The following is a 57,422-nucleotide window of genomic DNA, read 5'->3' as shown; positions in this document are numbered from 1 at the left end:
GGGGGGATCTTCTGGATAAAAATGAAAAATATCAGGGCTCAGGAAAAAAACGTCCCGAAGCTTCACTGATTAAATTCTTCTATAACAAACCGACGCTGAGTGACCTGGACTGATGAAACGACTCTTAATTTTATTCTGCCTGCTTCTGGTCGCCTGTGACCAGAACAATACCCACAAGGATGCGCCCATGGACCCGCTGACCGATATTAACGCCCGGCTGGCGTTTACCTGTAAACATCAGATTATTCCTGAGGCGTCGGCTGATACAGATGTGCTGTTTAACTATGCCCGCTGGTTGCAGAAAAACAATCTGATTAACCGGGATTAAACGGTGGATGTAGAAATTGCGCGCCTGTACCGTATTGCGGCAGAAAACGGGCATTACAAAGCCAGTATCAACCTGCAGAACGGGGCACTGCGCGGGCGTTTTTCGCTGAGCAGTCCTGAGCGTCTGCGCCTGAGTCAGCAACTGATCGATGCAAAAATAGCGACCGGATACTACTTTATTGCCATCTATCTGGAGCACGGTGCGGCAGGACTGGCGCAGGATCCGGAGATGGCGCTGCGCTATTACCGCAAGGCGGCAGATGAGGGGAATCCCCTGGCCCAAGCTTATGTAGGTGAAAAACTGTCTCCGGCAAAAATGGCTCCGCAGGTAGCCATGCAGATGCTCAACTGTGCTGCTAAGCAGGGTGCAGGGAAAGCTGCTAAATCATTAGGAATAATGCTTGCAATTGATGATAAATATCCGGAAGCCGTTGAGGCATTCCAGCTAGGAGTTGCAGCAGGAGATTCAGGTTCAGCCAGTTTCATGGGGCACGGTTTTGCCGGCCCCGAACCAACGGACAGACTGTTCTATCTGGCGTTAGAAAAAGATCCGGAGCGTGCCCGGCGCTACGAGCTGATAGGCAAAGTGCTGGCGAAGTATTCCTGGGCACACCCGACGGTCCCGGAAATCAACGATATCGTTCCATTGCCACCCGCGCTGCTCCCGGAGTGGGTTGGCAGACTTAAATGGCTGGAAGCGTGGAAGGCCAATGTGCCACCGCCAAAACCCAGCGCGGCGCTGATAGCGGCGCTGGCGAAAGCGAAGCAGCTCAACCCGGAGACGGGCAGGCCGCTGCCCGAATCCCCTGATTTCGACTAAACCAGCCTAGCCCGGCTGCTGTGTCGCAGCGGCAAGTTGAGCTCCATAAGCGGCTATGCGTTTCTGCAGCTAATCGATTTTTATCCAAAACAAATGCATCACTTACTGCTCTTTATTATGAGCAGTAAGCGATCGCAGCGTTGTTAACGCAACTAAGGGGAGTAAACCCATGAAAGGAATCATTCGTATAGGCGATACGCATACCGGTGGCGGTAAAGTGCTAAGTGGCTCCCTTAATATGAAATTTGGGGGCATCGGCGTGGCGCGGTTGGGGGATCCTGTATTTTGCCCAATCATAGGTCATGGACAAAATGTTATTGCTGAAGGGCATCCCACTTTTATGGATCACGGTGTACCCGTTGCATTCCATGGCCACCGGTGCGCTTGTGGCTGCCAGTTAATTTCCAGCTTGCCACAAGCGGCGGTACGTTAAATATGCCTGTAAATCTGAAACAAATTCCTGCACCCGCTCCCCAGCCCGAATTGCCCAAATGGTGGCTATGGCTGTTATTACTGCTGGGCGGATGCCTGGTCGGTACGGCCTGGGCAATTCTGAACAACCAAGGGAAATCTGTAATTGATGCAGCAGAGTTTTGGGAAACGGCGCTTGTATTTCCAGCCCTGATTTGGATGAGCCTGCTGTTGGTACGCATCGTCTGGTATAGAGGAGTACAAGCAACGGCTGATGGGAGTAATGAAGTACGTGAACAAATTCTTCAACACCAAATCCAAAGGGGGCGACGTTGCCTGGCTGTTTTAGATGTCAGTCTGCGCACTGCTCTGCGTGAGCATGGCGATAGAGATGGCCAAATGCAAAGGAAGGCTCTGCAGGGTAAGAATCAGGCTTTAAGAACTCAAGCCTCCTGGCAAAGTGATGAAGGTAAACGTCATAGCCGGCTGGCTCTTATTGATGACGAGACGCCAGAACAGCTTTTGAGTAGAGAATTAAGTGATACCCTCGAGGAAATGAGTCACGCGCTCGCATCTGTTCCAGCCGATATACCCCTCACAGTGCTTGTGGAGAGCAACAGTCGATTGTCTCAACGTCAGATACAGTTAATCTGGCACCGGTGCTGGGCTGCAAGCCAGATCCGGCAACCAGTAACGTATATTGAAGGCAGAGGGCTTGAGGTGGTGGATGAATGGCTGGACGGTAATATGGATAGCCGGGCGATGTTATTGATCGTCGCGGTGCAGGTGGCCCCCGAAGAGATTGAAGGGACAGCAGAGGTTGTGGTTGGTTTATTGCTGAGAAGCCATCCACAGGAAGCTGATAGCCTGAAGCCGCTAGCTCTCTTACATCGCCCGGAGCGTATGCATGGGATGAGTAATGAAGATTTTCATTATGCGCTTGAACGCGCGTTAGATTGGGTTCCGATCCAGGCTAAAGACGTTTCAGTGGGCTGGCTGGTAGGGGTTAATGCGAAGTGGAGTCAGGCTATCGCTACAGGACTGATGGCCATGTCGAGCCCTGTAAACATAGGACAGGATTTGTACAATCTGGACACTAGCCTGGGCTATCCTGGTCCTGCTGCACCCTGGTCAGTGATTGCGTGTGCAGTTGAACACATTTCCGAGGGTAAACCGCAGCTTACTATAAGTGGCGAAGGCGTCGTTGACCGACCATTGTGGGTGACGATGGTGACATCTGCTTCTGAAATAAAGAGCTAAAAAATGGATGTCAGCAATTAATAACTATATCGACAGGCTGGCCTGAAACCACCAGCCTGTCACGGCTCTCTTTAGCCGCTTACTGCTGCAATACCTCAGCAAATTTTGCCAGCCACTGCGGATGGGCAGGCCAGGCGGGCGCAGTAACCAGATTGCCGTCGACGTGCGCCTGGTCGATGCCAATATCGGCATACTCGCCACCGCTGAGGCGGACCTCTGGCGCGCAGGCCGGGTAGGCGCTACAGGTTCGTCCTTTAAGAACGCCAGCGGCAGCCAGCAGCTGTGGGCCGTGGCAAACGGCGGCAATCGGCTTACCTGCCTTGTCAAAGGCCCGCACCAGTTCGAGTACCTTCTCATTCAGGCGTAAATATTCCGGCGCGCGTCCGCCGGGAATTAACAGGGCATCGTAATCTGCCTCTTTCGCCGTAGTAAAATCGGCATTGAGAACAAAGCGGTGGCCGGGCTTTTCGCTGTAGGTCTGGGCACCGTCAAAATCATGGATCGCCGTCATGATAAAATCGCCTTTAGCTTTATCAGGGCAGACCGCATCAACCTGATGGCCAATCATCTGCAAAGCCTGAAAGGGGACCATGGTTTCATAATCTTCCGCGTAATCGCCGACCAGCATCAGGATCTTCTTGCTCATCATCACCACTCCTCAAAAATAAAGTGAAAAACAGAGGACGCCAGCAGGCGCAGTTACGCCGCCAGCACTTTGTTACGACCATCATTTTTGGCGCGATAGAGCGCATCGTCCACGCGCTTAAACAGATCGTCGATACTCTCGTCCGGGTTATGCCGCGCAACGCCAATACTTACAGTAAAGCGGGGTAGACCGGGAATGGCAATGCGGGCGATTGCCGTGCGCAGTGTCTCTGCGATCTGAATGGCCGCATCCAGTGACGTGCGGGGCAGCAGCAGGACAAACTCCTCGCCGCCCCAGCGGAACACGTAATCATCTTTACGGCTACCGCTTTCCAGCATCCGCGCGAGGGCAATCAACACCTCATCGCCTTTCTGATGCCCAAACAGATCGTTGATACGCTTAAAATGATCGGTATCCACCAGCAACAGACTGAACTCCTGCTGTGCCGGCAGATGGTTTGGTGAGGTTTGATCGGTGAGGTGATAAAACTGGCGGCGGTTGAGCAGCCCGGTAAGCGAGTCGCGCAGTGCGGCGTGTTCCAGCTCCTGCTCAAGCCGTTTTTGCTCGGTGATATCATGAATGATGCAGAGCATCAGCTTATCGCCGTAGATCTCAATGGGGCCGGCATAGGTTTGTACGTGCCGGGTCGTTCCGTCGGCAAGGCGATGGATAAAGTTGAGCGGTTTATGGCCGCCGGGCAGGCGCGCGATCTCCATCATCACCGGCATAATATTGCGTCCCAGCGTGTTGATCTCCCAGGTGTGCTTGCTGCACATCTCTTCGTGGCTGTAGCCATAAAAATTGAGGGCTGCGAGATTCGCATCCACAATCAGGCCGTCGCGGGCAGGGTCGATTAACAGCATCGGGGCGCTGTTGGTCTGGAAAAAGCGGGCGTAGAAGCCCTGTTTCTTGCGCTGATAGGTGCCTGAACGGGTGGCTTTAAGTCCCGTTACCGGCTGTCGGGCGACGCCTTCGAAGACAATCACCTCACCGATCGTGTCAAAAACGGCCAACGAGAGGTGACAGGTAAGGCTGGTTGGCTGGTCATCGACCCGCACGCTCCAGACTTCGACGATCTCCTGACGTGCCTTTAAATCGGGAACATACATCGCAAGCGTCGCCTGCGCATGGGCCGAGCAAACGCCTTTACGCATGACATCCAGCGTCGCATTCTGCATGAGCATTTTGGCTGCCGTATTGGCGAACAGCACATCCTCCGTTACCGGGGATACCAACCATACGGGCGTTCTAAGCATGTCCAGTGCATCAAACCCTGAAGGCGACATAGGTCAGTCTCATTTATTGGCACTTCAAATACCTGAGGACCACGACGGAGCGGTACGCGTGGGCTTCTCTGAAACATACTCTAGTTCATCCGATCGGACAGGATTTTTTTGTGATATCCGTATGAATTTCGTATTAAATTTACCAACTGGTAAATTTTCATTCGCCGCTGTCACGTGAAACCAACTGTTTAATTCACTATCAGATCGCTGCTGTTAAAAGCATTAATACAATTTTTGTTATTCACGCTACGTTATTTAAGCATAGCTAAATATTCTCTGTCGAAACTGATTTGTGGCTTAAGTATAAAGGTTTAAATAGCGATACCAACCATTTGTAGCGCTAATGGTCATAAGAGCAGGCTGATTTTGAAAGCGTATTTGTTTACAGGAGTGTTTGTGAAATTAAGTTTCTCCCTAACGCAAATTATAAAATGTTAAATATTAAAACTTTGCCTCTGCGAAATCAGAGTGAAAAAATAAAAACTGAATGCTATATAGTGATTACCTTCTGAAAATACCGCTGTAGGATCTATTATGCTTAGAAATATAAGTGTGAGGACTTTTATTCTGAGTTATCTGCTAGTTGTGTTTATCGTTATTGATGGCCTGGTTATATTTTTAGCACCGCAAACATCTTTGTTAATTTTGCTAAACTCTTTATTTCTCGTCGCGTGGGTTTTTCTGTGGGTTTACATGACGCAATATCTGGTTGTGCCAATCAACACCGTGAAAAGGAGCATCGAAGAGGTTATCTCGGGCAACCTGGGGGTGAGCATCCCTGAATTTGGTAATAACTGTGCAGGCCGGTTGATCCCAGGAATCAATACGTTGTCCAGCAATCTCGCTACGCTGGTGCGGGAGATCCGCTCTTCTTCCCATACCGCAATGACCCTGTCGGAACAGCTCGCCGCCCGCAGCACGGCGCTGGCCGCTAAAACCGAGCTACAGTCGGCGTCCCTGATTCAGACCTCCGCCAGCATGGAACAGATGGCCGCCACCACTAAAAATACGGCAGATAACACCCGACTGGCCAATGAAAAGGCCAGTGCCGCCACGCTTCAGGCAAAAAAAGGTGGCGCGCTGATGGGGCAGGTTGCCAACAACATGCACTCCATTACTGAGTGTGCCCAGCAGATGACGGAGATCATCACGCTGATTGATGGTATCGCCTTCCAGACCAACATTCTGGCGCTGAATGCCGCGGTTGAAGCCGCCCGCGCGGGGGATCATGGTAAAGGCTTCTCCGTCGTGGCGGGTGAGGTTCGTAGCCTGGCGCATCGCAGCGCCGAAGCGGCTAAAAATATCAAGTCACTCATTGACGTCACCAGCAGCAACGTCAGTCAGGGGGCGATGGTGGTAGCGGAGGCTGAGAAAAACATGCACGACATCGTCAGCGGCTCCGGGCAGGTCAGCAAACTGATGGATGAGATCTCCACCTCTACCGACGAGCAGGAAAAGGGCATCGTCCAGATCACCCAGGCGTTGAGCGACCTGGAGCAGGTGACCCAGAGTAACGTGGTGATGGTTGAAGAGCTGTCGGGTTCATCAGCCGTGCTGAAAAATCAGGTTGTTGAACTGCAAACCCGTACCCGTAACTTCCGTCTGGAAGCGGCATCCACGGCGCCCCTGTACGAGGGGGGAGCCTTACCCGCACGAGCCTGATAATAAGCCTGGTTCGCCAGGCTTTCTCATCGTGTCCAGGGAACCGGATTAATCTCTTTTATGAATAAATTCAGCGCGATGCCGGGAGAAAATATTGCTTAAGCTGGCAGGGTGGCTAGACTGACAGCAAAGAAAGGCTACTGGCGGAGGCGCTGTGGAAGGCATAAAAGGATCGGAAGTTAACGTTCCTGACGCAGTATTTGCGTGGTTACTGGATGGAAAAGGCGGGGCGCGGCCGCTCACCGACGACGATACTATCGATCAGCAGCATCCCTGCTGGCTACATCTGAACTATACCCACCCGGAGAGCGCCAACTGGCTGGCCTCTACGCCGTTGTTACCCAATAACGTGCGCGACGCGCTGGCCGGGGAGAGCCTGCGGCCTCGCGTCACCCGCATGGGCGAGGGGACACTGATTACGCTGCGCTGCATTAACGGCAGCACCGATGAGCGCCCGGACCAGCTGGTGGCGATGCGCCTCTATATGGACGAGCGGCTTATTGTCTCGACCCGGCAGCGCAAAGTGCTGGCGCTGGATGATGTCGTCGGCGATTTAAAAGAGGGCACCGGTCCGCAAGATTGTGGAGGCTGGCTGGTGGACGTCTGCGACGCGCTGACCGATCATGCCAGCGAGTTTATCGAAGAGCTGCACGATAAGATTATCGATCTGGAAGATAATCTCATCGACCAGCAAATCCCCCCCCGCGGTTTTCTGGCGTTATTAAGAAAGCAGCTGATTGTTATGCGCCGCTATATGGCGCCTCAGCGGGATGTCTATGCCCGGCTGGCGAGCGAACGGTTTCCCTGGATGAGTGACGATCACCGTCGCAGAATGCAGGATATCGCCGAGCGACTGGGGCGCGGGCTGGATGAAATTGACGCCTGTATCGCACGAACGGCAGTCATGACCGATGAAATTTCGCAGGTGATGCAGGAGTCGCTCTCGCGCAGAACCTACACCATGTCGTTGATGGCGATGGTCTTTCTTCCCAGCACCTTCCTGACAGGCCTGTTTGGCGTCAACCTGGGGGGGATCCCCGGCGGCGATTTCCGCTTCGGCTTCTCACTGTTTTGCATCATGTTAGTCGTTTTGATTGGTGGTGTTGCATGGTGGTTGCATCGCAGTAAATGGTTGTAAATTTACATTTTTTCGACGCCATGAATTTCTTAAAACGCTATTTTAATTGAGCGAAGTCAAAAAACGATTTACCCATAAGGTGCAATATCTCTTCCGCAGGTGAATGCAACGTCAAGCGATGGGCGTTGCGCTCCATATTGTCTTACTTCCTTTTTTGAATTACTGCATAGCAAAATTGATTCGTACGACGCCGACTTAAATAAGTCGGCTTTTTTTTGCCTGCAACTCAGCAGCGACTAACCTAAAAGAGACAAACGCGTTCTTCTGGAGGGTTATATGGCCATGCTTTTATCACTGCTGCTGCAACCCCTGCGGCAATCGGACCCGGTGCCTACTGATCCGGTGCCGGTTCCCGATCCGATTCCACGCCCACAACCGATGCCGGATCCACCACCGGACGAAGTGCCGATTAAAATGTCGCATCAGAGGCGGAGATCTGCGAGGATACGCGCCTGCTGACTGTGAGTCTTTTACCGCGAGAATAACTGTGACTGCTTTTTCAACGCTGAACGTACTGCCTGCCGCCCAACTCGATAACCTGAACGAGTTGGGTTATCTGACCATGACCCCTGTACAGGCTGCCGCGCTGCCAGCGATCCTGGAAGGACGCGACGTCCGTGTACAGGCCAAAACCGGCAGCGGTAAAACGGCTGCCTTCGGTCTTGGGCTGTTACAGCAGATTGACGCCACGCTGTTCCAGACGCAGTCGCTGGTACTTTGCCCGACGCGCGAGCTGGCGGATCAGGTCGCAGGAGAGTTACGTCGTCTGGCACGTTTTCTGCCAAACACCAAAATTTTGACCCTCTGCGGCGGACAGCCGTTCGGGGCACAGCGTGACTCTTTGCAGCATGCCCCGCACATTATTGTTGCTACGCCGGGGCGTTTGCTCGACCACCTGCAGAAAGGCACCGTCTCGCTTGATGCGCTGCAAACTCTGGTGCTGGATGAAGCCGACCGGATGCTCGACATGGGCTTTAGCGACGCCATTGATGAAGTGACCCGCTTTGCGCCGCCAACGCGCCAGACGTTGCTCTTCTCCGCTACCTGGCCGGAGGCGATCGCCGCCATCAGCGGACGCGTGCAGCAAAATCCGCTCGCCATTGAAATTGATTCTGTGGACGCGCTGCCCGCCATTGAGCAGCAGTTCTTCGATACCACCCAGCGGGGCAAAATCCCGCTGCTGCAAAAACTGCTCAGCATTCACCAGCCTGCCTCCTGCGTGGTGTTCTGTAACACCAAAAAGGATTGCCAGGCGGTATGCGATGCGCTGGCCGAGGCGGGACAGAGCGCCCTGGCGCTGCATGGCGATCTTGAGCAGCGCGACCGTGACCAGACCCTGGTACGTTTCGCCAACGGCAGTGCCCGCGTGCTGGTCGCCACCGACGTCGCCGCCCGCGGCCTGGACATTAAATCCCTGGAGCTGGTGGTGAACTTCGAGCTGGCCTGGGACCCGGAAGTACATGTTCATCGTATTGGCCGTACCGCGCGAGCCGGTAACAGCGGCCTGGCGATCAGTTTCTGCGCGCCGGAAGAGGCACAGCGTGCCAACATCCTGGCGGAAATGCTGCAAATCAAACTGAACTGGGTTGATGCCCCGGCTAACGTCACCATTACGCCGCTGGCGGCAGAGATGGCAACGCTCTGTATCGACGGCGGTAAAAAAGCCAAAATGCGTCCCGGCGATGTACTGGGGGCGCTGACCGGTGATATCGGGCTGGACGGGGCAGACATTGGTAAAATCGCGGTGCATCCGGCGCACGTGTATGTGGCGGTGCGTCAGTCTGTGGCGCAGAAAGCGTGGAAACAGCTGCAAAACGGCAAGATCAAAGGCAAAAGCTGCCGGGTTCGTCTGCTGAAATAAGCGGGCGGGAAGCGTCTCAGCGCGGATGCTGAGACGCTTAAAAATCATTTCACTTCGATAACGTTCAGGCGCATCTCATCAAGCTGGGTGTCATCCTCTTCAGGCTGCCAGCCCGCCGGTTTCATCGGGATCTCTTCGCGGTCAAACGCCAGATCGCCGCCGTTTACCACTTCAGAACCGTGCTGAATTCCTTTGAAATCAAACAGGTTGATATCGCAGAGGTGCGAAGGCACCACATTCTGCATTGCGCTGAACATGGTTTCGATTCGGCCAGGATAGCGTTTATCCCAGTCACGCAACATGTCGGCAATCACCTGACGCTGCAGGTTTGGCTGTGAGCCGCACAGGTTGCACGGAATGATCGGGAAGGCTTTGGCCTCGGCAAAACGTTCGATATCCTTTTCGCGGCAGTAGGCGAGCGGGCGGATCACAATGTGCTTCCCGTCGTCGCTCATCAGCTTCGGTGGCATACCCTTCATTTTGCCGCCGTAGAACATGTTCAGGAACAGCGTCTGTAAAATGTCATCGCGGTGGTGACCCAGAGCGATCTTGGTTGCACCCAGCTCTGTCGCGGTACGGTAAAGAATGCCGCGGCGCAGGCGAGAGCAGAGCGAGCAGGTGGTTTTCCCTTCCGGGATCTTCTCTTTAACGATGCCGTAGGTGTTCTCTTCAACAATCTTATATTCGACGCCCAGCTTCTCCAGATATTCCGGCAGGATATGCTCCGGGAAGCCCGGCTGCTTCTGATCCAGATTGACGGCCACTAACGAAAAATTGACCGGCGCGCTTTGCTGAAGATTGCGCAAAATTTCGAGCAAGGTGTAGCTGTCTTTGCCGCCAGACAGGCAGACCATGATGCGGTCGCCTTCTTCAATCATGTTGTAATCGGCAATGGCTTCACCCACATTGCGGCGAAGACGCTTCTGAAGCTTGTTAAGGTTATACTGTTCTTTCTTGGTAATATCTTGATTTTGCGACATTTAATAGTGGCTCAATTCGTTTGTGGCTAAAGCAGCTCAGGCGGCTCCCCCATTAAAAGGGGGGCAGCAGGTCAACATGAAAAAGTATGGCGTGTATGGTACGGATTACGGCGATGAATGTCAGCACGTTTTACAGCGCGTAATCATCCTGTTCCACGCGTTGGTTTTTTTACCGTTTGCCGCCTGGCTGTATATTGGCAACCAACGCTATAGTAGTAGTCCATCCACAACAACGGGAGGTACTCATGCAGTATGTTGAAAAAGATGACCCGCGCGAGGCGCCGGAATCGGGTGATAAAAAACCCCAACCCGTCAAAAAATAGCTGACCGTGAGTAATACCCGCGCCACCAGTATTTACTGGTGGCTTTTTTATCGCCTCTCCCCGCCACATACCTTCGCGACATGTCTCACTGCCGCTCAGTAACTCGTACTGTATCTGTGCCGTGCACTCACCAGAAAGAGGCATAGGCCATTAATAATTGACCCTGTACGATTGAGGAGTGCCAGGTAACAGAGACGATGGTGAGCAAAAACAGACTAATACGATGAGGTGATAACGATGGGCAAACAGTGGCAACTGATCGTGAGTATATTCATTTTAATCGCAATGTCTTCATTCGCCCGGGCGAACACCACCGCAATGGGGCTGACGTTAGGTAAAACCACGCTACAACAATTTATTAAAGCCTATCCCTCGACCCTGCATGAAGGGCGCAGTAAGTGGAGCGACGGCGATATATTCTCCATTCCGAACCGGGAGCTGGGTTTAGAGGGGGTGAAAAATAACGCGGTGATCTTCAATAAGAGCGGAAAAATTACCGCCATTATGCTGGAGCTGGATAAGAGCCGTTTTGATGAAGTCGAAAGTATGCTGGCGCATAAATATGTGGTGGTGAAAAAACAGATCTCTTTCGCCGGTGATAAATACGCCAAATACCAGAATGACGAAGATTTAATCGAACTCGACGCCCCCTATTTATCGTCCGTCATGAAGCTCACCTATTCAGAACAGATTTTTCAGGAGGCGTATCTGAAAAAGAGCGCGGAGGAATATATCCGGCGCTGACGGGAAGCCTGGCGTACACTTAGCCAGGGCGCGGCGTGCCGTCACGCCGCCTGTGAGGGCATGGTTAACGCAAGGAGCCTGTAATGGCGAATAGAGTTTCTGCTCAGTGTCACTGCGGTGCGGTCCGGTTCACCGTTGAGCTCTCTGACGGGTTCAATACTATCCGCCGCTGTAATTGTTCATTCTGCCGGATGCGTGGGGCGATTGCGGTCTCGGCGCTGTTATCCGGTATCACGATTATTCAGGGCGAGTCGCTGCTGACCGAGTATCGTTTCAACACCCAGACGGCTGTGCACTATTTTTGTTCTGTCTGCGGGATTTACACTTTCCACCAGCGTCGCTCAAATCCGGATCAGTATGGTGTTAACGTTGCCTGCATTGAAGGCGTCTCGCCGTTTGATTTCCCGGAGGTTCTGGTAATGGAAGGGCGCGTTCATCCCAATGATGGCGGCGGAGGCGTGGCCGGAGTGCTGCGCTATAGCGCAACGGGGAAAGCGGAGAAGTGATCGCTATACAGCAGAGAGGCCATTTATCTTGTCTCAGGTAGCCCGCGCCGTAACGCGGGCTCATTTCATCAGAACTGGTAAACCAGACCTAATGCGACGATGTCATCGGTGCTGATGCCATTGTCTTTGTAGAACTGGTCATCTTCGTCCAGCAGGTTGATTTTATAATCCACATAGGTGGACATATTTTTGTTGAAGTAGTAAGTCGCACCCACTTCAGCATATTTAACCAGATCCTGATCGCCCTGGCCGTTATCGAGATCTTTACCTTTCGACTGCAGGTAAGAGACAACCGGACGCAGGCCAGAATCGAACTGGTATTGTGCGGTAACTTCAAAGTTCTGGGTTTTGTTGGCTACCGTGTTGGCTTTTTTACCGTCACCATAAGGGGTCATGTTACGGGTTTCAGAATACATGGCCGCCAGATAGATATTATTGGCGTCATATTTCAGGCCAGTGGTCCAGGCATCCGCTTTGTCGCCGCCCGCAGTCGTATTGCTCACCTGGTCGTTGGTACGGTCAGAAGAGGTGTAGGCCGCCGCTGCGCTGAGGCCCATGCCGAAGTCGTAGGAGGTAGAGATACCGAAGCCGTCACCGTTCTCATAACGCACGTCACGGCCGTTGTTGGTGCCTTCGTTACCGTTATTATCGCCTTCGTTGTTACCCTGGTACTGCAGGGCAAAGTTCAGACCTTCAACCATGCCAAAGAAATCGCTGTTACGGTAGGTTGCAACGCCGTTCGCACGGCCGGTCATGAAGTTATCGGCTTTGGTGTAGGAGTCGCCGCCGAACTCTGGCAGCATATCGGTCCAGCCTTCCACGTCGTACAGCACGCCGTAGTTACGGCCATAATCAAATGAACCGTAATCGCCGACTTTCAGACCGGCAAACGCCAGACGGGTCCAGGACTGATTGCCAGAGTCTTCCGTGTTGTTTGCCTGGACGTTGTATTCCCACTGACCGTAGCCGGTCAGGGTATCGTTAATCTGGGTTTCGCCCTTAATGCCCATACGGATATAGGTCTGGTCGCCGTCAGCACCGCTGTTGTCGGAGAAATAATGCAGACCGTCTACTTTACCGTACAGATCTAATTTATTGCCGTCTTTATTATAAACCTCTGCTGCATTTGCTGCGCCAGCCATTAAAAGAGCTGGAATCATGAGAGCCAGTACTTTTCTTTTCATTGTGACTAATCCTTACGCTATTTTTATTTAAATATTTTTTAACTTTCCACGGAACTTCCTGCGCTGGAAAGATGTCCCATGCTAAATCACTCTCTCTTTTAGCGATAAAACATAATTGTTACCAGGTAAGTAAAATCTAAAGAAATTACTGCTGTAGAAATGGTCATAATTTTGGTGAATGTGTTTAATTAATCCATATAAAACTAAAATTATCCATTCTCCCCTGAAACCAGTAAAATCAGCGGTGTTATATGCCTGTAGTTATTTTTCCGTTTATCGCATAAATAACTTTTTAATATAGGTACTGTTATTTATCGCTAAACAGGAGCCGCCCGCCAGACACTTTCTGGCGGGCTTTTTTTATCGGTAAAGAAAAGCCCGGACAGGCCGGGCTTCGGGTTATTCGCTGGCCGACTTTTCGGCTTTCCCGGCAAGCTGGGCCAGGAAGTCATAGCGTTTTTGCAGATCGGCGGCGGCGTCTTTCCACAGCTGCTCAGCCACCTCGGGCTGCTGAGCATTGAGACGGCGGAACCGCTGTTCCTGCAACAGCGTCTCTGCCAGCGCGTCAGACGGCGGGCGGGAATCCAGCGCCAGCGGCAGTTTGCCCTCGTCGGCACGACGCGGATCAAAGCGGTAGAGCGGCCAGAAGCCCGTCGCGGTCAACTGGCGCATCTGATCGTGGCTCAGCGCCAGATCGTATCCGTGCTCTTCGCAAGGGCTGTAGGCGATAATCAGCGACGGGCCAGGATAGGCCTCCGCCTCCTGAATCGCTTTCACCGTCTGGTTCAGCTGTGCCCCCAGCGAGATCTGCGCCACATAAACATGACCGTACATCATCATGCTGACGCCCAGGTCTTTACGCGCCTTGCGTTTGCCATGCTCGCCAAACTTGGTCACCGCCCCCAGAGGTGTCGCCTTCGAGGCCTGGCCCCCGGTATTGGAGTAACACTGGGTATCCAGCACCAGAATGTTCACGTTCTCGGTCAGGCTGAGAACATGGTCCAGACCGCCAAAGCCAATGTCATAGGCCCAGCCGTCGCCGCCAATCAGCCAGATCGATTTCTCAACCAGCGCATCGGCATCGGTTAACAGCTCTTCTGCACCTTCCACGCCCGCCAGCGCCTGACGCAGCTCGGCCACCTGCTGACGACGTACATCAGGCGTTGCCTCGCTGTGCAGGGCGCTGTTCAGCTCCGCCGGGATCGTATCGGCAAACTGTTCCAGCAGACGCATCACCCGTACGCGGTGTTGATCCACCGTCAGGCGGAAGCCGAGGCCAAATTCGGCGTTATCTTCGAACAGCGAGTTCGCCCACGCCGGGCCGCGCCCGTTGGCATCAGTGGTGTACGGCGTTGACGGCAGATTACCGCCATAGATCGACGAACAGCCGGTCGCATTGGCGATCAGCATCCGGTCGCCATAGAGCTGGGTCAGCAGCTTGATGTACGGCGTCTCCCCGCAGCCGGAACAGGCGCCGGAGTACTCGAAGAGCGGAGTAATCAGCTGCGAGGTGCGAATGTCGATGCGCTCGAGGCTGTTGCGATCGATCTCCGGCAGGTCGAGGAAGTAGTCGTAATTCACTTTCTCCTCTTCCACATGCTCAAGGCGCGACATCATGTTAATGGCCTTGATTTCCGGATTCTGTCTGTCTTTCGCCGGGCAGACCTCCACGCAGAGGTTACAGCCGGTGCAGTCTTCCGGGGCGACCTGCAGAACATATTTCTGGCCGCGCATGTCGCGGGATTTCACATCCAGCGAGTGCAGGCTGGCGGGGGCAGCTTCCATGGCCTCAGGGGAGACCACTTTGGCGCGGATAGCGGAGTGCGGGCAGGCCGCCACGCAGTGGTTACACTGGGTGCACAGCTCCTCTTTCCAGATTGGGATCGCTTCAGCGATATTGCGTTTTTCCCAGCGGGTGGTCCCCATCGGCCAGGTGCCGTCCGGCGGCAGGGCGGAGACGGGCAGAGCATCGCCCAGCCCGGCCAGCATCGCGGCGGTGACGGTTTTCACAAAGTCTGGTGCGGCGTCCGACACCACCGGCGGGCGGTTCGGGCTGTGGGCGTTGACCGGCTGCAGTGGCACTTCCGCCAGCGACTCCCGCGCCAGCGCCAGCGCCTGCCAGTTACGCTCCACCAGCTCCTGGCCCTTGCTGCTGTAGCTTTTGGCGATGGCCCCCTGCAGCTCCATCAGGGCGCTGTCGCCGGGCAGGATGTGGGTCAGATGGAAAAAAGCCATCTGCATAACGGTGTTAATCCGCGCCGCCAGGCCGCATTCACGGGCGATTTTCGCCGCGTTAACGATCCAGAACTTCGCTTTTTTCTGGTTCAGCACCGCCTGCACTTCCTGCGGCAGGCGCGCCCAGACCTCATCGGCGCTGTAGGGGGTATTGAGCAGGAAAATCCCGCCCGGTTTGAGGCGCTCGGCCATCTGGTATTTGTCGATAAACTGCAGCTGGTGGCAGCCGACGAAATCGGCCTGCGACACCAGATATGCCGAACGGATCGGCTGTTCGCTGACGCGCAGATGGGATACCGTCAGCCCCCCGGCTTTTTTCGAGTCATAGACGAAATAGCCCTGGGCATACCATGGCGTGGAGTTACCGATGATCTTGATGTTGTTCTTGGTCGCCGACACGCTGCCGTCGCTACCCAGCCCGTAAAAGAGGGCTTCCAGCTTCGCGGTTGACGGCAGGGTATTTTCCGGTAGCGACAGCGACAGATTGGTCACATCGTCATAGATACCAACGGTAAAGCGCGGCTTCGGCTTCGCGGCGCTCAGCTCGTTAAAGATGGCCAGCACGCAATCCGGGCCAAACTCTTTCGACGACAGCCCGTAGCGCCCGCCAATCACCCGCGGCAACGTCTCGCGCTCGCCGCCGTTAAAGGCTTCCGCCAGGGCGGTCATCACGTCCAGATAGAGCGGTTCGGCCTGCGCGCCGGGCTCTTTGGTACGGTCCAGCACCGCCACAGAACGCGCGCTTTCCGGCAGCACCGCCAGCAGATGTTTGGCCGAGAACGGACGGTAGAGACGCACCTTCAGTACGCCCACCTTCTCGCCCCGGCGCAGCAGTTCATCCACCACCTCTTCACAGGTGCCGATGGCGGACCCCATGATGACGATGACGCGTTCTGCCTGCGGGTGGCCGTAATACTCAAACGGCTTGTACTCACGCCCGGTGGCGGCGGCAAAGTCGGCCATCGCCTGGTCCACATGGTCATACACCGCGTCATACCACGGGTTGGTCGCCTCGCGGGACTGGAAGTAAGTATCCGGGTTAGCGGAGGTGCCGCGGATCACCGGATGCTCCGGGTTCAGCGCCCGGGCGCGGTGGGCATCGATCTCCGCCTGGGGAAGAAGGTTGCGGATCGTCTCATCTGAGAGCGAGACAATTTTATTAATCTCGTGGGAGGTGCGGAAGCCGTCGAAGAAGTGGATAAACGGCACGCGGCTTTTCAGCGTCGCCATATGTGAAATCAGTGCCAGATCCTGCGCCTCCTGCACGCTGCCAGAGCAGAGCAGGGCGCAACCGGTCTGGCGGACGGCCATCACGTCAGAGTGATCGCCAAAAATCGACAGGGCATGGGTGGCGATAGTGCGCGCCGCGACGTGCAGCACGAATGGCGTGAGTTGTCCCGCCAGCTTGTAGAGCGTCGGGATCATCAGCAGCAGACCCTGCGACGACGTAAACGAGGTGGAGAGCGCGCCGGTCTGCAGCGCGCCGTGGACGGTGGCAATCGCCCCGGCCTCCGACTGCATCTCAACCACGCGAGGGGTATCACCCCAGACGTTTTTCAGCCTGTTACCGGCCCAGGCATCGGCCTGTTCCGCCATGGTCGAGCTGGGTGTAATGGGGTAGATGGCGATCACTTCACTGGTGCGAAACGCGACGGACGCGACTGCGCCATTGCCGTCAATAGTTTGCATATGACACCCTTACATTGCGCAAAGAAAGAGGGACCCGTAACGCATCGGCGGGTCCTGTAATTATCTTGTGAGTTTAGCAAAGGGGCGCTGAAACGATTTTCGCTTTTGTGTCCTGCTTATTGACGCTACCAATGGCTCGATCAAACTTTTGCGTAAAAATAGCGAACAAAACGTTTTACAACGTGGAAAATCGTGGTTTCGCTCTCGACGGACGCGGACGGGGTGCCTATTATGCATAGGTTTTGCAATTCAACGAGGGGAGAGATTATGCGCGCAGCATTTTGGGTTGGGTGTGCCGCTTTGTTACTGTCGGCCTGCAGCAATGAACCTGTTCAGCAGGCAACCGCCGCGCACGTCGCGCCGGGGATGAAGGCGGCGATGTCCAGTTCCGGCCAGGCAAATTGCGCCATGATTGGCGGTTCGCTGTCCGTTGCGCGTCAGCTGGATGGCTCCGCCATCGGCATGTGTGCGCTGCCTAACGGCAAACGCTGCAGTGAACAGTCGCTTGCCGTGGGATCGTGCGGCAGTTACTGATTATTCTGCGCGTTTGAAGACCAGCGTCGTCTCGGCCGTCGCCAGGGTTAATACATCTTCCGTCAGATCCACCTCTGTGCCGCTGCGCAGCATCGTTCCGATGGCGTGATCCAGTTCATTGAGCTGGGGTTCGGTGCAGAGCTTACGCGTCATGGCGAGATCGTTGACCTTCAGCTCGCCATCGGAGAGCTTGCCCTGGCCGCTGAAGCGGTTGCACATCACCCCTGAGACCGCCATTTTTTCGCCGAAGGTGATTTCCGGCGGCGTGGTGACCGGGGCGACGGCGGCGCCGTTGATGCTTTGCAGCACAAAGCGGTGCTGCTGGAGCTGTTCTTCCTGGACAGAGGCTTTCCCTGGGTTAACACAGCCTGTCAGCGCCATGCTGAGGAGCGTTACTGCGACGAACGTTTTCATGTTTCTTCTCAATATATTCACTTCATAAATAGCTAATGCATAGTCTATTGCGCTGGCGGGGATTGTCTTGCGGGTTAATCTGAAATGTGGGGGGATGGGTTTGGGGTTTGGGGTTTGTAGGCCCGTGCAAGCGTAGCGCCGCCGGGCAATGCACGGAATAATATGTTGCGGTGGAGGTGGTTCCGTTCACCTTGCGTTCGCTGCTTCTCTGTAAACCACGTCACCGGTGAACGTGTTAAGGGGGCTATCGCCGCCCCCTTAACAATCCCGGCTCCCGGCAAGAAAATCGCCGCTTCGCGGATTGTTCGCCCCATCCCTGGGGCTCACCCCTCCGGGGCCAGCGCAAGCGCTGTCCAAAATTGCTCCCGGCAATTTTGTCCTCAGCTTATTCCTCCAGGCTTTCGGGTCGGGCATAGCCTGCATCCATGCAGGCTATGCCCTCTCGGCGCGTCCATGCGCCTCGCCCCGGCCTTCCGGAAACGCTTCGGCGATTTTCAGCCGGACCAGGGAGCCGCTGTAGGCTAATTATTCCCTTAAGGATATGAGCTGCTTTAAGTTAAAGGCTCTTTCCTCAGAACAACGCGTTCGGGCAGGCTTCGCCTTTCTCCAGCTGACTCAGGTTACCCAGCGTCGTCTCCGAAATGCTGATCAGCGCCTCAGCGGTCAGGAACGCCTGGTGGCCGGTGAATAGCACGTTGTGGCAGGCGGAGAGGCGGCGGAAGACGTCATCCTGAATCACATCGTTGGATTTGTCTTCAAAGAAGAGATCGCGTTCGTTTTCGTAGACGTCCATCCCCAGCGCGCCGATTTTTTGCGTTTTCAGGGCTTCGATGGCGGCCTGAGAGTCAATCAGCCCACCGCGACTGGTGTTGATAATCATCACGCCATCTTTCATCTGGTCGAAGGCGCTCTGGTTCAGCAGATGGTAGTTGTCAGCGGTTAACGGGCAGTGCAGGGAGATCACGTCTGACTCTGCGTACAAGGTTGCCAGGTCGACATATTCCACCCCCAGATCCAGCGCGGCGGCGCTTGGGTACGGGTCAAACGCCAGCAGGCGCATACCAAACCCTTTCAGGATCCGCAGGGCCGCTACGCCAATTTTACCGGTGCCGATCACCCCGGCGGTTTTGCCGTACATGGTAAAACCGGTCAGCCCTTCCAGGGAGAAGTTGGCATCACGGGTGCGCTGATAAGCACGGTGAATACGGCGGTTTAAGGACATCATCATGCCGATGGCGTGTTCAGCCACCGCTTCCGGGGAGTAGGCGGGCACGCGCACCACCTGCAGACCCAGCTCTTTTGCCGCATCCAGATCCACATTATTAAAGCCCGCGCAGCGCAGGGCGATGTACTTCACACCCTGTTTTTTCAGCTCTTCCAGCACCGGACGACTGCCGTCGTCGTTAACGAAAATACAGACCGCGTCACACCCGTGGGCGGTTTTGGCTGTTTTTTCATTAAGCAGAAAGTCGAAAAATTCAAGTTCGAAGCCATACTCCTCGTTAACGTGCTGCAGATACTTTTTGTCGTATTGCTTTGTACTGTATACCGCGAGTTTCATAAGACTTTCTCCAGTGTGTTTTCAATTACGGTAGCATGATTAAAATAATCTTACAATTTATAAAATTTTATTGAATTCAATAAGTTCTATGGATAATTATGTAGCAACTATCCTTAAAAGTGGCGTTCGCTTCAACTGATCGGCTAAACATGCCACAATATTCGATACTGTCGGCTAATTTTTTCGCTAAATCAGGATATTAACTGCCCATGAGGGGTACATACAAAGCCGCGATCGCGCTACTGCTTCTGATCGTCCTTTTGCCGCTGACGCTACTACTGACGCTTGCGCAGTGGGTGCCTACGCTTGCCGGGATCTGGCTCCCCGCCGGGACCCGCATCGCCTTTGAAGAGAGCCCGCGCCTGACCCGCAGCGCTCTGGTCATCCCCGATCTGCGCTATCTGGTGGAAGAGTGCGAAATCGCCCGCGTCAAAGACGCTACTCTCAGCCACCCAAGCCGCTGGAAGCTTGACATCGGCGCGCTGGATCTCAACAGCGCCTGCCTGAGCAAAATCCCCGCCAGCGAGCCCACGCCCACCGCGCCGCGCTCCCTGGCCGAATGGCAAGCCCTGCTACCCAACACCTGGCTTAACATCGACCGCCTGACACTCTCCCCCTGGCAGGTGTGGGAGGGGAAATTAACCGCTTCGTTGACACCGTCCCTGCAAGAAATTGTCTACCACGGAGATAAGTTTAGCCTGCGGGGAAAACTACGCGGCCGCTCGCTGACGGTAACCGATGTCACGCTTAACCTCCCCGATAATCCCCAGCCGGTAAAACTGGTGGGGGAATTTACTCTGCCGCTGGTGCCGGATGGCCTGCCGGTGCAGGGGCACACGGTGGCGACCTTTACCGTGCCGCAGATCTCAACCCTTGTGGATGCCGAGCTTGAATGGCAGGACAACCAGGGCCAGTTGGTGATGATTGCCCGGGAGAGCGGCGAGCCGCTGCTGGATCTCCCCTGGCAGATCACCCCGGAACAGTTCACCATCAGCGACGGGCGCTGGCGCTGGGTTCAGGCCGGTGTTCCCCTGAGCGGACGGCTGGGGCTTAAGATCGATAACTGGCAACAGGGCACGGAGAAGGCTATCGTCAGCGGGCGAATGAACGTGCTGACCCAGGGCGATGCCGGGAAGGGCAACGCGGTGCTCACCTTCGGCCCCGGCAAGCTAAGCATGGACAACAGCGCCATGCCGATGCAGCTCACCGGCATTGCCAAACAGAACGACCTGACGCTGTACGCGAAGTTACCCGCCACGCTGACCGGCAGCCTTGCCGAGCCCCGGCTGGCATTTGCCCCGGGGGCGCTGCTGCGCTCCCGGGGGCGGGTTATCGACTCCCTGAATATCGACGAGGTGCGCTGGCCGCTGGCTGGCGTGGCGCTCACCCTTAACGGCATCGACGGTCGCCTGCAGGCCATCTTACGCGCCCATGAACAGGAGATGGGGGATTTCACCCTGCACCTGGATGGCCGGGCCAGCAATTTTCTGCCGGATAACGGATTGTGGCAATGGCGCTACTGGGGGGAGGGCAACTTTACCCCGATGCAGGCCCGCTGGGACGTGGCGGGCAGGGGGGAGTGGCGCGACAGCGTGATTGAGCTGAGCGCGCTTTCCACCGGCTTCGATCAGCTGAAATATGGCACCCTGCATGCCAGCGCACCGCGCATGGTGCTTGAGCGCCCAATCCGCTGGCAGCGCGACCCTGCCGATCCGCACTTCAGCGGCGCGCTCTCCTTCGATGCCGGAGAGACCACCTTTACCGGCGGCAGTGTATTACCCCCCTCAACGATCAAATTCAGCGTGGAGGGTAGCGATCCAACATTTTTCCAGTACAAAGGCACCCTTAACGCCAGAGCCATCGGCCCGGTGCAGCTGAACGGGCGCTGGGACGGGGAGCGTCTGCGCGGCCAGGCCTGGTGGCCGAAGCAATCCCTGACCGTTTTTCAGCCGCTGATCCCACCGGACTGGAAGATGACCCTCAGGGAGGGGGAGCTTTATGCCCAGGTGGCTTATTCCGCAGCGGCGGATCAGGGCTTTGAGGCCGGAGGCCACGGCGTGCTGAAGAGCGGTAGCGTCTGGATGCCGGATAACAAAATCAACGGGGTCGACTTTGTCCTGCCGTTCCGCTTCAGCCAGGGCACCTGGTCGCTGGGAACCCGCGGTCCGGTGACGTTGCGCATTGGCGAGGTGAAAAACCAGGTCACGGCCCGCAACATCACCGCCGATCTGCAGGGCGATTACCCCTGGAGCGATGCCAGTCCGCTGCTGCTGAGCGACGTCAGCGTCGATCTGTTGGGCGGTAAAGTGACCCTGCAGCAGCTGCGCATGCCCCAGCACGATGCGGCCCTGCTGCGGGTGCAGAATCTCTCCGCCAGCGAGCTTATCAGTGCGATAAATCCCAAACAGTTTGCCCTGTCCGGGCCGTTCAGCGGGGCGCTGCCCTTGTGGCTGGACAACGACAAGTGGATCATCAAAGATGGCTGGCTAACCAACGCGGGTCCGATGACGTTGCGTCTTGATAAAGAGACTGCCGATGCGCTGGTGAAAGAGAACGGGGCGGCGGGCGGCGCGATTAACTGGCTTCGCTATATGGAAATTTCGCAGTCGTGGACGAAACTCAATTTAGATAATCTGGGTGAATTAACCCTGGCGTCGACCTTGCGTGGCGCCAGCCGCGTGGAGGGCCAGACACAGGCCGTCAACCTCAACTATACCCATCAGGAGAACGTGTTTACCCTCTGGCGCAGCCTGCGTTTTGGCGACAAGCTGCAGACGTGGCTGGAGGAGCACGCGGCACTACCGGATAACCGCTGTCCGACAGGCAAGGAATGTAAGGAACAACCATGAAAAAGCTGGCCGGTGGCTTCACCGCGATTGTGATACTGACGCTGACAGGCTGCACGCCGAGGATAGAAGTGGCGGCGTCGAAGGAGCCCATCACCATCAACATGAACGTCAAAATTGAACATGAAATCCACATCAAAGTGGATAAAGATGTGGAATCGCTGCTGAAATCGCGCAGCGATCTCTTCTGAGGCCGCCATGAGAAAATACTTCACGCTCATTCTGCTGACGCTGGGGCTCTGTGCGCCCGCGTTCGCCCTGACCCTCAACGAAGCCCGCACCGAGGGGCGCGTGGGGGAAACGCTGAGCGGCTATATCGCCCCGCGCAGCCAGGATCGCGAAACCCTGGCGCTGGTGGAGCAGATCAACAAGGCTCGTACCGAGAGTTATCAGCGGCTTGCTGACAGCAATAACCTTCCGGTCGATGAGGTGGCCAAAATGGCGGGAAGCAAACTGGTTGCCCGCGCCCGCCCCGGCGAATATGTCCAGGGCGTCAACGGTAGATGGTTACAGAAGTGATTAGCGGTGGCGTTTGCGGTATTCGCCAGGGGAGATCCCAAAGCGCTGCTTAAATGCCGTGGAGAAGTGGCTATGGTCGGTAAAGCCCCAGCTGTAGCCAATGCCCGCCAGCTTCTCATCGTCACGAGCGCTACGTAGCATCTGCGCGCAGAGATCCAGCCGACGGTTCTTGATGTACTGCGCCACCACCAGCCCTTTCTCGGCAAACATCCGGTAGAGGCTACGCACCGACATCCCGCACTCCGCCGCAATCCACTCCGGTCGCAAATGTTCCGCCTGAATATGATCGTCGATGAGCGTCAGTACGTGGCTGAACTGGCGCGCCTTGCGCGGCTGCACGCTTTCACGCTGCTGCAATACCGGGCGCAGCAGACAGACCATCGCCTCCAGCGCGGCTTCGCTCTCGGTTTCACTCAATCGCGGATTGTTCATGCTCTCCTGCAGCAGACGATAGCTGAGCTGGACGGTAGGCAGGCTGTGGGAGAGTTTTTGCGCGCAGCTCACTTCCTGAAAACGAAAGTGCTGCTCAAGGATCTGGCGCGGGAGCAACAATGAGATCTGCCGGGATTTTTCCGGCCAGTAGATCGAGCAGGGGCGGGAGGCGTCGATCAGGGTGATATCCCCCGCGTTGAGCATAATTTGCCGGTCGTCCTGCTCCAGTCCCGCTTCACCTTCCAGCTGAAAGACAGTGTAGAACCAGGCATCGTTGCTGGTTTTAATCTCCTGGCGGGTACGAAACAGATTCACGCCGCCAGCGGTGACGGTGCTGAGCTTCAGGTTGCCGGTCCAGGTGGATTCCAGCTCGCCGTAAAACTCGCCGCTCATGGGCTGGGCCGCAAAACTTCCGCAAGCCTGATTAATCTGCGCCAGCCACTGCTGATAATTGTCCGTTTCCTTTGCACTCGCCATCGTCTGACCTGCTACGTCGTGAATGTTTAAACATTGTTGCATTTATGTTTCTAATTACCCGTGACATGGGGCGAAATATAGGCAAGAACACCACGGTGTAACAGAGCGAAACGGCACTATTGTCGCGTTTTGCGGAGCCTGTCACAGCCGACAAAGCGAATGTCACAGAGATAAAAGCGCACTGCGCAAACCCATCTTAGACTGCGATGACACCCTGCGAATAATAAGGAATCGCTATGTCTGATACACAGGTCGCAGTACTGCACAGCGTGCAGCAATTTCTGGATCGCCAACATGGCCTCTGGATCGAGGGACAACCGTCCGCCTCCGACAGCGAAAAGCGTCTGGATATCTTTAACCCGGCAACTGGTCAGGTGATTGCCTCTACCGCCGATGCCAGCGCGAAAGATGTGGATCGCGCGGTGATGGCCGGCTGGCGCGCCTTTGTGGCCCGCAGCTGGTCCGGCAAACTGCCGGCGGAGCGCGAACGTATTCTGCTGCGCTTCGCCGATCTGGTGGAGCAGCACACCGAGGAGCTGGCCCAGCTCGAAACCCTGGAGCAGGGTAAATCCATTAACATCTCCCGCGCCTTTGAAGTGGGCTGCACTCTGAACTGGATGCGCTACACCGCGGGGCTGACCACCAAAATCGCCGGTAAGACGCTGGATCTCTCCATTCCGATGCCGCAGGGAGCGCGCTACCAGGCGTGGACGCGCAAAGAGCCGATTGGCGTGGTGGCCGGGATCGTGCCGTGGAACTTCCCGCTGCTGATTGGCATGTGGAAAGTGATGCCCGCGCTGGCGGCCGGCTGCTCTATCGTGATCAAACCGTCCGAAACCACGCCCCTGACCCTGCTGCGCGTGGCGGAACTGGCAACCGAGGCCGGGGTCCCGGACGGCGTCTTTAACGTAGTGACTGGCAGCGGGGCGGTGTGTGGCGCTGCGCTCACCAACCATCCGCATATCGCCAGGGTGAGCTTTACCGGCTCGACCGCCACCGGGAAACAGATTGCGCGCGCCGCCGCCGATCGCCTGATGGGGGTGACGCTGGAGCTGGGCGGTAAAAACCCGGCGATTGTCCTGAAAGATGCCGATCCGGCATGGGTGATCGAAGGCCTGATGACCGGCAGCTTCCTGAACCAGGGCCAGGTGTGCGCCGCCAGCTCGCGTATTTACGTCGAAGCGCCGCTGTTTGATACCGTGGTGAGCGGTTTTGAGCAGGCGGTGAAATCCCTGAGCGTCGGGCCGGGCATGTCCCAGGAGGCGCACATCAACCCGCTGGTTTCCCGCGCCCACTGCGACAAAGTGCAGACCTTCCTTGATGAAGCGCAGTCGCGCCAGGCGGAGCTGATTACCGGCAACCGTGGTCCGAACGATCAGGGTTACTACGTGTCGCCGACGCTGGTGGTGAACCCGGACGCCAGCCTGCGCCTGACCCGCGAAGAGGTGTTTGGTCCGGTGGTCAACCTGGTGCGCGTCGCTGACGGCGAAGAGGCGCTGCGCCTGGCGAACGATACCGAATATGGCCTGACCGCCAGCGTCTGGACGCAAAACATCAGCAAAGCGCTGGAGTTCACCGACCGCCTGCAGGCGGGCACCGTGTGGGTGAACAGCCATACCCTGATCGACGCCAACCTGCCGTTTGGCGGGATGAAGCAGTCCGGCACAGGCCGTGATTTCGGCCCGGACTGGCTGGATGGCTGGTGTGAAACCAAATCGGTGTGCGTGCGCTACTGACGCCCGGCGGCGCTGCGCTTGCACGGGCCTACGGTCTGGTCGGTTTGCCGCACCGCACCGTAGGTCCGGTTAAGCAGAGCCGCCACCCGACACAGGCCGCACCGCACCGTAGGTCGGGTAAGGCGCAGCCGCCACCCGACACAGGCCGCACCGCACCGTAGGTCGGGTAAGGCGCAGCCGCCACCCGACACAGGCCGCACCCCACCGTAGGTCGGGTAAGGCGTAGCCGCCACCCGACACAGGCCGCACCGCACCGTAGGTCGGGTAAGGCAGAGCCGCCACCCGACATCAGACCGCACCGTGCCAACAAAACCGCACCCTTAGCAGGACCAGCGATTTCGTCCTGCATTTTTTGCCCGGTAGAGCGCGGCATCGGCCTGGGCGATCACCTCGCTGGCCGTCTGACCAGCGGTCAGCGAGGCGATCCCCATGCTGACCGTGACGCTGTCGCTGACCGTTGAGGCAGCATGCGGAATAGCCGCAGCGCGCAGGCTCTCCTGAATGCGCGCCGCCACCTGTTCCGCCACTTTTTCCGTCGCATCAAACAGGATCAGCAGAAACTCCTCGCCACCGTAGCGTGAGACCATATCGTCCGGGGTGCGCACCACCTGTTTCAGCGCCTGCGCCACTGCCGCCAGGCACTCATCCCCGGCCTGATGCCCGTAACGATCGTTGTAGCGTTTGAACTCATCGACATCGAGCATAATCAGCGCAAAATCGTTCCCCTGTTTGACCGCGTTTTCCAGCACGTTCTCCATCGCCCGGCGGTTAGCGGTACCGGTGAGCGGATCCTGGTGCGCAAGGGCATCCAGGCGAGCAATCAGCGCCTGGTTCTGCTGCTGACGCAGCCAGGCTTCATCAAACCAGCGCACTAAAATAAACCGCCCGTAAACCAGCACTACCGTAAAGATAAGCCACACCACGACGAAACGCAGGCTGATGCCCTCGTTCAGCACCAGGCTGGCAGCCGGCATCGCCGCCCACAGCGGCAGCGCATAGCTCATCAGCCCAACCGGAAAAAAATAGAGCCCTGCCAGCGCCGTCAGGAGCAGGGTGGTGCAGAGCGGCCAGGCGAAGGGCAGTTTCAGATGGGCGATAAACCAGACGGCGCAGCAGGCCCAGATCAGGCCTGCCAGCAGCAACAGCAGGCTCAGCCCGCGTTTTTTTTGCCAGACCAGCAGCAGGGAGAGGCTAAACAGAACAATGACCGCCAGCATCAGCCAATCGATCATCCTGGCGCTGAAGGCGTTCACCTGATAAAGCGCGTCAATGCCGTCGAACAGCCCATTACGCAATAAGACCATCAGCGCAAAGCCGATGTTGACGAGCGCCAGCCACGGCATGCTGAGAGTCAGTCCGCGGGTGACCATATCCCTGCGGGCGAAAGGCTCCGCCCGCAGGCTGGTGGGTTTACGGTGTAACAATGTTGAACCAGAACTCAAATTTATCCATATAGCCCAGCATGGTATCAAGTTTTGCCCCGTCACCGGTAACCTTCACCGCGCCGCTCTCCTCAGCCTGTTTCAGGGTGGTTTCCTTGAGGATGATTTTATTCAGCGTGTCGCGGCTCAGGGTGATGGTGGCGTCGGCGTCGGTCGCTTCGGCATTGGCGGTGTGGTTCAGCACCCCATTTTCCAGCTCGAGCTTGTACTTGCCGCCGTCGCTGCCGAGGTCGATGTTAAACACCGATTTCGCGGTTCCGGCTTTTTCACCGTTAATGTGAACCGCCAGATAGTCGAAGAACATCTCCGGGGTCATCGCCCGCACCGTATCCGGGCTGGCGGTGTTCGGGGTCGGCCCTTTCACCACGCCGTTACGCAGCTCCTGCGCGCCGGTGAGGTAGAAGTTACGCCACGGGCCCGATTCCGCCTGATAGCCTAACTGCTCAAGCGCGTCCGCCTCCAGGTTACGGGCCGCCTGGTTGTTCGGATCGGCAAAGACCACCTTGCTCACCACCTGCGCCACCCAGCGATAGTTACCCTGGTCGAAGTCGGTTTTGGCCTTCTGCAGAATGGCGTCGGCGCCGCCCATATAGTCTACATATTTCTTCGCAGCCTCTTCCGGCGGCAGCTCATCCAGGGTCGCCGGGTTGCCGTCGAACCAGCCGAGATAGAGCACGTAGGTGGCTTTCACGTCGTGACTTACCGACCCGTAGTAGCCCCGGTTAGCCCAGGTGTGCGCCAGCGAATCCGGCAGCCTGAAGTTTGCCGCAATTTCATCCCGGGTCATGCCCTGGTTCGCCATGCGCAGGGTCTGGTCGTTGATGTAGCGATACAGGTCTCGCTGGCTTTTCAACAATTTATTGACGTTTTCATTGCCCCAGGTTGGCCAGTGGTGCTGAGCCATCAGCACTTCGGCTTTATCACCCCAGCGCACAATGGCTTCGTTGATATATTTTGACCACGGCAGCGGCTCGCGGATCTTCGCCCCGCGCAGGGAGTAGGTGTTATGCAGGGTGTGGGTGACATCCTCGGCGGATTCGATCAGTTTTTTCTCTTCGATGTACCAGAGCATTTCGGACGGCGCTTCTGAGCCCGGCGCCAGCATAAAGTCATAGGTCAGGCCGTCGATGGTCTCTTTCTGTCCATCTTTTTCGATGATATTGGTCGGCGCAAGCAGGGTTACGGTCCCGGCGGAGGTCGTGGTGCCAAGCCCCGCGCCCACCTGACCTTTAGGATCCGGCTTCAGCAGGTTGCCATACATATAGCTGGCGCGGCGGCTCATGACGTTCCCGGCCATAATGTTTTCTGCCACGGCGGCTTCCATAAAGCCGGCCGGGGCGTAGATTTTGACTTTCCCGGCTTTGACATCGGCCTCATCCACCACGCCGCGCACGCCGCCGTAGTGGTCAACGTGGCTGTGGGTGTAGATCACCGCTACCACCGGTTTCTGCCCGCGGTTTTTGTAATAGAGATCCATCCCGACTTTTGCCGTTTCAGCAGAGACCAGCGGGTCGACCACGGTGATACCGGTCGCCCCTTCGATAATGGTCATGTTTGACAGGTCAAGGTTTCGGATCTGATAGACCCCATCCGTGACCTCAAACAGACCGCTGATATTAATCAGCTGCGCCTGACGCCATAAGCTTGGGTTGACGGTATCCGGCGCTTTGTCCCCCTCTTTAATAAAGGCGTACTGCTGGGGATCCCAGACCACATTGCCCTGTTCGCCTTTGATCACCTCGGTCGGAAGTGCAGCGATAAAGCCTTTATGGGCATCGGTGAAATCGGCATTGTCGGAGAAGGGCTGCTGGCTGAAGAGGGCATTATTGGCTTGCTGAGTGGCGGCGGCAGCCTCTTTTGGCGCTTCTGCGGCAAATGCAGGAGTGCCGGCAGAGATAAAAACGCCTGCAAGCGCAAGGCTTCTTGCTATCAAGTTGAATCTCATCCTAAAAACCTCTCAATGTTCATACAACGACGTAAGGGAGAACTTCGTGTGATGTCCATAAAAAACGTTTTAAGAAAGGCAACCCGGACGGCATGGGTATGATTAACTATAAGCAAGGAAAGCTGTTCAGAAAATAAACTACTTAAACTAAATTCAATAGCGGTGTAGGTCGGGTAAGCGCAGCGCCACCCGACAATGCCCGGCGGCGCTGCGCTTGCACGGGCCTACGGTCCCGTAGGTCGGGTAAGGCGCAGCCGCCACCCGACATCAAACCGCACCGACAAGAAAAAGCCGGGCAATATGCCCGGCTGTTTATCACTGCCCCTCTTTCTTCTTGCCGAGCGACGGCGTCTCGTCAAAGAAGTTCCACGGTTTGAGCAGGGCATGCACCCACTCGGTTGGCATGATCGGCCACTCTTCGGCGCGGGCCACGTGGGTGGTACCGGTGGTGATCCACACCACGTTATCCTGGTTATTCAGCGACTCGTTATCTTTACTGAACTGGCCCAGCCCCTGGTCATGGGAGGAGCGGTTCGGGAATTTGCCCTCCGGGTACATCTCGTTCGGATGGTAGCGGGTCACCCACAGCTGTTTATCCATAAAGCTGAGGCGATGATAGATCCACTCATCCGGGGCGAATTTCGCGCCGGTTGCCACCGGGTGCGTACCGCCGGCATAGGGGATGATCTGGTAAGAGACCGGATTACCCATGCGGTTCTCTTTGCTGGTGTTGCTCAGTAGACGAATGGTGCCCGGGTCAAATTTCTGTGCCGCCTGCTGCTCGCTGTCGATGTTGTACTGGTTAACCTGCATGGTACTGGTGCGCGGGCCGCCTGCGGTGTTCGGCTTCACCTCCGGATCCATCGCCACCAGGCTGTTGCTGGTGCCATCCACATCCAGATCCAGACGGAAGTTATAGATGTGCTGGTGGGTGGTGCCGACAATGTTGTGGTCAATCAGAGTGCCGTACTTCGTATCCTCTTTGGCGCTCGGGTCATGCATGGTTTTCGCCATCACCCCTTTTACCGCTTCGATACCGGTTGCCCCGGCATCGATGCCGATGGTGCCGTTTTCGTGGAAGATCCAGTCGAAGATGTAGTCATAGTTGCCCACGGTGCTGATCCAGCGCACCACCAGCTCGCGGCGTTCGGTGCTGACGTTCGGCTGATTCATCTCCTGGTGCTTATACTCCGGCCCGGCGTAGCGTTCAAAAATCGCCATCGCCCGCGGGATTTCCATCGGCGCACCGGTGTAATCCGGGATGGTCTGATTCAGCAGCACGGCGTTGGAGGGCACATCTTTACCGCGCACCAGCGGCGAGGTGAGGGTGCCCATGCCGTAGTCGCCGGAGTCCAGATAGGCTTTGAAGTACCAGCCCACGTCCGGGTCGCCGTAAGGGACAATCATCCCGCCCAGCGATCCCTCGTACATCACCTGGCGTTTTTTGCCGTTGTCGTTAAAGGTGACGGTGGAGATGATCGGCCCGACGCGGGAGTCGAGGCTCAGGTGGAAATCCCAGTTCTGCCAGTGGATCATATTGCCGGTAATGGTGTAGTTCTTGCCTTCCGGCTCCACAATCTCCAGCGGTTTGTGCACCACCGGTTCGCGGTCGCGGCCATCATAGGGGCGGGACTGCATCGGCACCGGTACGACAGCGCCTTCTTCAATTTTGACGATCTTCTTCTCGATCAGATCGACCACCGCCACCAGGTTCTCAATCGGGTGCGCCCAGTAGTTGCCATCGCCGGTATCCAGGTAGCTCACCACCTTCAGCAGGCGATCTTCCTGCTTCAGACCATCCTTACCGTCAAAGTAGCCGACGGTCAGCGGGGTGGTCATCACCTTTGCCGGGTCGTTGATGCCGCGTTTTTTCAGCGCCTCGGCATACTCCGGGCTGCCGGTGACGATCTTCTGCACCGCCATAAAGTCATCCAGCAGCACCATGCCGTGGGCGTCTTTGATCGGCTCCCAGTGCAGGATTTTCTTCTCCTGCAGATCCACTAGCGCTTCAACGATAAATTTGCCGTCCAGCAGGGTGATATTGGCCTGACGCGGCGCATCTACCGCCGTGCCGTTCAGCACGAAATCCCACACTTTGGCTTTGTCCGGCTCGGCCAGCGCGATCTGCGTGAAGCGGGTATTCGGTTTAAAGTCCGGCGAGGCTTTCACAATCCCGACGGCCTCTTTGATCTCATCCGCGGAGAGGGCGTTCAGCGGGTGCGGGGTCTTCTCGACCTGGAAGGTCTGGTCAAGGCCGGACTGGAACACATCGTTAACAAAGGTATCGGCGATCCAGGCCTTATTGTCTTTCATGACCACCGGCGCCTGCAGGGTGAGCGGTTTACCGTTGACCATAGCGGTTGTGGCACCCGGCTTCACTTTGATAAAGGCCCCATCTTTGCTGATGGTGAACATCTGGGCATAGTCGTCCCATTTCACATCAGCGCCAAATTCGGTCAGGGTTTTATCCATTTCGACCATATGTGCTGCACCACCGTGCGCCAGCACCTGGCCGGAAAAGAGACAGGCAACGGCCAACGCCAGCACCGTTTTACGTGGAGAAAAAATGGAGGAGCTTCCCATGATTAACCTCTGTTGTATGTGTTGTTATCCACTCGGGACCGCTGTTCTGCGCGCGGTTTATTCATTGCCAACATAGCAATAACGCGTTAAGTACCGTTTGCCTGCATTTGCCAGATGTTTTGTCAGATGTGCCAGAAGCCGGGTAACGTGCGCGACGTTACCCGGATGGAGGGGGATCAGGCGTCAAAATCTCCGCGCTGACGGGAGACGAGGGTCAGGATCGAGTAGAGCGCCACCGGCTGCTGGTGCTGGTTGAAAATCTCAACCGCCCATTCCACCACGCCGGTCGGTTTCTCGTCCGCCGTGCGCTGTTTCTTCAGCGTCTTGCGCTTACAGGTCAGACGCACCTGGATGGTGTCGCCCGGCTTCACCGGCTCAATAAAGCGCAGGTTCTCCATACCGTAGTTGGCAATCACCGGCCCGACGCCCGCATCGACGAACAGACCCGCCGCAGCGGAGATCAGGAAGTAGCCGTGCACCACGCGTTCGCCGAAAATCGACTCCGCCGCGCCGATCTTGTCCATATGGGCGTAGAAATGATCCCCGCTCAGGCAGGCAAAGTTAACGATGTCGGTTTCGGTCAGGGTACGGCGCGGGGTCAGGAGGCTGTCGCCCGGCTGTAACTCCTCGAAGTATTTGCGGAACGGATGAACGCGATCCTCCTGCACCTGCGCGCCGCGTACCCACTGCTGGCTGATGGCGGCCAGCATGCTCGGGCTGCCCTGGATGGCGGTGCGTTGCAGGTAGTGTTTTACCGCCCGCAGGCCGCCCAGCTCCTCACCACCCCCGGCGCGGCCCGGGCCGCCGTGCACCAGCTGCGGCAGCGGGGAGCCGTGGCCGGTGGACTCTTTGGCCGACTCTTCGTTGAGGATCTGGATACGGCCGTGGGCGCGGGCGGCGCCGGCGATAAACTGACGCGCAAGGCGCAGATCGGCGGTGACCAGCGTCCCGGCGAGACTGCCTTCCCCGGCGCGGGCAAGGGCCATGGCGTGCTCGCGATCCTGATACGGCATCAGAGTGGCGACCGGGCCAAAGGCTTCGGTGGCATGGACGGCAGGGGTTTCATCCGGCTGCGGGCAGAACAGCAGCGTCGGCGGGAAGAAGGCCCCGGCAGCGTTCAGGTCGGCTTTCCCGCCCAGACGAATCTGGCAGCCCGCCGTGACTAAAGTATCCACTTTCTCCTGCACGTCAGCGCGCTGCTCGGCGTTGACCAGTGAGCCCATTTTGATCCCTTCCTGAGCCGGGTCGCCGACAGCCACTTTTTCCAGCCGGGCGATCAGCGCCTGGCTGACAGCCTCCACCTGCGCCTGCGGAACGATGATGCGGCGGATCGCGGTACATTTCTGCCCGGCTTTCGCGGTCATCTCCCGCACCACTTCGCGAATGAAAAGGGCAAACTCCGGCTGCTCCGGGGTGACGTCATCCCCCAGCACGCAGCAGTTCAGGGAGTCCGCTTCCATGGTGAAGGGAATCGATTTTGCCACGATGTTCGGATGGACGCGCAGCTTCTGGCCAGTGTCGGCGGAGCCGGTAAAGGTCACCACGTCCTGGCTGTCGAGCTGGTCGAGCAGATCCCCCGCGCCGCCGCAGATCAGGCTGATGGCGCCCTCCGGCACCAGGCCGCTGTCGACGATCGCTTTCACCATCGCCTGGGTCACCTGGGCGGTGGCGGTGGCCGGTTTAATAATGGCAGGCATCCCCGCCAGCCAGGTCGGGGCCAGCTTTTCCAGCATTCCCCAGCAGGGGAAGTTGAACGCATTGATGTGGACGGCCACGCCGGACTTCGAGGTCAGCACGTGGCGCGCGGCAAATCCGCCCTCTTTTGAAAGCGGGATCAGCTCATCTTCCGGCCACAGGGTATCGTCCGGCAGTTCGCGGCTGCCCAGGCTGGCGAAGGTAAAGAGGGTGCCGATCCCGCCCTCGATATCCACCCAGCTGTCGGCGCGGGTCGCCCCGGTCTGTGCCGACAGCGCATAAAAGGTCTCTTTCTGGCTCAGCAGATGTTTCGCCACCGCTTTCAGCATGGCGGCACGTTCGATAAAGGTCATGGCATGAAGCGCTTCGCCGCCTTTCTCAATGGCGTAGCGACGTGCGGCGGCCATATCCAGCCCTTCGCTGGTAACGGACCAGAGGGATTCACCGCTGATGGCGTGTTGAATGGTGCGCTCACGGCCCCGGCCTGACTGCCAGGTACCGGACAAGAAGCTGGCTAACTGCTGCATCTTTCTCTCCAGATGGTTCGTGATTTCACTATAAATAGTTCGTTTGTGAATCATAAAAAGCAAGTGACTTGTTAATGTTTTATTAACATTGTGATCTCGCTTAATCTTCTTAACTCCCGGAGGCCACGTCGTATCTGGGGTGTGGAAATCTCTTGCGAGCCTCATCACAAAACGAATAAACGATTCTTGGGTTATTCATTAACCTTTGTGTAACTTTTATAAAACAAAGTGATTCATCATTGAATGATATTTGGCAGTTAAACGAATCAAAAGGGTGATGACGTGACGGAAGAACAACGCTTTGAGCAGCGCATCGCGCAAGAGACGGCCATCGAGCCGCAGGACTGGATGCCTGACGCGTACCGTAAAACGCTGATCCGCCAGATTGGTCAGCATGCGCACTCCGAAATTGTCGGCATGCTGCCGGAAGGGAACTGGATCACCCGCGCCCCGACGCTGCGCCGTAAGGCCATCCTGCTGGCGAAAGTGCAGGACGAGGCGGGGCACGGGCTCTACCTCTACAGCGCGGCGGAAACGCTGGGCTGCGCCCGGGAAGATATCTACCAGAAGATGCTCGACGGCAAGATGAAATACTCCTCCATCTTCAACTACCCGACCCTGAGCTGGGCGGATATCGGCGTGATCGGCTGGCTGGTGGATGGCGCGGCCATCGTTAACCAGGTGGCGCTGTGCCGGACCTCCTACGGCCCCTATGCCCGGGCGATGGTGAAAATCTGTAAAGAAGAGAGCTTCCACCAGCGTCAGGGCTTTGAGGCCTGCATGGCCCTGGCCCAGGGTAGCGAAGCCCAGCGCCAGATGTTGCAGGACGCCATCAACCGCTTCTGGTGGCCAGCGCTGATGATGTTTGGCCCGAACGACGACAACTCACCGAACAGCGCCCGCAGCCTGGCCTGGAAGATCAAACGTTTTGGCAATGACGAGCTGCGTCAGCGCTTTGTCGACAACACCGTGCCGCAGGTGGAAATGCTCGGCATGACTGTGCCGGATGCGGATCTGCAGTTCGATGCCGAAAGCGGTCACTACCGTTTTGGCGAGATCGACTGGCAGGAGTTTGACGAGGTGATTAACGGGCGCGGCGTCTGCAATCACGAACGTCTGGCCGCCAAGCGTAAAGCCTGGGAAGAGGGAACGTGGGTGCGCGAAGCCGCACTGGCGCACGCCGAAAAACAACACGCCCGCAAGGTCGCATAAGGGGAATCAAGATGAGCAAAACATACTGGCCGTTGTACGAAGTCTTTGTCCGCAGCAAGCAGGGATTATCCCACCGTCACGTGGGCAGCCTGCATGCCGCCGATGACCGTATGGCGCTGGAAAACGCGCGCGACGCCTACACCCGCCGTAATGAAGGCTGTTCCATCTGGGTGGTGAAGGCGAGCGAAATCGTCGCCTCCCAGCCAGAAGAGCGCGGTGAGTTTTTCGACCCGGCGGAGAGCAAGGTCTACCGACACCCGACCTTCTACACCATCCCTGATGGCATCGAGCACATGTGAGGCCACGGATGAAAACGTTAACGCAATATGTTCTGCGCCTGGGTGATAACGGGCTGGTGCTCTCCCAGCGTCTGGGAGCGTGGTGTGGTCACGCCCCGGAGCTGGAGATTGACCTCGCGCTGGCCAATATCGGCCTCGACCTGCTGGGCCAGGCGCGCAACTTCTTAACCTACGCCGCCGAGCTGGAAGGCGAGGGCGACGAAGACACGCTGGCCTTCCAGCGCGACGAGCGCCAGTTCAGCAACCTTCTGCTGGTGGAGCAGCCCAACGGCAACTTCGCCGACACCATCGCCCGTCAGTACTTTATCGACGCCTGGCACGTGGCGCTCTTTACCCGTCTGACCCAGAGCCGTGACAAGCAGCTTGCCGCCATCGCCGCGAAATCCATCAAAGAAGCCCGCTACCACCTGCGCTTCAGCCGCGGCTGGCTGGAACGCCTGGGCAACGGCACGGAGATCTCTGCGCAAAAAATGCAGCAGGCGGTCAATGACCTGTGGCGTTTCACCGCCGAGCTGTTCGAGGCGGACGAGATTGACCTGACGTTGGCTGCCGAAGGTATCGCCGTCGATCCGCGCAGCCTGCGCGACGCGTGGGAAGCGGAAGTCTTCGCCGGGCTGAACGAGGCGACGCTGAGCGTGCCGGGCGAGTCCGCCTACCGCACCGGTGGCCGTAAAGGGCTGCACACCGAACATCTGGGTCCGATGCTGGCAGAGATGCAATATCTCCAACGCGTCTATCCCGGCCAGCAGTGGTAATCCAGGAGAGCGCCATGCAACACGCCGTCCAACTCACCCCCGCCGCCGTCCCGCAGATCTGGTCTCTGTTAAGCCAGATCCCGGACCCGGAGATCCCGGTACTGACCATCACCGACTTAGGGATGGTGCGCAGCGTGACGCCGCAGGATGAGGGCTGGGCCATCGGTTTTACGCCGACCTATTCCGGCTGTCCGGCCACCGATCATCTGATGGGGGCGATCCGCGACACCCTGACCGCCCACGGCTACGGACCGGTGCAGATCACCCTTCAGCTCGACCCGGCGTGGACCACCGACTGGATGACCCCGGACGCCCGGGAGCGTCTGCGCCAGTACGGCATCAGCCCACCGGCCGGGCACAGCTGCCATGCGCATCTGCCGGCTGAAGTGACCTGTCCGCGCTGCGCCAGTACCCGCACCACGCTGATCAGTGAATTTGGTTCCACGGCCTGCAAAGCGCTCTGGCGCTGCGACAGCTGCCGCGAACCCTTCGACTATTTCAAATGTATCTGAGGTCGCCATGACAACGTTTCATTCCTTAACGGTGGCAAAAGTGGAACCCGAAACCCGCGATGCGGTGACCATTACCTTCGCGGTTCCCCAGCCTTTGCAGGAGGCGTATCGCTTCCGTCCGGGCCAGCATCTGACCCTGAAAGCCCATTTAGCGGGCGAAGAGCTGCGCCGCTGCTACTCCATCTGCCGCAGCGTTCAGCCGGGCGAAATCAGCGTGGCGGTAAAAGCCATCGACGGCGGGCGCTTCTCGCGCTATGCCCGGGATGAGATCAAGCAGGGGATGGCGCTCGAAGTGATGGTGCCGCAGGGGCATTTTGGCTATCAGCCGCTGGCCGAACGGGAAGGCTGCTACCTGGCGATTGCCGCCGGTTCCGGCATCACCCCGATGCTGGCGATCATCTCCAGCACTCTGAAAACCGAACCGAAAAGCCAGTTCACCCTCATCTACGGCAACCGCAGCAGCCAGAGCATGATGTTCCGCCAGGCGCTGGCCGATCTGAAAGACAGCTATCCGACCCGCCTGCAGGTGGTCAACATCTTCAGCCAGGAGACCCTGGACAGCGAGCTGCTGTACGGGCGCATCGACGGCGAAAAACTGCAGGCGCTGGCGAAGCACTTAATTGACTTCAGCCAGTTTGATGAAGCCTTTATCTGCGGCCCGGCGGCGATGATGGACCAGGCGGAACAGACCCTTAAGGCGCTGGGGATGCCGGAGAAATCGCTGCATCTTGAGCGCTTCAACACGCCGGGCACAACCATTAAACGCACCCATTCGGTACAGACCGGGGGGCAAAAGGTGACGGTGCGCCAGGACGGGCGCGACCGCGAGATCACCCTCACCGCCGAAGACGAAAGCATTCTGGATGCCGCGCTGCGCCAGGGGGCGGACCTGCCTTACGCCTGTAAAGGCGGGGTCTGCGCCACCTGCAAATGCAAAGTGGTGCGCGGCAAGGTGGATATGGTGACCAACTACAGTCTGGAGCCGGATGAACTGGCGGCAGGCTACGTGCTGAGCTGCCAGGCCCTGCCGCTGACCGGCGACGTGGTGGTGGACTTTGATGCGAAGGGGATGGCATGAGCGACCTGATTGTCACCCGTCACGGTCGGGTATTGCTCCTGACCCTTAACCGCCCGGCGGCCCGTAACGCCCTGAACAATGGCCTGCTGAGCGAGCTGGCAACCGCCCTGGAAGCTGCCGCCGTAGACAGCGAGATTTCGGTGTGCGTGATTACCGGCAACGAACGCTTCTTTGCCGCCGGAGCCGATCTGAACGAGATGGCGGAAAAAGATCTGGCCGCCACCCTCAACGACATTCGCCCGCAGCTGTGGGCGCGCATCAACGCCTTCAGTAAGCCGCTGATTGCCGCCGTCAATGGCTACGCCCTGGGCGCAGGGTGCGAGCTGGCGCTGCTCTGCGATGTGGCGATTGCCGGGGAAAACGCCCGCTTCGGCCTGCCGGAAATCAACTTAGGCATTATGCCGGGCGCGGGCGGCACGCAACGGCTGATCCGCAGCGTCGGCAAATCCCTTGCCAGCAAAATGGTGCTGACCGGGGAAAGTATCACCGCCCGTCAGGCGCTGGCGGCCGGGGTGGTAAGCGATGTACATCCCGAAGACCTGACCCTCGAATATGCTCTCAAGCAGGCGGCACTGATGGCGCGTCACTCCCCGCTGGCGTTGCAGGCGGCGAAGCAGGCGTTACGCCAGTCTCAGGAGGTGGCCCTCACCGCCGGGCTGGCCCAGGAGCGTCAGCTCTTCACCCTGCTGGCGGCCACCGAGGATCGCCGGGAAGGGATCGACGCCTTCCTGCAAAAACGCACCCCTGAATTTAAAGGACGCTAACCATGGATTTTATTCTGAGTCACGTTGAGCAGGGGGTCATGACCCTAACCCTGAACCGCCCGGAGCGGCTCAACAGCTTCAATGAGGAGATGCACCAGCAGCTGGCAGCGTGCCTGACCCAGGCCGAGCGCGACGAGAGCGTGCGTTGTCTGCTGGTGACCGGTGCCGGACGCGGTTTTTGTGCCGGGCAGGATCTTAACGACCGTAACGTCGACCCGAACAGCCCGGCGCCGGATCTCGGCATGTCGGTGGAGAAATTTTACAACCCGCTGGTACGCCGTCTGGCAAAACTGCCCAAGCCGGTGATCTGCGCGGTGAACGGCGTGGCCGCCGGAGCGGGGGCGACCCTGGCGCTGGGCTGCGACATCGTTATCGCCGCCCGTTCGGTGAACTTTGTGATGGCCTTCAGCAAGCTCGGTCTGGTGCCGGATTCCGGCGGTACCTGGCTGCTGCCGCGTCTGACCGGGCGCGCCCGGGCGATGGGCCTGGCCCTGCTGGGGGAGAAGATCAGCGCTGAGCAGGCACACGCCTGGGGGATGATCTGGCAGGTCGTGGATGACGCCGAACTGACCGACACCGCCCGTCAGCTGGCCGTGCATCTCGCCACCCAGCCGACCTTTGGCCTGGGGCTGATCAAGCGGGCGATCAATGCCGCCGAAACCAATACCCTGGACGCGCAGCTGGATCTGGAGCGCGACTATCAGCGCCTGGCCGGGCGCAGCGCCGACTACCGGGAAGGGGTCAGCGCCTTCCTCAACAAACGCGCGCCGCAGTTTACGGGGAAATAAGATGACGACAATTCATACCGTGGCGGTGATTGGCAGCGGCATCATGGGAGCCGGGATCGCCGAAGTGGCGGCGAGCAACGGCCACCCGGTGCTGATCTATGACATCAACGCTGAGGCCATCTCCCGCGCCATTGACGCCATTCGCAGCCGTCTCGAATCCCGCGTGGCGCGCGGCAAGCTCGCCCCGCATGACGCCGAACAGACGCTCCAGCGCCTGGTGCCCGTTACCGACATCCACGCGCTGGCGAAGGCTGATCTGGTGATTGAAGCCGCCTCTGAGCAAATGGCCGTTAAAAAGGCGCTCTTCGCCCAACTGGCGGAGATCTGCCCGGCTAACACGCTTTTAACCAGCAACACATCCTCAATTTCTATTACCGCCATTGCCGCCGACCTGCGCCATCCTGAGCGCGTGGCGGGGCTGCACTTCTTTAACCCGGCCCCGGTGATGAAGCTGGTGGAAGTGGTAAGCGGCCTGGCGACCTCCGGGGAAGTGGTCGAACAGCTGAGCGAACTGGCGACGCGCTGGGGCAAACAGCCGGTGCGCTGCCAGTCAACGCCGGGCTTTATCGTTAACCGCGTGGCGCGTCCGTACTATGCCGAAGCCTGGCGGGCGCTGGAAGAGCAGGTTGCCGCCCCGGAAGTCATCGACGCGGCGCTGCGCGAAGGCGCAGGCTTCCCGATGGGGCCGCTGGAGCTGACCGATATGATCGGCCAGGACGTCAACTTCGCCGTGACCTGCTCAGTATTTAACGCCTTCTGGCAGGAGCGACGTTTCCTGCCGTCACTGGTGCAGCAGGAGCTGGTGCTGGGTGGGCGTCTCGGCAAGAAGAGCGGGCAGGGCGTTTACAACTGGCGTAACGAAAAGCCAGCGGTGAGCTGGCTGGCAGAGGTGAACGATAGTTACATTGTCACGCATCAGCATAAAAAAAGTGACGGCGTCACTGAAATCGACGGCGTACTGTTGATCGAAACCCGGGGTGAGACCGCCCAGGCGCTGGCGAACCGCTACGCACTGCCGGTGGTGGTGTTCGACAGACAGGAGAGCGACGTGGCGGTGATTGCCGCCGCGGCCAGCAACCCGACAGCCGCGACACGGAAAGCGGTGCGCTACTTCCAACAGCAGGGCAAGCGCGTGCTGCAGGTGGCGGATTATCCCGGCCTGCTGATCTGGCGCACGGTGGCGATGATTATCAACGAAGCCCTCGACGCCCTGCAAAAAGGGGTCGCCAGTGAAGAGGATATCGATACCGCCATGCGCCTCGGGGTGAACTACCCGCGCGGCCCGCTGGCCTGGGGAGAACAGCTTGGCTGGCAGCGTCTGCTGTGCCTGCTGGAAAACCTGCAACGCCATTACGGCGAAGAGCGTTACCGTCCTTCATCCCTGCTGCGCCAGCGCGCGCTTCTGGAGAGTAGCTATGAGTCATAACGCCTGGCGCAACGCCCGCGCCATGTATGAAAACGATGCCTGCGCCCAGGCTTATGGCATCGACATTATTGAGATGGATGAGGGCATGGCAGTACTGACCATGACCGTCACGCCGCAGATGCTCAACGGCCACAAGAGCTGTCACGGCGGACAGCTGTTTACCCTCGCCGATACCGCTTTCGCCTACGCCTGCAACAGCCAGGGGCTGGCGGCGGTGGCCTCGGGCTGCACCATCGATTTTGTCCGTCCGGCGTTTGCCCACGATAAGCTCACCGCCACGGCGCAGGTGCGCCATCAGGGGAAACAGACCGGCGTATACGACATTGAAATCGTTAATCAACAACAGAAAACGGTTGCCCTGTTCCGTGGGAAATCCCACCGCATCGGCGGCACTGTGACAGGAGAAGCATGATGCGTGACGCCTTTATCTGTGACGGGATCAGAACCCCAATCGGTCGCTATGCCGGTGCGCTGTCCGGTGTGCGCGCGGACGACCTGGGCGCCATCCCGCTGCGCGAACTGCTGGCGCGTAACCCGGGTCTGGATGCGGAGCGCATCGACGATGTGATCTTTGGCTGCGCGAACCAGGCGGGGGAAGACAACCGTAACGTGGCGCGAATGTCCCTGCTGTTAGCCGGGCTGCCGCAGACCGTCTCCGGCACTACCCTGAACCGCCTTTGCGGCTCCGGTCTGGATGCGCTGGGCTTTGCTGCCCGCGCGATTCGCGCCGGTGATGGCGACCTGATGATTGCCGGGGGGGTGGAGTCGATGTCCCGCGCGCCTTTCGTGATGGGCAAAGCGACCAGCGCCTTCCAGCGGCAGAATGAAATTTTCGATACCACTATCGGCTGGCGTTTTGTGAACCCGCTCATGGCGCAGCAATTTGGTTCTGACAGCATGCCGGAAACGGCAGAGAATGTAGCGGAATTGTTAAAGATTTCCCGTGAGGATCAGGACGCCTTCGCCCTGCGCAGCCAGCAGCGTACCGCTCAGGCCCAGGCTAACGGTATTCTGGCGCAGGAGATCGTGCCGGTCGTCATTAAAGGCAAAAAAGGGGCGGTCACCGAAGTGGTGCATGACGAGCATCTGCGCCCGGACACCACCCTCGAAATGCTGGCCGGGCTGAAAGCCCCTTTCCGGGCGGGCGGTGTGGTCACCGCCGGTAACGCTTCCGGCGTGAACGATGGCGCTGCGGCGCTAATTGTCGCCAGCGAGAAGATGGCGGCAGCCCAGGGCCTGATCCCGCGTACCCGCATCGTGGCGATGGCGACCGCTGGCGTTGAGCCGCGTCTGATGGGGCTGGGCCCGGTGCCTGCCACCCGTCGGGTGCTGGAGCGCGCCGGGCTGAGCATCAACGACATGGACGTTATCGAGCTGAACGAAGCCTTCGCCTCCCAGGCGCTGGGGGTGCTGCGTGAGCTGGGGCTGCCGGACGATGCGCCGCACGTTAACCCCAACGGCGGGGCAATTGCCTTAGGCCATCCGCTGGGTATGAGCGGGGCCCGCCTGGCGCTGGCCGCCAGCAACGAGCTGCATCGTCGTAAAGGGCGCTATGCGCTCTGTACGATGTGCATTGGTGTCGGTCAGGGCATTGCCATGATCCTTGAGCGTGTCTGAACAATTATAAAAAGCGAGTACCCTACGATGACTACGACAATGATAAATACAGCGACAACCGCAACGTCAACTGCAACCACGACGGCAACGCATCTTGACCCCATCGAAACCGCCTCCCTTGATGAGCTGCAGGCCCTGCAAACCGAGCGTATGAAGTGGACGTTAGAACACGCTTATAACAACGTCCCCATGTACAAACGCAAGTTTGATGCGGCGGGCGTGCATCCTGACGATTTCAAAGAGTTAGCGGATATCCGCAAGTTCCCGTGCACCACCAAGCAGGATCTGCGTGACAACTATCCGTTTGATACCTTTGCGGTGCCGATGGAACAGGTGGTGCGTATTCACGCCTCTTCGGGCACCACCGGTAAACCCACCGTGGTCGGCTACACGCAGAACGACATTGATAACTGGGCCAACATCGTGGCCCGCTCGCTGCGCGCCGCGGGGGGCAGCGCGAAGGACAAAATTCATGTCGCCTACGGCTATGGCCTGTTCACTGGCGGGCTGGGCGCCCACTACGGCGCCGAGCGTTTAGGCGCCACGGTGATCCCGATGTCCGGCGGACAGACCGAAAAACAGGCCCAGCTGATCCGCGATTTTCAGCCAGACATGATCATGGTGACGCCTTCTTACTGCCTCAACCTGATCGAAGAGCTTGAGCGCCAGATGGGGGGTGATGCCAGCCAGTGCTCCCTGCGCGTGGGCGTTTTTGGCGCTGAGCCCTGGACCCTGGCGATGCGCCGGGAAATTGAAAAACGCCTCGGTATTACCGCTCTGGATATCTATGGGCTCTCCGAAGTGATGGGGCCGGGGGTGGCGATGGAGTGCATCGAAACCGCCGACGGACCGACCATCTGGGAAGATCACTTCTACCCGGAGATCGTCAACCCGAACGACGGCACGCCGCTGGCCGATGGTGAGCAGGGGGAACTGCTCTTCACCACCCTCACCAAAGAGGCGCTGCCGGTGATCCGCTACCGCACCCGCGACCTGACCCGCCTGCTGCCGGGCACCGCCCGCACCATGCGCCGCATGGACAGGATCAGCGGCCGCAGCGACGATATGCTGATTATCCGCGGCGTCAACGTCTTCCCGTCCCAGCTGGAAGAGGAGATCGTCAAGTTTGAGCACCTGTCGCCGCACTACCAGCTGGAGGTGAACCGTCGGGGCCATCTTGATTCACTTTCGGTGAAGGTGGAGCTGAAAGAGAGCAGCCTGTCGCTGACCCACGAACAGCGCTGCAACGTCTGCCACCAGCTGCGCCACCGCATTAAGTCGATGGTGGGGATCTCTACCGACGTGACGATCGTCAACTGCGGCAGCATTCCGCGTTCCGAAGGCAAAGCCTGCCGCGTCTTCGATCTGCGTAAGGCCGCAGCCAACAGCTAAGGCCGTCCGCGACCCTCTGCGTATTAGGGAGGGTCGCTCTTTTAGCGCTATGCTATGATTCATCCGCGAAAATAATCACAACAGAATGAATCACATGAGTAAACTCGACGCCTTTATCCAGCACGCTGTCAGCTCCGTTCCCGTCAGCGGCACCTCGCTGATCTCCTCCCTGTACGGTGATGCCCTGTCCCATCGCGGCGGTGAAGTCTGGCTGGGAAGCCTGGCGGCCCTGCTGGAGGGGATGGGATTCGGCGAGCGCTTCGTGCGTACCGCGCTGTTCCGTCTTAATAAAGAGGGCTGGCTGGATGTGGTTCGCATCGGCAGACGCAGCTTCTACCGCCTGAGCGACAAAGGATTGCGTTTAACCCGCCGGGCCGAAACCAAAATTTATCGCGCAGAGCTACCGGCCTGGGACGGCAAATGGCTGCTGCTGCTCTCTGAAGGAATGGACAAAACCACGCTGGCGGATGTGAAAAAGCAGCTGATCTGGCAGGGCTTCGGCACCCTGGCGCCGAGCCTGATGGCCTCGCCGTCGCAACAGCTGGCAGACGTACAAACCCTGTTGCATGAAGCGGGCGTGGCGGAAAACGTCATCTGCTTTGAGGCGCATTCGCCGCTGGCGCTCTCCCGCGCCGCGCTGCGCGCCCGGGTGGAGGAGTGCTGGCAGCTCAGCGAGCAGAACCTGATGTATGAAACCTTTATCGACTCGTTCCGGCCCCTGCTGCCCCTGCTGCGGGAGGCCACGCCGGAGGAGCTGACGCCGGCGCGCTGTTTCCATATCCAGCTCTTGCTGATCCATTTTTATCGCCGGGTGGTGCTTAAGGATCCGCTCCTGCCGGAAGAGTTACTCCCGTCGCACTGGGCAGGCCAGACGGCCCGCCAGCTGTGCATTAACATTTATCAGCGCGTCGCGCCGGGTGCGCTGGCGTTTGTCAGTGAGAAAGGGGAGACCTCGGTCGGCGAACTGCCGTCGCCGGGCTCCTCCTACTGGCAGCGCTTCGGCGGCCTGACGCCCGCGTAACGGAGGTTATGTGCCTGTATATCAAATTGATGGTCTGACACCGGTTGTTCCTGAGGAGAGTTATGTCCACCCGACAGCGGTCCTGATTGGCGACGTGATCCTCGGTAAGGGCGTCTATGTGGGCCCCAACGCCAGCCTGCGTGGGGATTTTGGCCGTATCGTGGTGAAAGACGGGGCCAATATTCAGGATAACTGCATCATGCATGGCTTCCCCGAGCAGGACACGGTGGTGGAAGAAGAGGGACATATCGGGCACGGCGCCATTCTGCACGGCTGCGTGATCCGCCGCAATGCGCTGGTGGGGATGAATGCGGTGATCATGGATGGCGCCGTGATCGGCGAGAACAGCATCGTCGGCGCGGCGGCATTTGTGAAAGCGAAAGCGGAAATGCCTGCCGACCATCTGATTATCGGCAGCCCGGCGAAAGCGATCCGCGTGTTGAGCGAGCAGGAGATGGCGTGGAAAAAGCAGGGCACCCGCGAGTACCAGACGCTGGTGGAGCGCTGCAAACAGACGATGCATCAGGTGGAGCCGTTACACGAGGTGGAACCGGATCGCAAGCGGCTGGTGTTTGACGAGAATCTGCGGCCCAAGTCGGCCCGCTGAGCGGCAAACCCCTTAATCCTGCGTGAGGCCATCTTTGTGTAGATTGAAGGATGTTAAGGATTAATTTAGTGGCACCCTAAAAGCCCCGGCACGCTGTCGCTGGGGCTTTGTTTCTGCGTTTTTATTTTACCTGTCGCTGTTGGCATCCCCAATACGACCTATTAATGCGCAGCCAGTTCGTAAAAGAATGCCGGGTTCGCCTTAATCGTGGCCAGCACTTTTGCTGCCAGGCCGGTGGGGTTACGTCTTCTGGATTCCCAGCTTTTGATGGTATCCACGCTGGTGCCCAGCGCTTTTGCCATTTCTGCCTGGGAGACGTTGAGCTGCTCTCTGATCGCTTTGACATCGGCAATCTCATAGCGGGTAACTCGGGAAGGGGCTTTGGTCCCGTTTTTGATGTCAACCGCCTCTTCCAGGGACGTTTTGAGTTCGTCAAAAAAATGCATTTCACACCTCGTTTTTCAGTAAGGTTGTCAGTTTTTTTAGTTCAACCTTTTCCGCATCAGTGAGATTCTCTTTGGCGCTTTTCGGATAAGCGAGCACCAGCCAGATAATCTCCCGTGTTGCCAGAAGGTAAATTACCCTGGCGCTGCTGCTTTTACCCTGGCCACCCGTGGCCATCCTGACTTTTCGCAGCCCGCCGGTATTCTGAATAACATCACCTTTGTCCGGAAAGGCAATGAGCTCTCTTTGTAACGTCAGGAGTTCATCAGTCGCGATCTGTTTGATTTGCCGCGTAAACAGTGACGTCTCGATAAATTTTATCGCATGGCACACGATTCTCTCTCCATGTAAGGTACTATGTACACCTTAAGGTGTACATAGTACAGATCCAGAATTATTTTGCTGCCAGGGAACGCGTGAACTGAAATGCGCGCTGGCACTGGTCGGCATTGTAAGGAGCATGGCGAGAGTGTGCTGAAACGCGTGCTGACGCTACGAGGCGTCTCGTAAAATTGCAGGGTTTATCAGAAGGTAAACCCTCTCAGAGGAGAGGGTTATCAGGAAATTTATGCTTTACTTCCCGGCGGACGACGCCTCGACAGACTCTTCACGCCGGTTTTTGCCCACCGTTTCTCGCGCGTTATTCTCAATGCGATACTCAATGGTCACTCGTTCAACGCTGGTCGGCGTGACGGTAATCTCCTTTACCCTGGTCCCCGAGTCGGGCGGCAGGGTCATGATCGTCTCGCCTTCAGCAAGCCGTTTTCCGCTCTGCTTCACCTGCCACGTCAGGCGGCAATCCTCGCAGGCTGACCAGGTATCGTTGATCGCCCACAGGCGGACCGTCGCCTCGCGTCCCTGACGCCAGACGTCGGTTACGGGTTCGATGGAGGGGAGGATCGGCTGGTAGGCGCGCTTCAGGGCGTAGTAACCCGCCTTCGGTTTGCGCAGGTAATCCACCACCCCCCAGTTAATCGAGGGCCAGGTTTCGACAAACATAAAGTGGAAGAGGGCCGTCACCGGCTGATAGCGCTGTCGGCGATAGCTCTCCGCCGCCGTCGCCACCAGCTGCGCCTGATACGCCTGGGTATTGGCAATCATCTCCTGGATAGTATTGCCCCGGGGAATATTGGCGAATTTAAAGGTCTGGAAGGGCTGGAAGTTATGGTACTTCCAGTGCGTCCAGCCGGGATCGTCCGCCGCCGTACTCTTCGGCCACATCAGGCTCTCAGGGATGAAGGTTTTCAGGGTGGAGAGCCTCGGCAGCGCCTGGGCGCCAAACTCGGTGATAATCCCGGTTTTGGCGGGCGCCAGCAGATCGCGTATCGTGCCGAAGTACCAGCCCGCCCAGTAGTGCTCCTCCACGGCGGAAAAACGGTGCACGATGCGGGAGCTATCTTCCGCGAGCGTGTCGCCCACCCGTTTCGTCAGGGACTGGTTTAAGCTTTTGTTCCAGTCCGGGAAGCGTTTTTCCATCCACGGTGAGTTCCAGGGCGGCTCGTTGTGCCCGCCCCAGACGATGATGGCCGGCGAGTTACCGAACTGCTCAACCATCTGACGGGTCTGGCGAACCGCATTATCGGCAAAGGCGACGCTGTCATCATAGCCCCACTGCAGGGGCACATCCTGCCAGATCATCAGCCCCATCTCATCCGCTACATCATAGAGCGCGCGGCCTGCCACATGCCCGTGGACGCGAATGGCGTTGGCGTTCATCGCCTCCACCAGTTCGAAATCCCGGCGGTATTTTGCCCGCGTCATGGTGCCGAGCCAGGGGGAGCCAATATAGTTACTGCCCTTGATGAACAGCCGACGGTCGTTGATGAGCCAGCCTTTATTGTCCGGCTGCTCCTCCAGCTTGCGTAACCCGGTTCGGGTGAGGGCGGTATCCATCAGCCCCTGCTCATCCCGCAGCGAGGCCCGCACCCGGTAGAGGTTCGGCTTGCCGACGCCCACCGGCCACCAGAGCCTGGCGGAGCGCATTGGTAGCGAGACGTTCAGGGTGCCGGCGGTGCTGTTGAGCGTGACCGGGAAGTCCTGCTGAAAGTCCGGGCCGCTGAAATTGTCCGGCGCGGCGGAGAGGCGCAGGGTGGCGTGCCCATCCGCCAGCGCCCGGTAGCGAATCTCGGCGCGCAAGATGGGGTTTTGCAGCCCCTCGCGCCAGTCCGGGCGCAGGATCACCTCGTCAATCGTCACGCCGCGGCTCAGGTGCAGCTTCACCGGCGCCCAGATGCCGCCGGAGTTGGCATCCTGACCGTGCTCGGACCAGGCGCCGCCGGGGCGGGTGTCGTGCTGGTTAAGCACCCCTTTGACCAGGGTTTTGTGCAGCGGCCAGATGGTTTTCGGATCTTCGAACGGGCTCTCCACCCGAACGGCGAGCCGGTTATGGCGGCGCAGGGCGTCGCTTATATCCACCGGGAAGCGCTGGAAATAGCCTTCGTGGCGGGCAAGCGCCTTGCCGTTGAGCGTCACGTCGGCGAAATAATCCACGCCGTCAAACACCAGGGTAGCCATGGTATCCGGCGCGCGCTCCGGCAGGGTAAATTCGTGACGGTACCAGAGCGCGCCCTGATGATCGTATCCGGCGCTGTACCAGTTGGCGGGCACCCGGAGCGTGCGCCAGCCGCTGTCAGGGGCGCTGGCCCCGTTAAAAGTATTGTCGTTGGCATCATGCACGCGCCACTGCCCGGCCAGCGACCAGGTGACCGGCACAGGCGCCGCTTGCGCCAGCGGAAGCCAGACGACCAGCGGCAGAATAAGTTTAGGGATCATGATTTATCTCCTGCGCCCGGTGGTGCAGCCAGGCGGCACCGCGTCCGGCCTCGTTGAAGAGCTCGCCGCGCAGCGCCTTAAGCCCGGCCGGGTCCAGCGTTGTCGCCTGGCTCTCTAACTGCTGGAGCCGCTCTGCCAGTCCGGTAAAGCCGAGGGTGGCGGCTTCGCCGCGAAGCCGGTGCGCCGCCCGGCCCAGAGCCTCGCGGTCGTCACTGTCGATCGCCCGGGCTATTGTTGCTACCGCCTCGTCGAGCCCCTCGCCGAACAGATCCAGCAGCTCCTGTACCAGAGCGGGATCGTCCGCGCACTGTTTTAATAGCCGGGCTTCGTCCGGCAGCCCTTTATCACTCTGCGGGTTATGACTCTCCGGGCCGACGCGCGCAATCTCTTGCTGCAATGCCTCCTGGCTCACCGGCTTGGCAATATAGCCGTCGAACCCCATCGCCAGGCAGCGTTCTTTATCTCCCTGCATGGCGTGGGCGGTCATGGCGATGGCGGGCTGGTGGGCGCCCCCCCTGGCCTGCGTCTCTTCCCGCAGCAGGCGGATAGCGGTTTCGCCGTCCATCTCCGGCATTTGCAGGTCGATCAGCAGAATGTCCCAGGCGTGTTCCCGCCAGCGCTCCAGCGCCTCGCGCCCGTTATTTACCACTTCGCACCGGTGGCCGAGCCGCTCCAGCAGGCGCCGGGCGACTTTCTGGTTCACCAGATTATCCTCGGCCAGCAGAATGCGTAGCCCGGCCTGCGGCACGGCGGGCGCCGCTACGGGGGCCGGGGTCAGGACTGGGGCAGGTTCAAGCACGCTGGCAATCACCTGATGCAGCTCGCGCTGGGCAATGGGCTTATGCAGATAGTGGGCAATGCCGATGCGCTTAAGCATGTTGGCGTCAAAATGGCGGCTCATGGAGCTGAGCATAATGATATGGCTTTGTTCGGTCTGGGGCAGCACGGAGAGTTCGAGCGCCAGCGAAACGCCGTCCATATCCGGCATTTGCGCGTCCAGCAGGATCAGCGCCCAGCGCCTCTCTTCGGCTGCGCGCCGCAGCGCCTCGGCGGCGTTATTAACGCAGGTTGGCGCCAGCCCCATCTGGTGAAGCATGGTATCAAGCAGGCGCAGGTTGGTGCTGTTGTCATCCACCACCAGCACCCGTTCGCCATTGAAGCGCCCCACAGGCGCGGCGGCCTGCTGGCTCTCCAGCGGCAGGGTGAAAGCAAATTCGCTCCCCACGCCGGGCTGGCTCTCAACCGTCAGCTCCCCACCCATCAGGCTCACCAGCCGGGCCGAGATGGTCAGCCCCAGTCCGGTGCCGCCGTAACGGCGGGTGGTGGAGCTGTCGGCCTGGCTGAAGGCCTCGAAGATCGCTTTTTGCTTATCCGCCGGAATGCCGATGCCGCTGTCGCGGATGCGAAAACGCCACCGACCTTCATCGTCAGCGGGCGCTATCGCCAGCAGCACTTCACCCTGGTGGGTAAACTTAAGGGCGTTGCCCAGCAGGTTGGTAAGGATCTGGCGCAGCCGGGGACCGTCCGCTACCAGCACCTCCGGCAGCTCGGGGGCAATATCCACCAGCAGCTCAATGCCTTTTTCGCTGGCGGCGGGCATGTGGGGGCGGATCAGCGACTGAATAAAGGGGCGGATCTCCAGCGGCTCCACATCCACCGACATCTTGCCCGACTCGATGCGGGAGAAGTCGAGAATGTCATTGATAATATGCAGTAGCGACTGGGCCGAACTCATGACCAGCGAAAGATACTCCCGCTGCTCCGGGTTAAGAGGGGTGTCCAGACAGAGCTGGGTCATGCCCAGAATGCCGTTCATCGGGGTGCGAATTTCGTGGCTCATGTTGGCGAGGAAGGCGCTCTTCGCCTCGTTAGCCTCCCGGGCCACCTTCGCCGCCTCTATGGCCAGCAGTTCCGCCTCTTTACGACGGGTAATATCCTGCAGGGTGCCGATCACCCGCTCGGCCTGCTGCTGCATGTTGAGAGTCACCACCTGGCCCGAAATCAACATCCAGCGCCAGCCCCGGGCGGCGTGCTGGACGCGAATTTCGCATTCGAATACCGGCATATGCGCCTGGCGAGAGGCGATCATCGCCTGGCGCAGGGTGGCGCGATCCTCCTCGTGCACCAGGTTAAGCAAAAAGCGCAGCGGATAGAGCAACTGCGTGCGCGACTCGCCCACCATCGCCAGCAGGGTATCGTTCACCTGCAGGCTGTCGTGGGAGACCTGCCAGTCCCAGATGCCGATCTGGATCGACTCCGCGGTAAGTAAAAAATCGTCGTGCAGCTGGTGGCGCGAGCGCTGGGCCTCATCCAGCTCGGTGATGTCCGTATGCAGGCTGATAATGCCGCCGTCCGCCAGCCGCTGATGCTGGACGTAGAGCCGCCGCTGACCCGACTGCCGCACTTCGCGATGACTCGGCTGACGGCAGTTGCGGATAATCGCTTCGCGCAGGGTCTGGCGGCGGCCAGGATCGATGTTATAGCCCGCATCGATAAATTTTTCCGCCAGGCTCTCCAGGGTGGCGCCGACGGCCAGCCAGGGGGTGATGACCGGGTAAAAGCGCGTCACCGGGTCGTTCCAGGCCAGCAGGCGCTCCGCCGGATCGTAGATCATTACCCCCATGGGCAGCGCGTTAAGATCGAAACAGGATCGCTCTTGCATGGTTATTCGCCTCCCGCCTGATAGTGCAGCTCCGCCTGGCGACGCAGGTACTCCAGCCCGGGCGCGATCGCCATCGCCCAGGCGGTGAGGATCTCCTCGTCGCAGAGGGGATCGCAGGCGCGAACGGTTCTGAGCATCGCTTCCCGCCAGAGGGCGAAAAACCGCGGCGGCAGGCGCAGCCCTTCATGGCTCTGCTCTCGCGCCAGCCGCTCCAGAAAGTCCGGCACGAAGAGCGCACCATCGACGGCCAGCATGGCGAAAAAGCTCTTAAAGAGCATCTGCTGGCCCTCCGCCTCCGGATGCCGGGCGAAGTGCTGCTCCGTTTCAGGAGACATATGGATAAATGTCTCCCGGAAGGCCTCAAAAAAGCGCTTTTTGTCGTTCTCCGGCAAGACGCGATTCAGGCTTGCCTCAAAGAGATCGCGATAAAACTTCATGGTGCACCCCTCGTGGCCCGTTCGCCGGGCAGACAGAGGCCGGGCGGGTTAAATTCATCCGTCGTGCGGCGGGAGAAATAGCTGTTCTCATCCGTAAGGCCGTTTTCAAACAGCGGCCCGGCGTTGTGTTTGTAATAGAGGGCTTCCAGCACCATGGCGTTGGTGGAGAGGGTCAGGGTCGGGTTGATATCGCCGGTCGCCTCAACACGTCCCTCAAACCAGCCCTGCTGCGGGTTGTTGAGATGGCGGGTGACCGCCATCAGAGCATCGGTATAGTCGTTTTCCCACAGCGCCCAGAGCAGGAAGACCGCTTTGGTAGAGACCTGCGCCAGCCGGGGGTAGTATTTGCCGTCGTCCCCCAGGGTGTTCCAGGCATAGCCGTTTCCCCAGACGGTGTCCTCAACGTGCCAGGGCGCCTGGGAGAGATAAAAATCGGCCCGCGCGGTGAGCACTTTGTCCTGCTCCCAGCGCGATTTCTGAGAGAGCCATATCCCTTCTGCCCGGGTGCGCAGCGCTTTTTGCACATCGGACGTTACGCCGGGCGGCTGCCAGCCGAACTCCACTCCCGGCAGCATCGCGGGGAGGGTGGTCAGCAGCGAGGGTTGCCAGGTGGTGCGCGGATCCCGGGCATCTACGGCGAGGCTGCGCTGAAAGAGGATCACATTACGCGAAGGGGGAGTGAACGCCTTTCCTGCCGGGAATCCCCACAGGCGAAACGCGCTGGCGGCGTACTCACTCTCACCCAGACGCAGCTCCTCGCGCAGCACCGGCTGGCCGTTCTGAACGGAGGCGGACCACAGTTCCCCCTCGTTATCCATCACCCGGCAGAAGTTCCAGCGCAGAATGATCTTATCCAGATACTCGCGATACTGGGGGGCGCGTTCGGCAGTAAGCCGCAGGGCCAGCATCAGTCGGGCCATATCCTTTGCCGACCAGCCGCTCTTTGCCGGTTTACCGGTAAAGTCGATGGGGGTCGCCGTCCGGCTGGAGTAAAGCCTGCCCGGGGTGCGGGTTTCGGTCAGGCTCAGCCGGTTAAGCGTGCCGAGCAGGCGCGTCAGGCGGGCGTCAAACTCAGGCTCCTGCACCAGCCCCAGATCCCGGGCGGCGAGCAGGGCGACGAGGGTGTCGCCCATTTGCCAGAGGGTGACCCGCGGCTGTTTGTCGCTGCCGTTCACCAGCCCGGTCTGCGGCTGGGTGTTATTTTCGAAATAGCGCCAGGCGATGCGGGCCCACGCCTGCTCCTGCGGCGTCAGGCTGTCGATGCGCGCGGTGGTGTGCCAGCCGCCCTTCGTCAGCCAGCGCCACCCTGCGCCCTCCCGGCTGAAGAGGGCGAGGGCAATAAGCAGCAGGAGGAGGGCGACCGCCAGCCAGCGGGCTACGGTTTTAAGCATTGCGCGGTCACCGGCGGCAGTTTGACAGGCTCGTCTGTACTACAGGCGGCGCACTGGCAGGCCTGGCAGGCGGGTTTCGTGCGCTGGGTGGTCCCGGTCTGTTCACACCAGCTCTTAACCGCCGGGGTGCTGCTCAGGAAGGGGCGGTTGCGCGGGGTATTATTGGGCTCGAAAAGATCCACCAGCTTTTTGTCCCAGAGCGAAGGGGCGAAATCGCGGTTTTTCGGGTTGTCGGTATTAAACCGCAGCAGCTTGCCCTCTTTCTTGAACAGCAGCGCCTCCAGCATGATGCCGTTGTTATTGGCGGTGAACTCTTTAATCGGGCCGTCGCCGTTTTCGTAAAGCCCCTCGTAGTAGCCTTTGCCCTCTTCGTTGGCGTTTTCAATGGTGTCCAGCAGGCGGTCGGTGTAGGGCGAGTTCCAGAGTACCCACATCCCCAGCGCCGCCTTCAGGGATACGGCGGCGGTGTTGGGGACATACTGGCCTTTGTCGGTGATGGTGTTCCAGTTAAAGCCGTCGCTAAAGACGGTGTCATACACAAAGTAGGGCGACTTATCCAGCTGGTGCTCGGAGCGGGCGGACAGTATCCCGGTAATCGCGTAGCGGTTCTCCTGAGCCTGATAGACCCGGTCGGCAAAGTTTTTCATCCACGGATGGGAGTAGTCGCGCGGGCTGTTATTCCGGTCCAGCGGATTGTCATACCCAAACTCCATGCCGTACAGCACGTAGGATTCGGTCACCACGTAGTTATGCTGGCTGGTTTGACGCGGATCGCGCGAGTCGTAGGGCACCAGCACGCAGTAGATCTCCGCCAGCTCGTAAGGCTGCGGGCGGCTGGCCTGACAGGTGCTAAACCCCCAGAGCTGGAAACCTGCCGCGCCATACTCTTCATAGCCCAGCCGTCCTTCCTGCACATATTTCGGCTGGCCGTTCTCCAGGTAGGCGCCGTACATCATGCCGCAAGGATCGATAACGTGGCTGAAGTCCCACCCCAGCACCACGTTATCGATGCTGTTGGCATACTCCGGGTAACGCTCTTTGATCACTTTTAGCCAGATCAGCATCCTGCCGATATCCAGCGCCGAGAAGCCAATCTCCCCCGGTTTATTCTGGTAGTTCACCTTCTGGCCGGTAATGGTGTTGTAGGCCTTGTTAGGCAGCTCGTTGCGGAAAAGATCCAGCTTGTTCAGGGTGGCGAGCAATTTCAGCATCCGGCGGTCAAACTCGGCTTTATCAATGATCCCCAGCTCCCGCGCCGCCGTCATGGCGGCCATATAGGAGGCGCTGTCCCACATAGTGGTGGAGGGGTATTTATTTACCGCATTGACCAGCCCGGTGGTGGGCTGGAAGTTGGCGACAAAATATTGCCAGGCGTTTTTGGCGATAGCCATCTCCCTGGGAGTTAGCTCGCCGCTGCGTGGTTCGTACTCCGAGGCCGGCAGCCCGCTGGCGGCCTGTGCAGCGGAAAGCGTGAGCCAGCACGCCATAAGCCCGGCCAGAAGAGGAAAAAAGAGGAGAAATTTCAGCTTCATGGCGTAGCTCCTGCTGAAGAAGTAGGGGAAGTCGTCAGGCTCAGACAGGCCAGACAGAGCATCTGGCCGTGGGCAATATAGGCCAGGCTTTCGAGCACGATGGCGTTGGTATCAGCGTCAATCACGTCATTCACGCTGCTGTTCAGGTTAAGTCCGCGCTGCCACCCCTTGCCGGGCACCTGCAGCGTCTGAACCTGCTGGCGCAGCGCTTCGCTCCAGCCGTTGCGGAACAGAGCGTACCAGGCGAAGGCGGAGCGGGTGGAGGTGATCGCGGTCTGTTCCGGGGTGGCATCGCGCAGGGCGCTGGTTTGCAGCGGCTGGCGATCGGGCAGATCGTTTACGTAGTCCGGCGCGGGCTCAGCGTAGTCGGTGCTGATGGGCGGCTTGCTCACCCGCAGCCCGTGACGGCGCTGCTGGATCTGCATAATGCGCCAGGCGATCTCCGCGCTCTGGGCGTCGAAGCCCAGCTCAAGGCCGGTTAACAGGTAGGGGAGGCTGATAAGCGATGGCTGTCGGCCCCAGGGGGTACGTAGCCCCTCGTCGGGCACCATAATGCCGTCGATATCGATCATCTGCTGCCCCTCCGGCGGGTTGGTCACCGCCAGCCCCGCCGCGCTGTCGATCAGCCGAAGCGTATGGCTGGCATACAGACGATAACCGAAGCTGTTTCTGGGCTCGTCCGCCGCCAGTGCCCAGTGGTGGAGCGGCGCTGCGGCCTGGGTCGCGGGATTACTGGCGATCAGGGCTCCGACCTTCCACTGGTTAAAGAGGTCGCGCACGGCGGCGGCGTGCTGGGGATAGCGCCACAGCAGGGTTTGCAGGGCATTGAGCAGGCGGCCCATGCCGATAGCGGAAGAGTCTGGCTTGCCCAGCATTTGCAGCGTGTCCGCATGATAATAAGCGGCGGGTAGCCCTTCGGGATTTAGCGGGAGCTGCCCCAGCGTAAACAGCGCCGCGGTGATGCGTTCATCAAACTCGCCGGTGGTCAGGATATTGAGCTGTTTTGCCGCCGCCACGGCAAAAAGATAGCTGCCGATGCTCCACAGGCTGAACCAGGGCTCGCCATCGTGGGCGTTGGCCAGGCCGTTCGGCTGGGTATTGTTGACATAATATTGCCAGGCTACCCGGGCCCAGATCGCCTCATCGAAGGTGAGTTCACGCGTGGCGGGCAGGGGTGGGAAATCTTTACTCAGGGTCATGCCCGCGCTGCTCTCCACGCGCGAAGGCATCTGTTTCTCCACCCAGACGACGATGGCGAAGCCCAGCAGGAAACCGATCAGAATAGTGAGGTAGCTGCGGGCCGACAGCAGCGCATCGCGTTTTCTCATTGGCTCGCCTCCTCTTCGGCCGGGGTCCAGACGGCGGCCAGAATCAGCGGCAGCATGGCGGCAATATTCACCGCACCCCAGAAAATATTGATGACGTAGCCGGAAGGGTCGTCAACCTGGCCACGGGCTACCTGTATTCCGCCCCAGATGAGGCCCGCCAGGGTGAGCACGACGATAGCGATCTGCGGCTTCACCAGGTAGAGAAAACGCCCTGTCTGCCGCTCTTTGGGGGTGACGTGAAATTTTATCTGCTCGCCGCGCAGCACCGTATCGAGCGCCCGCAGATTCATGGAGAAAAACGAGAGATACGATGCCCTGCCATCCCAGGCTGATATGCCCCAGGTGCCGAACATAAACGCCAGCTCGGAGACGATGAAAAAGGGCAAAAAGTGGAGATAAAAGGGCTCAGACCAGGCCGACACCGGGGGAATACCGGTAAAGAGATAGATAATCGGCGAGATCAGGAAAATGGTATTCCATACGCAGGCCATGTAGGACCAGAAGGTGGTGGCATACATCAGCGTTTGCGGCAGGGAGAGCTTAAAGCGGCGGCGGCTGAAGATATTGTCGTGGAACAGAATATCCAGCGAGCCGGCGGCATATTTAAAACGCTGGATCATCCAGGTCAGCATATCCTGCGGGGAGAGCATCTTGGATTCAATGCGCGGGTGCATGACCGAGCGCCAGCGGCGCGCAGCATCGCCGTGCAGCAGGATAGAGGTGTAAATATCCTCGGAAACGTGGAATTTATAAGGGGTCAGCTCTGTATCGAAGGCTACATGAGGACGCATGGCCTCCTGCAGGGTTTCGCGCATCGCCGGATCGCGTATGTCCCGGGTATGGCGGTCGATCTCCTCTTCGACGGTCCAGACGTAGCTGCGCAGCGCCGCCTGCATCACCGCCTCGCGTCGATGCACCGAGGCCGCGCCGCAGCAGAAGGCGGCATTAGCCCAGTTGCGGCGGCGTAAAATCACGTCGTAGAACATGCGCGGATCGTTGAAAAAGGGATCCCGGCCAAGGGTCACCGGGCCGATAAATTTCTGGGCGAGCCAGCCCAGGCCGTATCCCGCTTTACCCGCCCTGCGCCCGAGCCAGTCCGCCAGATTCTCCCCTTCCGGCAGGTCAAAGAACCACTGGGGCGTCTGCACCCAGGCGACGTCCGGATCGCGGAAATAACCCAGCGTATGGCTGAGCAGCGTGGGGAAAACGCGGGTATCGGCGTCGCAGATGATCAGGAAATCGCCGTCGGTCTGCTCAAGTCCGTTACGCAGGTTGCCCGCCTTAAAGCCGATATTGGTCTGGCGGGTAATGTAGTTAGCGCCTTCCTCTTCGCATACGGCTTTCATCTCCGGACGCCGGCCATCATCCAGCACATGTACCTTGTAATCCAGCGGTACAGGGTAGGCCATTTTCATGGCGTCGCGGATGGAGAGCCGCACCAGCTCCACATCTTCGGAGTAGGTGGCGATAAAGAGATCGACCTTTATCGGCCTGGTCTCCTCGGCATCTTCCGGCCGCAGGCAGTCGTTGATCTCAGACGGCGGGGGCGTTTGCGGCGGATCCTCTTCCTTCCACAAGTTAATGGTGAACAGCACCGTGCCG

51 protein-coding genes (2 of these 51 running past the window's edge) are annotated in these 57,422 nt (G+C 58.7%); 30 read left to right on the top strand and 21 right to left on the bottom strand.

Annotated features, from left to right (window positions below):
• The 5 genes from GNG29_RS12210 to GNG29_RS12195 all read left to right on the top strand — a co-directional run.
• Positions 1-113 carry the 3' portion of a phospholipase D-like domain-containing protein gene (locus tag GNG29_RS12210; protein WP_231736503.1) on the top strand. It extends 784 nt beyond the left edge of the window, so the window shows 113 of its 897 coding nt (coding positions 785-897); the start codon falls outside the window, past its left edge; the stop codon is at positions 111-113.
• Complete coding sequence (locus tag GNG29_RS23340) at positions 113-328, top strand: hypothetical protein (RefSeq protein WP_231736501.1); 216 nt, start codon at positions 113-115, stop codon at positions 326-328. The genes GNG29_RS12210 and GNG29_RS23340 overlap by 1 nt, the downstream gene beginning before the upstream one ends.
• Positions 329-331: 3 nt before the next feature.
• Positions 332-1,147, top strand: coding sequence for a DUF6396 domain-containing protein (locus tag GNG29_RS12205; RefSeq protein WP_231736499.1), 816 nt, complete (start codon positions 332-334; stop codon positions 1,145-1,147).
• A 169-nt stretch (positions 1,148-1,316) separates the two neighbouring features.
• Positions 1,317-1,580, top strand: coding sequence for a PAAR domain-containing protein (locus tag GNG29_RS12200; protein ID WP_103179835.1), 264 nt, complete (start codon positions 1,317-1,319; stop codon positions 1,578-1,580).
• Positions 1,581-1,582: 2 nt separating this feature from the next.
• A complete protein-coding gene (locus tag GNG29_RS12195; protein WP_231736498.1) occupies positions 1,583-2,818 on the top strand; it encodes a hypothetical protein in 1,236 nt (411 codons plus the stop codon).
• A gap of 79 nt (positions 2,819-2,897) precedes the next feature.
• Here GNG29_RS12195 and GNG29_RS12190 read toward each other — a convergent pair whose 3' ends face one another.
• Together GNG29_RS12190 and GNG29_RS12185 are read right to left on the bottom strand one after the other, a co-directional pair.
• Complete coding sequence (locus GNG29_RS12190; RefSeq protein ID WP_103181091.1) at positions 2,898-3,464, bottom strand: DJ-1/PfpI family protein; 567 nt, start codon at positions 3,462-3,464, stop codon at positions 2,898-2,900.
• A gap of 53 nt (positions 3,465-3,517) precedes the next feature.
• Positions 3,518-4,750, bottom strand: a complete 1,233-nt coding sequence (locus tag GNG29_RS12185) for a sensor domain-containing diguanylate cyclase (RefSeq protein ID WP_156654625.1) — start codon at positions 4,748-4,750, stop codon at positions 3,518-3,520.
• A 693-nt stretch (positions 4,751-5,443) separates the two neighbouring features.
• Here GNG29_RS12185 and GNG29_RS12180 point away from each other — a divergent pair.
• From GNG29_RS12180 to dbpA, 4 genes are all read left to right on the top strand, one after another.
• Positions 5,444-6,412: a methyl-accepting chemotaxis protein gene (locus GNG29_RS12180; RefSeq protein ID WP_231736496.1), complete on the top strand. Its 969-nt coding sequence runs from the start codon at positions 5,444-5,446 to the stop codon at positions 6,410-6,412.
• Between the two features lie 154 nt (positions 6,413-6,566).
• On the top strand, positions 6,567-7,550 hold the full coding sequence (gene zntB, locus GNG29_RS12175; protein ID WP_103179832.1) for a zinc transporter ZntB: 984 nt from the start codon (positions 6,567-6,569) through the stop codon (positions 7,548-7,550).
• 282 nt (positions 7,551-7,832) lie between these two features.
• Positions 7,833-8,009: a hypothetical protein gene (locus GNG29_RS23475; protein WP_269776161.1), complete on the top strand. Its 177-nt coding sequence runs from the start codon at positions 7,833-7,835 to the stop codon at positions 8,007-8,009.
• Between the two features lie 28 nt (positions 8,010-8,037).
• Positions 8,038-9,411, top strand: coding sequence for an ATP-dependent RNA helicase DbpA (dbpA, locus tag GNG29_RS12170; protein ID WP_103179830.1), 1,374 nt, complete (start codon positions 8,038-8,040; stop codon positions 9,409-9,411).
• A gap of 44 nt (positions 9,412-9,455) precedes the next feature.
• Here the strand turns inward: dbpA and ttcA are convergent, their stop codons facing one another.
• Positions 9,456-10,391 (bottom strand): tRNA 2-thiocytidine(32) synthetase TtcA, encoded by a 936-nt coding sequence (gene ttcA, locus GNG29_RS12165; RefSeq protein ID WP_103822179.1) that lies wholly within the window; start codon positions 10,389-10,391, stop codon positions 9,456-9,458.
• Between the two features lie 245 nt (positions 10,392-10,636).
• Here ttcA and GNG29_RS23335 point away from each other — a divergent pair, with 245 nt between their 5' ends.
• From GNG29_RS23335 to GNG29_RS12155, 3 genes are all read left to right on the top strand, one after another.
• Positions 10,637-10,714, top strand: coding sequence for a hypothetical protein (locus GNG29_RS23335; RefSeq protein WP_225759512.1), 78 nt, complete (start codon positions 10,637-10,639; stop codon positions 10,712-10,714).
• A gap of 237 nt (positions 10,715-10,951) precedes the next feature.
• On the top strand, positions 10,952-11,458 hold the full coding sequence (locus GNG29_RS12160; protein ID WP_156654623.1) for a hypothetical protein: 507 nt from the start codon (positions 10,952-10,954) through the stop codon (positions 11,456-11,458).
• An 83-nt stretch (positions 11,459-11,541) separates the two neighbouring features.
• The gene (locus GNG29_RS12155) at positions 11,542-11,964 is read left to right on the top strand and encodes a GFA family protein (RefSeq protein WP_156654622.1); all 423 of its coding nucleotides are present in this window, start codon (positions 11,542-11,544) and stop codon (positions 11,962-11,964) included.
• 68 nt (positions 11,965-12,032) lie between these two features.
• On the opposite strand, the gene ompC is transcribed toward GNG29_RS12155, so the two are convergent.
• Both ompC and nifJ read right to left on the bottom strand, forming a co-directional pair.
• Complete coding sequence (ompC, locus tag GNG29_RS12150) at positions 12,033-13,148, bottom strand: porin OmpC (RefSeq protein ID WP_103179826.1); 1,116 nt, start codon at positions 13,146-13,148, stop codon at positions 12,033-12,035.
• Positions 13,149-13,547: 399 nt separating this feature from the next.
• Entirely contained in the window at positions 13,548-17,072 is a 3,525-nt protein-coding gene (gene nifJ, locus GNG29_RS12145) for a pyruvate:ferredoxin (flavodoxin) oxidoreductase (RefSeq protein ID WP_156654621.1), read from the bottom strand.
• 267 nt (positions 17,073-17,339) lie between these two features.
• Between nifJ and GNG29_RS12140 the strand changes: the two genes are divergently transcribed.
• Positions 17,340-17,606 (top strand): DUF333 domain-containing protein, encoded by a 267-nt coding sequence (locus tag GNG29_RS12140; RefSeq protein ID WP_103179824.1) that lies wholly within the window; start codon positions 17,340-17,342, stop codon positions 17,604-17,606.
• Here the strand turns inward: GNG29_RS12140 and hslJ are convergent, their stop codons facing one another.
• Positions 17,607-18,020 carry a heat shock protein HslJ gene (gene hslJ / locus GNG29_RS12135; protein WP_103179823.1) on the bottom strand — a complete coding sequence of 138 codons (414 nt, stop codon included), beginning with the start codon at positions 18,018-18,020 and terminating at the stop codon, positions 17,607-17,609.
• Between the two features lie 571 nt (positions 18,021-18,591).
• Entirely contained in the window at positions 18,592-19,581 is a 990-nt protein-coding gene (locus GNG29_RS12130) for a 2-hydroxyacid dehydrogenase (protein ID WP_103179822.1), read from the bottom strand.
• 209 nt (positions 19,582-19,790) lie between these two features.
• On the opposite strand from GNG29_RS12130, the gene GNG29_RS12125 reads away from it, so the two are divergent.
• The 3 genes from GNG29_RS12125 to GNG29_RS12115 are packed head-to-tail and all read left to right on the top strand — an operon-like array spanning position 19,791 to position 22,946.
• Positions 19,791-22,430 (top strand): YdbH family protein, encoded by a 2,640-nt coding sequence (locus tag GNG29_RS12125; RefSeq protein WP_103179821.1) that lies wholly within the window; start codon positions 19,791-19,793, stop codon positions 22,428-22,430.
• Positions 22,427-22,618 (top strand): YnbE family lipoprotein, encoded by a 192-nt coding sequence (locus GNG29_RS12120; protein WP_039028506.1) that lies wholly within the window; start codon positions 22,427-22,429, stop codon positions 22,616-22,618. The genes GNG29_RS12125 and GNG29_RS12120 overlap by 4 nt, the downstream gene beginning before the upstream one ends.
• A 7-nt stretch (positions 22,619-22,625) precedes the next feature.
• Complete coding sequence (locus tag GNG29_RS12115) at positions 22,626-22,946, top strand: YdbL family protein (protein ID WP_103179820.1); 321 nt, start codon at positions 22,626-22,628, stop codon at positions 22,944-22,946.
• Here GNG29_RS12115 and feaR read toward each other — a convergent pair whose 3' ends face one another.
• Entirely contained in the window at positions 22,947-23,855 is a 909-nt protein-coding gene (gene feaR / locus GNG29_RS12110; protein WP_156654620.1) for a transcriptional regulator FeaR, read from the bottom strand.
• A gap of 236 nt (positions 23,856-24,091) precedes the next feature.
• Between feaR and GNG29_RS12105 the strand changes: the two genes are divergently transcribed.
• Positions 24,092-25,591 carry an aldehyde dehydrogenase family protein gene (locus tag GNG29_RS12105; RefSeq protein WP_156654619.1) on the top strand — a complete coding sequence of 500 codons (1,500 nt, stop codon included), beginning with the start codon at positions 24,092-24,094 and terminating at the stop codon, positions 25,589-25,591.
• A 320-nt stretch (positions 25,592-25,911) separates the two neighbouring features.
• Here GNG29_RS12105 and GNG29_RS12100 read toward each other — a convergent pair whose 3' ends face one another.
• From GNG29_RS12100 to paaZ, 4 genes are all read right to left on the bottom strand, one after another.
• Entirely contained in the window at positions 25,912-26,961 is a 1,050-nt protein-coding gene (locus GNG29_RS12100; protein ID WP_156655488.1) for a GGDEF domain-containing protein, read from the bottom strand.
• Positions 26,962-27,001: 40 nt separating this feature from the next.
• Positions 27,002-28,978: an alkyl/aryl-sulfatase gene (locus GNG29_RS12095; RefSeq protein ID WP_156654618.1), complete on the bottom strand. Its 1,977-nt coding sequence runs from the start codon at positions 28,976-28,978 to the stop codon at positions 27,002-27,004.
• Positions 28,979-29,293: 315 nt separating this feature from the next.
• Entirely contained in the window at positions 29,294-31,561 is a 2,268-nt protein-coding gene (tynA, locus tag GNG29_RS12090) for a primary-amine oxidase (RefSeq protein WP_156654617.1), read from the bottom strand.
• A gap of 176 nt (positions 31,562-31,737) precedes the next feature.
• The gene (gene paaZ, locus GNG29_RS12085; protein ID WP_103179814.1) at positions 31,738-33,783 is read right to left on the bottom strand and encodes a phenylacetic acid degradation bifunctional protein PaaZ; all 2,046 of its coding nucleotides are present in this window, start codon (positions 33,781-33,783) and stop codon (positions 31,738-31,740) included.
• Positions 33,784-34,065: 282 nt separating this feature from the next.
• Between paaZ and paaA the strand changes: the two genes are divergently transcribed.
• The 13 genes from paaA (at position 34,066) to paaY (ending at position 45,254) form a co-directional block, all read left to right on the top strand.
• On the top strand, positions 34,066-34,995 hold the full coding sequence (gene paaA, locus GNG29_RS12080) for a 1,2-phenylacetyl-CoA epoxidase subunit PaaA (RefSeq protein ID WP_103179813.1): 930 nt from the start codon (positions 34,066-34,068) through the stop codon (positions 34,993-34,995).
• 11 nt (positions 34,996-35,006) lie between these two features.
• Positions 35,007-35,294 carry a 1,2-phenylacetyl-CoA epoxidase subunit PaaB gene (paaB, locus tag GNG29_RS12075; RefSeq protein WP_103179812.1) on the top strand — a complete coding sequence of 96 codons (288 nt, stop codon included), beginning with the start codon at positions 35,007-35,009 and terminating at the stop codon, positions 35,292-35,294.
• A gap of 8 nt (positions 35,295-35,302) precedes the next feature.
• Positions 35,303-36,049, top strand: coding sequence for a 1,2-phenylacetyl-CoA epoxidase subunit PaaC (gene paaC / locus GNG29_RS12070; protein ID WP_156654616.1), 747 nt, complete (start codon positions 35,303-35,305; stop codon positions 36,047-36,049).
• 14 nt (positions 36,050-36,063) lie between these two features.
• Positions 36,064-36,561, top strand: a complete 498-nt coding sequence (gene paaD / locus GNG29_RS12065) for a 1,2-phenylacetyl-CoA epoxidase subunit PaaD (RefSeq protein ID WP_103179810.1) — start codon at positions 36,064-36,066, stop codon at positions 36,559-36,561.
• A gap of 7 nt (positions 36,562-36,568) precedes the next feature.
• Positions 36,569-37,639: a 1,2-phenylacetyl-CoA epoxidase subunit PaaE gene (gene paaE, locus GNG29_RS12060; RefSeq protein ID WP_103179809.1), complete on the top strand. Its 1,071-nt coding sequence runs from the start codon at positions 36,569-36,571 to the stop codon at positions 37,637-37,639.
• A complete protein-coding gene (gene paaF, locus GNG29_RS12055; protein WP_156654615.1) occupies positions 37,636-38,403 on the top strand; it encodes a 2,3-dehydroadipyl-CoA hydratase PaaF in 768 nt (255 codons plus the stop codon). The genes paaE and paaF overlap by 4 nt, the downstream gene beginning before the upstream one ends.
• 2 nt (positions 38,404-38,405) lie before the next feature.
• Positions 38,406-39,191 (top strand): 2-(1,2-epoxy-1,2-dihydrophenyl)acetyl-CoA isomerase PaaG, encoded by a 786-nt coding sequence (gene paaG / locus GNG29_RS12050; protein ID WP_103179807.1) that lies wholly within the window; start codon positions 38,406-38,408, stop codon positions 39,189-39,191.
• A 1-nt stretch (position 39,192) separates the two neighbouring features.
• Positions 39,193-40,617, top strand: a complete 1,425-nt coding sequence (gene paaH, locus GNG29_RS12045; protein ID WP_156654614.1) for a 3-hydroxyacyl-CoA dehydrogenase PaaH — start codon at positions 39,193-39,195, stop codon at positions 40,615-40,617.
• Positions 40,607-41,029: a hydroxyphenylacetyl-CoA thioesterase PaaI gene (gene paaI / locus GNG29_RS12040; protein ID WP_103179805.1), complete on the top strand. Its 423-nt coding sequence runs from the start codon at positions 40,607-40,609 to the stop codon at positions 41,027-41,029. Before paaH ends, paaI begins: the two co-directional genes overlap by 11 nt.
• Positions 41,029-42,234 (top strand): 3-oxoadipyl-CoA thiolase, encoded by a 1,206-nt coding sequence (gene pcaF, locus GNG29_RS12035; RefSeq protein WP_103179804.1) that lies wholly within the window; start codon positions 41,029-41,031, stop codon positions 42,232-42,234. The genes paaI and pcaF overlap by 1 nt, the downstream gene beginning before the upstream one ends.
• Before the next feature lie 39 nt (positions 42,235-42,273).
• On the top strand, positions 42,274-43,626 hold the full coding sequence (gene paaK / locus GNG29_RS12030; RefSeq protein ID WP_103179803.1) for a phenylacetate--CoA ligase PaaK: 1,353 nt from the start codon (positions 42,274-42,276) through the stop codon (positions 43,624-43,626).
• An 85-nt stretch (positions 43,627-43,711) separates the two neighbouring features.
• Positions 43,712-44,647 (top strand): phenylacetic acid degradation operon negative regulatory protein PaaX, encoded by a 936-nt coding sequence (gene paaX / locus GNG29_RS12025; RefSeq protein ID WP_103179802.1) that lies wholly within the window; start codon positions 43,712-43,714, stop codon positions 44,645-44,647.
• A gap of 10 nt (positions 44,648-44,657) precedes the next feature.
• Positions 44,658-45,254: a phenylacetic acid degradation protein PaaY gene (gene paaY, locus GNG29_RS12020; RefSeq protein ID WP_156654613.1), complete on the top strand. Its 597-nt coding sequence runs from the start codon at positions 44,658-44,660 to the stop codon at positions 45,252-45,254.
• A gap of 161 nt (positions 45,255-45,415) precedes the next feature.
• On the opposite strand, the gene nadS is transcribed toward paaY, so the two are convergent.
• From nadS to GNG29_RS11975, 9 genes are all read right to left on the bottom strand, one after another.
• Positions 45,416-45,700 carry a NadS family protein gene (gene nadS, locus GNG29_RS12015; RefSeq protein ID WP_103179800.1) on the bottom strand — a complete coding sequence of 95 codons (285 nt, stop codon included), beginning with the start codon at positions 45,698-45,700 and terminating at the stop codon, positions 45,416-45,418.
• 1 nt (position 45,701) lies between these two features.
• Complete coding sequence (locus GNG29_RS12010; RefSeq protein WP_156654612.1) at positions 45,702-46,031, bottom strand: type II toxin-antitoxin system RelE/ParE family toxin; 330 nt, start codon at positions 46,029-46,031, stop codon at positions 45,702-45,704.
• Between the two features lie 240 nt (positions 46,032-46,271).
• Positions 46,272-48,470, bottom strand: coding sequence for a glycosyl hydrolase 2 galactose-binding domain-containing protein (locus GNG29_RS12005; protein ID WP_156654611.1), 2,199 nt, complete (start codon positions 48,468-48,470; stop codon positions 46,272-46,274).
• Positions 48,460-51,132, bottom strand: coding sequence for a response regulator (locus tag GNG29_RS12000; RefSeq protein WP_156654610.1), 2,673 nt, complete (start codon positions 51,130-51,132; stop codon positions 48,460-48,462). The genes GNG29_RS12005 and GNG29_RS12000 overlap by 11 nt, the downstream gene beginning before the upstream one ends.
• A gap of 2 nt (positions 51,133-51,134) precedes the next feature.
• Entirely contained in the window at positions 51,135-51,569 is a 435-nt protein-coding gene (locus GNG29_RS11995) for a globin (protein ID WP_103179796.1), read from the bottom strand.
• Complete coding sequence (locus GNG29_RS11990) at positions 51,566-52,960, bottom strand: DUF3131 domain-containing protein (RefSeq protein ID WP_156654609.1); 1,395 nt, start codon at positions 52,958-52,960, stop codon at positions 51,566-51,568. Before GNG29_RS11990 ends, GNG29_RS11995 begins: the two co-directional genes overlap by 4 nt.
• Positions 52,945-54,492: a DUF3131 domain-containing protein gene (locus GNG29_RS11985; RefSeq protein ID WP_156654608.1), complete on the bottom strand. Its 1,548-nt coding sequence runs from the start codon at positions 54,490-54,492 to the stop codon at positions 52,945-52,947. The genes GNG29_RS11990 and GNG29_RS11985 overlap by 16 nt, the downstream gene beginning before the upstream one ends.
• Positions 54,489-55,820, bottom strand: a complete 1,332-nt coding sequence (locus GNG29_RS11980; RefSeq protein ID WP_103179793.1) for a DUF3131 domain-containing protein — start codon at positions 55,818-55,820, stop codon at positions 54,489-54,491. Before GNG29_RS11980 ends, GNG29_RS11985 begins: the two co-directional genes overlap by 4 nt.
• Positions 55,817-57,422 carry the 3' portion of a glycosyltransferase gene (locus tag GNG29_RS11975; protein WP_156654607.1) on the bottom strand. The gene runs 209 nt beyond the window's last position, so the window shows 1,606 of its 1,815 coding nt (coding positions 210-1,815); the start codon falls outside the window, past its right edge — the gene reads right to left on this strand; its stop codon occupies positions 55,817-55,819. Before GNG29_RS11975 ends, GNG29_RS11980 begins: the two co-directional genes overlap by 4 nt.

This window comes from Leclercia sp. Colony189 (genome assembly GCF_009740165.1).
In the GTDB taxonomy this organism is placed as follows: Bacteria; Pseudomonadota; Gammaproteobacteria; order Enterobacterales; family Enterobacteriaceae; genus Enterobacter.
Note: the sequence above shows the minus strand (reverse complement) of the source record. Positions and strands in the feature narration are given on the sequence as shown.

What these genes read in the sequence shown, in the direction of transcription:
- GNG29_RS23340 (WP_231736501.1), top strand. Translation starts at nt 113, where the DNA reads ATGAAACGACTCTTAATTTTATTCTGCCTGCTTCTGGTCGCCTGTGAC.
- GNG29_RS12200 (WP_103179835.1), top strand. Translation starts at nt 1,317, where the DNA reads ATGAAAGGAATCATTCGTATAGGCGATACGCATACCGGTGGCGGTAAA.
- GNG29_RS12195 (WP_231736498.1), top strand. Translation starts at nt 1,583, where the DNA reads ATGCCTGTAAATCTGAAACAAATTCCTGCACCCGCTCCCCAGCCCGAA.
- GNG29_RS12190 (WP_103181091.1), bottom strand. Translation starts at nt 3,464, where the DNA reads ATGAGCAAGAAGATCCTGATGCTGGTCGGCGATTACGCGGAAGATTAT.
- GNG29_RS12185 (WP_156654625.1), bottom strand. Translation starts at nt 4,750, where the DNA reads ATGTCGCCTTCAGGGTTTGATGCACTGGACATGCTTAGAACGCCCGTA.
- GNG29_RS12180 (WP_231736496.1), top strand. Translation starts at nt 5,444, where the DNA reads ATGACGCAATATCTGGTTGTGCCAATCAACACCGTGAAAAGGAGCATC.
- GNG29_RS23475 (WP_269776161.1), top strand. Translation starts at nt 7,833, where the DNA reads ATGCTTTTATCACTGCTGCTGCAACCCCTGCGGCAATCGGACCCGGTG.
- ttcA (WP_103822179.1), bottom strand. Translation starts at nt 10,391, where the DNA reads ATGTCGCAAAATCAAGATATTACCAAGAAAGAACAGTATAACCTTAAC.
- GNG29_RS23335 (WP_225759512.1), top strand. Translation starts at nt 10,637, where the DNA reads ATGCAGTATGTTGAAAAAGATGACCCGCGCGAGGCGCCGGAATCGGGT.
- GNG29_RS12160 (WP_156654623.1), top strand. Translation starts at nt 10,952, where the DNA reads ATGGGCAAACAGTGGCAACTGATCGTGAGTATATTCATTTTAATCGCA.
- GNG29_RS12155 (WP_156654622.1), top strand. Translation starts at nt 11,542, where the DNA reads ATGGCGAATAGAGTTTCTGCTCAGTGTCACTGCGGTGCGGTCCGGTTC.
- ompC (WP_103179826.1), bottom strand. Translation starts at nt 13,148, where the DNA reads ATGAAAAGAAAAGTACTGGCTCTCATGATTCCAGCTCTTTTAATGGCT.
- nifJ (WP_156654621.1), bottom strand. Translation starts at nt 17,072, where the DNA reads ATGCAAACTATTGACGGCAATGGCGCAGTCGCGTCCGTCGCGTTTCGC.
- GNG29_RS12140 (WP_103179824.1), top strand. Translation starts at nt 17,340, where the DNA reads ATGCGCGCAGCATTTTGGGTTGGGTGTGCCGCTTTGTTACTGTCGGCC.
- hslJ (WP_103179823.1), bottom strand. Translation starts at nt 18,020, where the DNA reads ATGAAAACGTTCGTCGCAGTAACGCTCCTCAGCATGGCGCTGACAGGC.
- GNG29_RS12130 (WP_103179822.1), bottom strand. Translation starts at nt 19,581, where the DNA reads ATGAAACTCGCGGTATACAGTACAAAGCAATACGACAAAAAGTATCTG.
- GNG29_RS12125 (WP_103179821.1), top strand. Translation starts at nt 19,791, where the DNA reads ATGAGGGGTACATACAAAGCCGCGATCGCGCTACTGCTTCTGATCGTC.
- GNG29_RS12120 (WP_039028506.1), top strand. Translation starts at nt 22,427, where the DNA reads ATGAAAAAGCTGGCCGGTGGCTTCACCGCGATTGTGATACTGACGCTG.
- GNG29_RS12115 (WP_103179820.1), top strand. Translation starts at nt 22,626, where the DNA reads ATGAGAAAATACTTCACGCTCATTCTGCTGACGCTGGGGCTCTGTGCG.
- feaR (WP_156654620.1), bottom strand. Translation starts at nt 23,855, where the DNA reads ATGGCGAGTGCAAAGGAAACGGACAATTATCAGCAGTGGCTGGCGCAG.
- GNG29_RS12105 (WP_156654619.1), top strand. Translation starts at nt 24,092, where the DNA reads ATGTCTGATACACAGGTCGCAGTACTGCACAGCGTGCAGCAATTTCTG.
- GNG29_RS12100 (WP_156655488.1), bottom strand. Translation starts at nt 26,961, where the DNA reads ATGGTCACCCGCGGACTGACTCTCAGCATGCCGTGGCTGGCGCTCGTC.
- GNG29_RS12095 (WP_156654618.1), bottom strand. Translation starts at nt 28,978, where the DNA reads ATGAGATTCAACTTGATAGCAAGAAGCCTTGCGCTTGCAGGCGTTTTT.
- tynA (WP_156654617.1), bottom strand. Translation starts at nt 31,561, where the DNA reads ATGGGAAGCTCCTCCATTTTTTCTCCACGTAAAACGGTGCTGGCGTTG.
- paaZ (WP_103179814.1), bottom strand. Translation starts at nt 33,783, where the DNA reads ATGCAGCAGTTAGCCAGCTTCTTGTCCGGTACCTGGCAGTCAGGCCGG.
- paaB (WP_103179812.1), top strand. Translation starts at nt 35,007, where the DNA reads ATGAGCAAAACATACTGGCCGTTGTACGAAGTCTTTGTCCGCAGCAAG.
- paaC (WP_156654616.1), top strand. Translation starts at nt 35,303, where the DNA reads ATGAAAACGTTAACGCAATATGTTCTGCGCCTGGGTGATAACGGGCTG.
- paaD (WP_103179810.1), top strand. Translation starts at nt 36,064, where the DNA reads ATGCAACACGCCGTCCAACTCACCCCCGCCGCCGTCCCGCAGATCTGG.
- paaE (WP_103179809.1), top strand. Translation starts at nt 36,569, where the DNA reads ATGACAACGTTTCATTCCTTAACGGTGGCAAAAGTGGAACCCGAAACC.
- paaF (WP_156654615.1), top strand. Translation starts at nt 37,636, where the DNA reads ATGAGCGACCTGATTGTCACCCGTCACGGTCGGGTATTGCTCCTGACC.
- paaG (WP_103179807.1), top strand. Translation starts at nt 38,406, where the DNA reads ATGGATTTTATTCTGAGTCACGTTGAGCAGGGGGTCATGACCCTAACC.
- paaH (WP_156654614.1), top strand. Translation starts at nt 39,193, where the DNA reads ATGACGACAATTCATACCGTGGCGGTGATTGGCAGCGGCATCATGGGA.
- paaI (WP_103179805.1), top strand. Translation starts at nt 40,607, where the DNA reads ATGAGTCATAACGCCTGGCGCAACGCCCGCGCCATGTATGAAAACGAT.
- pcaF (WP_103179804.1), top strand. Translation starts at nt 41,029, where the DNA reads ATGCGTGACGCCTTTATCTGTGACGGGATCAGAACCCCAATCGGTCGC.
- paaK (WP_103179803.1), top strand. Translation starts at nt 42,274, where the DNA reads ATGATAAATACAGCGACAACCGCAACGTCAACTGCAACCACGACGGCA.
- paaX (WP_103179802.1), top strand. Translation starts at nt 43,712, where the DNA reads ATGAATCACATGAGTAAACTCGACGCCTTTATCCAGCACGCTGTCAGC.
- nadS (WP_103179800.1), bottom strand. Translation starts at nt 45,700, where the DNA reads ATGCATTTTTTTGACGAACTCAAAACGTCCCTGGAAGAGGCGGTTGAC.
- GNG29_RS12005 (WP_156654611.1), bottom strand. Translation starts at nt 48,470, where the DNA reads ATGATCCCTAAACTTATTCTGCCGCTGGTCGTCTGGCTTCCGCTGGCG.
- GNG29_RS12000 (WP_156654610.1), bottom strand. Translation starts at nt 51,132, where the DNA reads ATGCAAGAGCGATCCTGTTTCGATCTTAACGCGCTGCCCATGGGGGTA.
- GNG29_RS11995 (WP_103179796.1), bottom strand. Translation starts at nt 51,569, where the DNA reads ATGAAGTTTTATCGCGATCTCTTTGAGGCAAGCCTGAATCGCGTCTTG.
- GNG29_RS11990 (WP_156654609.1), bottom strand. Translation starts at nt 52,960, where the DNA reads ATGCTTAAAACCGTAGCCCGCTGGCTGGCGGTCGCCCTCCTCCTGCTG.
- GNG29_RS11985 (WP_156654608.1), bottom strand. Translation starts at nt 54,492, where the DNA reads ATGAAGCTGAAATTTCTCCTCTTTTTTCCTCTTCTGGCCGGGCTTATG.
- GNG29_RS11980 (WP_103179793.1), bottom strand. Translation starts at nt 55,820, where the DNA reads ATGAGAAAACGCGATGCGCTGCTGTCGGCCCGCAGCTACCTCACTATT.